The organism is Marinomonas shanghaiensis (genome assembly GCF_003259175.1).
Taxonomy (GTDB): Bacteria; Pseudomonadota; Gammaproteobacteria; order Pseudomonadales; family Marinomonadaceae; genus Marinomonas; species Marinomonas shanghaiensis.
This window is the reverse complement of record NZ_QGOK01000003.1, coordinates 57,672-115,342: the sequence shown is the minus strand read 5'-3', so window position 1 is coordinate 115,342 and position 57,671 is coordinate 57,672. Positions and strand designations below refer to the sequence as shown.

The following is a 57,671-nucleotide window of genomic DNA, read 5'->3' as shown; positions in this document are numbered from 1 at the left end:
GCAGTAGTCGGTGACTATGGCGCTTTTGTGGTACCTACTAGCTCAAAGTACATGACCTTCCAAGATGTGATAAACGATTTTAAAAACGATCCTCGCTCTGTCGCCGTTGCCGGTGGCTCCGCACGCGGTAGCATGGATCACTTGGTAGCCGCTATGGCGTTTAAAGCGGCTGGCGGTGATGCGCGCCGTTTAAAATACGTAGCCTATGATGCAGGTGGTACAGCTATGGCAGGGATTCTATCTGGCGAGGCACACCTATTATCAACCGGTTTTAGCGAAGCGGTTGTCTTAGCCAATGCGGGTGAAGTCCGTATCTTAGCTATCACAGGCGATGAGCGCTCTGCCACAGCGCCAGATGTACCTACTTTAAAAGAACTTGGCTATGACGCAAGCTTTTTAAACTGGCGCGGTTTCTTTGGGGCGCCAACACTGTCCGATGAACAAGCTGATGAATACGCTAACCTGTTGTCAAAAATGTACGAGACAGATGAATGGAAAGTCGTTCGTGACCGCAATGGCTGGACAGAAGTCTTCAAACCTCGCGCAGATTTTGTGGCTTTCTTAGAAAACCAAGAAACCGTAATTGGTGATCTAATGCGTGAACTTGGCTTCTTAAAATAACCACACGGTTATCTGAAATTTCTCAGAGCTTCAACGGCTAAATGCCCTTGGAGCTCTCTCTTATCCTACCTTTTTATTATGAGATGGACGGCATTTGTACCGTCAAAGGTGAACCCTATGGTGATTACGAAAGATCATATTGGCGGTTTGGCGTTCCTGTGCCTTTCCGCTGCTTATGGCTACTACACGGGCGACATTCCTATGTTGCCAGGTGATGAATACGAGCCCTTTAACGCACAAACCCTACCAACTGTTCTGGCTTTCATGGGCGGTATCCTGTCCATCGCTCTGATTCTCAACGCCAGTAAAAATGGCGGTGAGCGCCTTTCTTTGCAGGGATACGACTTTGCGATCGTAATTAAGCTGTTGGTACTGGTCATATTGTTCGGCGTGGCGTTGGAATGGATCGGTTTTTTATTGTCTACCATTTTGTTTCTTGTCGGTGGCTATTGGGTCTTGGGAGAGCGTCGGTGGAAAACCTTGTTAATCGCTTCCGTGCCTTTTGGTCTCTTTATTTGGTTCTCCCTGTCCCAACTGCTGGATATTTATCTTGCTCCTGGGCGCTTAATAACCATGTTGTTTGGAGGTTAAGGTCATGTTAGACGGAATATTTGTAGGTCTTAGCACCGCGATCATGCCATTCAACATTATGATGGTAGTGGTCGGTTGTTTTGCAGGTACCTTCATTGGTATGTTGCCCGGCCTTGGGCCAATATCGGCCGTGGCCTTAATGATCCCTATCACGTACGGCTTAGATCCTTCTTCAGGCATTATTTTAATGGCGGGTGTGTATTATGGCGCGGTATTTGGTGGCTCGACTTCGTCTATTTTGATTAATGCCCCAGGCTGTTCCAGTACCGTTGTTACCTCGTTTGATGGCTACCCTATAGCGCAACGTGGTCAGGCGGGTAAAGCGCTGGCATTAGCGGCTTATTGCTCATTCACTGGCGGTACAGTAGGTGCCATTATACTGCTGTTTGCAGCCCCTGCACTGGCCACCGTTTCCTTGAGTTTCCAATCAGGCGACTACTTTGCCTTAATGGTACTGGGTCTCACAGCCGTCGCGGCGTTCTCTGGTAAAGGCCAAGTGATCAAAGCCATGATAATGACGGTTTTTGGTCTGATGATCGCCACTATGGGCACCGACGTCATGACGGGTGTCCCACGCTTTACCTTTGGGAATCTTGATTTACTGGATGGCGTAAGCTTCTTATTACTGGCGATGGCAACGTTTGCTTTAACCGAAGTGATTATGTCCGTTATGAAGGGACAGCATCTTGAAAAAGACCCTGAAATCAACATGGCCGCGCTTGGCAGCATGAAGCTAAGCAAAGAAGAAGTGAAAGAAGTAGCGCCTACGGTTGCTCGTTCTTCTGTGTTTGGTTTTATCATTGGTGTGCTGCCTGGTGCTGGTGCCACCATTGCGTCTTTCTTGGCCTACGGCATGGAACGTAACTTTGCCTCGGCAAAAGAAAAGCTTAAATTTGGTAAAGGGGCTTTGCGCGGTCTTGCGGCACCTGAAACGGCAAACAATGCGGCCTCTACTGGTTCATTTGTACCATTACTAACATTAGGCATCCCAGGATCCGGCACGACCGCCATCATGCTTGGTGCCTTAATTGCTGCGGGTGTGCAACCTGGCCCACGCTTGTTTGTCGACAATCCGGATGTCTTTTGGTCGGTCATTATTTCAATGTACTTTGGTAACTTAGTGCTGTTGATTCTGAATCTACCCTTGATTCCTTATATATCACGCTTACTGGCCATTCCTCGTCAAATCTTGATCCCGTTGATTTTGTTCTTCTCGGTCACGGGTGTGTATTTGGTCAGCTTTAATACCTTTGACATACAAATGATGGTCTTCATTACCGTTATTGCGCTGTTCCTTAAAATGCTGGATTTCCCGATGGCACCTATGCTGTTGGGGTATATTCTTGGTGACATTATGGAACAGAACCTTAGCCGCTCTATGGTATTGTCTGATGGCAGCTTGTCTTTCCTTTGGGAACGCCCGCTTACCTTAACCATCATGATCATTGCAATCATATTGTTAGTAATGCCACTGATTAGCAAATTACTAGGCAAAAGAAACAAAACCGCAGCGTCATGAAATAATCGTGTGTAACACGATACCGCAATAGATGTTATTAGATAGGGTATTTGGAGACAATTCAGTCATTGGATTGTCTCTTTTTTTATTTGGCCAAACCTATCAGACAACCCCTCTTCCCTTATGATCACCCAGCTTTACTTATTATCTGCACAATTAGCCTGCTTCATTGCGTCTAAACCGATTATAATTCAGCCCGTTCTGTCATTGGCCATGCCCTATGTCGATTAGCGACCAACCTATTCATTGAGTCACCCTATGAAACTCACCTTCCCGATTATTCTTGTTCTTGGCCTTTTGTCTGGGCTAACTCCCCTAGCAATTGATGCGTATCTCCCCAGTATCCCGACTATTTCCAAAAGCTTAAACACGGAGATCGGTCTCGTTCAGATGACGCTCAGTATCTACCTGCTGGTGTTTGCGTTTATGCAGATTCTATTTGGCCCTATTTCCGATGCGATCGGACGTCGTAAAGTTGTAGTGGGTGGATTAGCGATTTTTGCCGTCGGCAGTTTTTTATGCGCACTGGCGCAAAGCTATGAAATGCTGTTGGTCGGACGAGCCATTCAGGCCTTTGGTGGCGCCGCGGTTGCGGTTTGTGTTCCGGCTTTGGTGAAAGATGGTTTGTCCATTAATCAGTTCGCCAAGGCCATGTCAATGATTATGCTAGTGATGGCATTGGCGCCTTTGGCGGCACCAATCCTGGGTGGTGCAATCTTGACGGTTTTAAGTTGGCACTATATTTTTGTCCTCTTAGGTGTGTTAGCTATCGTTGCCGTTGCGCTCTTTTTACGTACCATTCCAGAAACATTACCCATTGAAAAGCGCACGCCCTTTTCTTTTTTAAACGCCATTCGAAATTACATCACCTTACTTAAAAACCGTTCGGTTATGGGTTATATCCTTGCCTCTGCTTTCTATTTTGCTGGCATGATGAGCTTTATTACAGGCTGTTCGTTTGTCTATATTGAAATTTACCATGTTGACCCAGCCCATTTTGGTTTTCTCGTAGGCCTGAATGTCATTTCCATGATGCTCGCGTCCACTATTAACAGTCGTTATGTAGAAAAATTGGGCACCGAAGTCTTGTCCAAGTACGCCATCTATATTCCGCTAATCGCTTCGATACTCATGATTACCCTTAGCTTTTTTAACCATCCACCACTTTGGTTAATCATAATCTCAAGTATGTTATTCATGGGACCGATGGGCATTTTAGGCAGCGGCTTTATGGCTGGGGCGTTGAAACATGCAGGCAATCACAATGGCAGTGTGACCGCTCTTGCAGGCACATCACGATTTGCGATGGGGGCACTCGGTGGCGCGGTTGTCAGTATTCTTCACAACGGCACCTTCATCCCCATGCTTGGCACCATTGCCACTTGCGGCATTATTGCTTTTGTCTGCTTCAAAGCCACCGTAAAATACACCAACAAGATAACGCTAACCGAGCGTTAGTACCGATTCCTATACCATAAAACCGACTCACTAAACGGAGTAACCATGCTAAGCACACAAACACTCATTGAAAAAATCAAAACCACACCTGAACAGGTTAAGTTCAAAGAAGTCATTGAAGTGATTGAGCAAGAGTACGATTTTACGCCAATGGCATTTAGCAACGGCAAACAAAAAAATGGCATCAACGAAAACAATGGCTCCTGTAAGGTTTTTTCATTTGCTTCCATTCATCAACTTAATGAAACTGAAACCTTGCATTTATTTGGCGACTTCTACCGAGTAGACGTCTTAGACAATCCAACGGGAACGGACCATCAAAACATTCGCCAATTTATTGAGAATGGCTGGTCTGGAATACACTTAGAGACATCAGCTTTAGTGAAAAAAAGCGCATAAACAAAAAGGCCGGAAGCATCCTCGCAACCGGCCAAAACGACTTATCCAGCAAAGTCGTGAACAAAGAATAAGGGGATTATTACTCTAAACCCGCTTTACGTTTACGCTGACGCCAAACCACAAGCACGGCTAACAAAAAGGCAGGGATGAAAAACCATTCTTTTGCTGGTCTGTCTGCCGCCACTTCAAATTGCGTAATTTCCCAGTCAAAATCCAACTTCTGCTGTTCTGCATAACTACCAAACAATAAATTGTCGATCAGATATTTACCCTCTTCTTCACGCAATTCAATACCAGCACCTTTGAGCAATCGGTCAACCGCATCACCTTGACCTAATAGCGGCATATGTACCGTTTTCGAGATCCAGCGACCATCTAAATTCTCACCTTCCACCGACATTCTTAGCGTGTCTAAATTAGGATGCTGATCAATGTAGCGGTACATTTCTTGGGTTGGACGCTCTTGATAGGGAGCATCGACCATATCCAGCCAAAAACCTGGACGGAAGAGCGTAAAGGCAATAAGCAACAATGCGGCACTTTCATACCATTTGCTTCGGGCTATAAAGTAGCCTTGCGTAGCGGCCGCAAAAATCAACATGGCCGCCAAGGAGACAATAAAGACCACAACCCCTTCGATAAAGGTCACATCAATCAAGAGCAAATCGGTATTAAAGATAAATAAGAACGGCAACAAAGCGGTGCGCATCGAGTAAAAAAATGCGGTAAAACCGGTTTTAATGGGATCGCCACCCGACACGGCCGCGGCGGCAAAAGAAGCCAAGCCAACAGGCGGAGTGACATCGGCCATAATGCCAAAATAAAACACAAACATATGGATGGCGATCAAAGGAACAATCAAGCCGGACTGTGCACCCAATTCAACCACGACGCTTGCCATAAGAGAAGAAACAACAATGTAGTTCGCCGTCGTTGGTAAGCCCATGCCAAGCACTAAAGAAATCAGCGCCACCATAAGCAGCATAATAATCAGCACACCACCAGACACCAATTCAACAAACTCAGCCATCACCTGACCAATGCCCGTCAAGGTAACAGTACCAACGATGATCCCCGCCGTTGCCGTTGCCACCCCAATGCCGATCATGTTACGAGCACCCGTATTTAAGCCATCAATTAAGTCAATGACACCGGATTTTGCTTGCTGTGCAATGTGGTTTTGTTGGCGAAACCAGGCTTTCAAAGGCTTCTGTGTCAGCAAAATAAACGCCATCAACATACAAGCCCAAAAGGCCGACAAACCTGGCGACTTGCGCTCAACCATTAAAAACCACACCAAAACAAGAAGCGGTACAAGGTAATACAAACCGGCTTTATATACTTCAGAGAAAATAGGCAATTTAATAATCGCCTCATCACTCGCTTCTATCTCCAAATCATCAGACTTTGAAGACACATACAACAAACCAAAATACCCCAGCACCACCAACGCCAATAACCCCACATTGGCATAGTCACCGAGTAACCACTTTACCGCCACCACGATATAATACAAAAGACCCGCGAGTATCAACATACTGGTGACAAGAATCCCTGTGCGAATCAACTGCGCAGTCCAAGTTCGCGCTGGCGTAGAACGAGGCAAACCTTGCATGTCTGCTTTCAACGCCTCTAAATGTACAATGTAAAGCAGTGCGATATACGAAATGGTGGCGGGTAAAAATGCATGCTTGACCACTTCAATGTATGAAATACCAACGTACTCCACCATCAAAAACGCCACGGCCCCCATCACAGGTGGCATAATCACACCATTCACCGAAGACGACACTTCCACCGCACCCGCTTTTTCGGCACTAAAGCCCACTTTTTTCATTAGCGGAATAGTAAAGGTGCCTGTTGTCACCACATTGGCAATAGAAGACCCCGAAATCAAACCGGTCATGGCAGAAGAAAGCACCGCGGCTTTTGCTGGACCACCACGCATGTGACCCAATAAAGAAAACGCCACTTTAATAAAATAATTGCCCGCGCCCGCTTGGTTTAACAAGGCACCGAACAAAACAAATAGGAAAACAAAGCCAGAAGACACGCCCAAAGCAATGCCGAATACCCCTTCGGTCGTAAGCCACATATGATTCATGGCTTTTTCAAAAGAAGCGCCTTTCCAGCGCAATATCTCAGGCAAAATAGCGCTGTCACCAAAAAAGACATACACCAAGAAAAATAAGGCAATCAGCATCAAGGCAGGACCAAGAGAACGTCTTGCCGCCTCTAGAGTCAACGCCAAGCCAATCGCAGAAACCACAAGGTCCATCGTCGTTGGCAAACCAGGACGTGTCGCTAGCTGATCATTAAACAAAAACAAATAGGAAGCACAAGCCGCTGCCAAAATAGCCAAAACATAATCTACCCAAGGAATATAACCTGTAGGACTTTTGCTAAAGGCAGGAAAGGCTAAAAATGCCAAAAACACAGCAAAAGCCAAATGAACAGCACGGGACTGTGTATCGTTTAAAAAACCGATGCCAAATTGTGAAGGCAACGGAGAACCTGTCCATAATTGAAACAAGGACCACAAAAGTGGTACCAAAAAAAGTAGACCAATAGAGATCTTACCCGTTGGACTGCGCTTACCGACATCGGCTTCTGCGACAAGTTCGTCTAACTTATCGGGGGAAACTGTGGTGCTTGTGTTGATCGACATACCGACTCCTAACCCACCACTTTACAGTGGCAGCGTATTGCAAAACTCAAAAAGCACCCATCGCAAGACAGGTGCTTCATTCAAACCGCATGAAACGTCATGCAACAGAATATTTACTTGATATAACCTTTTTCTTGGTAGTAACGCACAGCACCTGGGTGCAATGGCGCAACAAGGGAAGTGTGAACCATTTCAAGTGGCTCAAGGCGATCGAAGGCGGGATGTAAACGCTTAAAAGAATCTAAGTTTTCAAAAACAGATTTCGTCAGTTGATAAACCACTTCATCAGAAACGTTAGCGGACGTCACTATGGTCGCTTTAGGTCCAAATGTCGCAATATCTTGATCGTTTCCTGTGTACATTCCTGCTGGAATAATCGCTTGTGAGAAAGCGCTATTTTTTTGCATAACGGCAAGAGAAGCAGGCCCGTTCATTGGAATTAATTTGATATCACAAGTCGTGGCTGCTTCTTGAGCAACGCCATTTGGCAGACCAGAGACATAAATGGTCACATCAAACTTATCATCGCAAATACCTTGCGCTTGCTCAGACGCTTTTAACTCGGCGGCAATGGAAAAATCCGCTGTCGTCCAGCCTTTTTCTGCCATTAACAGTTCCATCATAGAGCGGTTACCTGAACCAGGGTTACCGATATTAACGCGCTTGCCAGCAAGGTCATCGAATGTCTTAATACCGGAATCCGCACGAGCCATTAGATGAATCGGTTCTGGATGCAAAGAGAATACCGAACGCAGCTCTGGAAAAGGATTCCCCTCAAACTGCCCAGTGCCTTCTAACGCGGCCGTTTGAACATCAGACTGAGCAACACCAAACTCCAATTCACCAGCGCGGATGCTGTTAACGTTGTAGCCCGAACCACCCGTCGATTCGGCAGAACAACGAATGCCATGCTCGTTACGATCTTTGTTCAACATACGGCAAATGGAACCACCTGCGGGGTAATAGACCCCTGTTACACCACCCGTGCCAATCGAAACAAACTGCGTGTCGGCCATAGACAACATAGAAGCGCCCGCTATCGCAGGTACAAACAAAGCTTTAAATAGTGTTTTTTTAATTATCATAGAATCCTCAAGCATTCCGGTATTTAAAATAATGTCATGTGACCCGTGCTCTATGGCAAGTTAAGTGCCAATTCCATAAAAACAACCTAAACCATTGATTTTTAAATAAATAGCCAGATAAAAACACATATTTACAGCGACAGTTAAATATAACTTAAGTTATAGGAAAAAAATCTTTGCAAAGAAATTGTCAGCTAAAACGCCCAAAACAAACACATTCAATACACTTAATAACAAAAGCTATGACTATAACTTTTGTTATATTGCAAAAAAATTAAAGCTCATTACTCATTCCTAATTTCCTTTTCCATGCTTTTTTTATTCAGTCCATACCGTTAGTATTCGCTTCAATAACATTAATAAAAAAGACATTTCACCCATGCTAAGCTCATTAACAATACGTACTTTGGCCTCTTTACTGTGTTTATTTTTAGGCTTGGCATCCTTATCCACTCCGCTGTCTGCAAGAGACAGCCATTCGACAGTGGCTGGAAAAAGAGTGATTTCCGTAGGGGCAGACTATAATTTTCCACCTTATGAATTTGCGGGAGTGGACGGTGAGCCCACGGGCTACACAGTTGAACTGACAAAAGCCATTGCAGAAGTGATGGGGGTTCATGTGGAAATAGAAATGGCCGATTGGCAAACCATATTTGAAGACCTGCATTCTGGTCGTTTAGATGTCCTTCAAGGCATTGCTTATTCCGATGAACGGGCTCGGAGCATTCGTTTTTCCTCCGCACATTCGATCGTAAATTACTCAATATTTGCTCGCAAAGACTCCCCCGTTATCAACGATGTCACGCAACTCAAAAATAAAGAAGTGATGATCCAAAACGCCAGCATCATGCACGAATACCTAATTGATAATAACATTCAGGCCATCATCATCCCCGTTCAAACTCACGCTGAAGCACTGCGTTTATTGGCATCAGGAAAACACGACTACGCATTAACGGCAAACTCTCCTAGCCTTTATCTAAGCAAAGAAATGCAGCTCAATAATATCCATGCCATCGCCAGCCCAATATCGGGCCAACGCTTAAGTTATGGCGCATTGCCCAAAAACGAAGACATTATCGCTCTGTTTAACGAAGGCCTAGCCATCCTCAAAAATACCGGTAAGCAACAACAAATTTACGAAAAATGGTTTGGGGCCTTAGAGCCAGCGCCTTTTCCATGGAAAAAATTAGGGCTGTACGCAGCGTCCATCATTATCGCCTTATTGCTGGCAATCAGTGTCATCGTTATCTGGAACGCGATGCTGCGTAAAGAAGTAGAAAAACGTTCTAATCAGCTAAAATCACAGCAAGAACAACTTATTCAAGCCGATAAAATGGCCTCTTTAGGCATACTTGTGTCAGGGGTGGCTCACGAAATAAACAATCCGACGGGCTTATTGATGCTCAACCTTCCCATCCTAAAAGCCGCTTGGATAGATGCGCTACCCTATTTAGCAAAACACGCCCAAAATGACCCTGATTTCTCACTGGCAGGCCTCAAATTCGATCGCTTACGTCAGGAGTTACCGTATCTACTGGACGAAATGGATCAAAGTACACTGCGAATTCGTAACATAGTAAACGACTTAAAAGATTTTGCCCGCGAAGAGCCGAATGAAATCACTCAAGAAGTTAACATAAACGACGTGGTGTCCACGGCTATTCGGTTGGTAGACACCAGCATTCGAAACGCCACCGATGACTTTGAGCTTTATGTCGATAAGCGCAATCCTATTATTATCGGCAGCGCTCAACGAGTCGAACAAGTCATGATTAACCTTATTATTAATGCTTGTGACGCCATAGAACAACGTCAAAGTAGTATTCGCGTCACAACGACGTTAAGTTTGGATGAGAAAGAAGTACTTATTGTCATCGAAGATAAAGGCAAAGGCATTGATCCTGCCAATCTTATTCGCTTAACCGACCCCTTCTTTACCACCAAGAGAGAACAAGGTGGAACCGGATTAGGGCTGTCTGTTTCTGCCGCGATTATTAACACCCATCAAGGGAAATTAGCCTTTGATTCGGAAGTAGGCAAAGGGACTTGTGTGACCGTTTCTTTCCCCGTTTATCAGCCAAATACAGCAATGGAAGGCACCTTCAGCAACACTGATATTTTTGAATTACCTAAAAAAAATAAGAGCCTTTCATGAAGCATAATCTCTACCCTCAGTTTAAGATTTTATTGGTTGATGATGAAATCGCCTTTCTTAGAAGCATGTCATTAACCCTAGAAATACAAGGCTTTAACCATTTAATGACCTGCGCTGATCCAAGCCAGATTCCTTCACTCATGGAAACGGAAGATATCGGGCTCGTTTTGCTCGACCTCACCATGCCCAAAGTGTCGGGCCAAAAAGTGTTGGCCTGGCTAAAAGAAGAATACCCCAATGTGTGTGTCATCATTATCAGCGGCGTCAATCAAGTGAATACCGCTGTCGAGTGCGTCAAACAGGGCGCCTTTGACTATTTTGTGAAAACGTCAGACCAAAACCAAATCCTAGATGGTTTAAAACGCGCCATTCGCACCCAAGAGCTCACTTTAGAAAACCAAGCGCTGCGAGCGCAAATCTTATCGAACGAACTGGAAAAGCCGGATGCCTTTGCCAACATTATTACCTCAGATCAAACCATGTGGTCTGCTTTTCGTTACATCGAGTCAATCGCTAAAACGCGCCAACCGGTTTTAATTTCTGGTGAAAGTGGTGTGGGCAAAGAGCTCATTGCCAACGTCATTCATGACCTAAGCCGTTGTCCTGGTCCACTGGTAAGCGTCAACGTGGCAGGGGTCGATGACAATGTTTTCGCAGACACCCTATTTGGACACGCTCGTGGCGCCTTTACAGGCGCCGACAAAACACGGCTAGGCCTAGTAGAAAAAGCGGCTGGAGGCACATTATTTCTGGACGAAATTGGTGATCTCAGTCTGGCCTCTCAAGTGAAACTGTTACGCCTTTTGCAAGAAGGTGAGTACTACCCTGTTGGAAGTGACAAGCCTAAAAGAATGGAAGCCAGAATCGTCGTTGCCACACATCAACAATTATCGCAGCTACAAGCGGAAGGAAAATTTCGTAAAGATTTATTTTTTCGCTTAAAAACCCATATGGTGACGATTCCACCGCTACGAGAACGGTTGGCTGACCTTCCTTTATTGATTGATCACTTTATGACATTAGCTTGCAAAGAAATGAACAAGCCAAGCTTAACGGTGCCAAAAAGCCTATCAGTTAACTTGTCTCAGTACTCTTTTCCAGGCAATGCTCGAGAGTTAAAAGCCCTGATTTACGATGCCGTAAGCCAAAGCACAACGGATGAACTAAACTGCGCGCCTTTTGAACCCTTATTCAACCGAGAAAAAGCCGTCGACCTCACGGAAAACACTCTTCTCTTTCCCCCTCATAGCCCATTGCCGACCCTGAGTAATATGGCGGACTTATTGGTTGAGGAAGCCATGAAAAGAGCAAAAAGTAATCAATCACTCGCAGCAAGAATGCTAGGCATTTCACAACCAGCGCTCAGTAAGCGGCTAAAAAACATGAAGGAAAACCACGGCAAAAACGAAAAAGACACTTGAATACCTCGCTGAATCAGTGCGATAGTCGGTGTCCTAGAGTATGAGGTGATTATGGAATTAGTGGCATTTGATCTAGACGGCACCCTATTAAATCGGCATCAGCGCCTTTCTGAATACACACTTGAAACGCTTGAGCGTTTAAAATCGGCGGGGGTTTTCTACACGATAGCGACGGGCCGAACTCGTTTTGCCGCGCTGCCATGTATCCAAGGGCATGACTTTCCTAACTGGCAAATTTTTAAAAACGGTGTCGAATGGTGGGACCCTCAGCAAAACCTTTATCGTCATCGTCACCTTCTGTCTCAAAGTCATATTTCAGAACTGCTGAGCTCTTTTGAAGAAAATCAAGTTACGCCCTTTGTTTTTTGTCTAGAAGACGATGGATCCCATCGTGTTTACCACTCCCCCTTGAGCGGCCATCTGAGCGATCACATTGCTAATGAGTTAGGGAATCACAAAAACATGAGCCTCCATCCTTTGGCTGAACTCTCACACAACGCAAAAATCACCAATATCAGCGCCATGGGACGACCAGAGTTTATTGAAAACATTGTGCAAGATACCCAAAAACACAGCCATTTAACGGCGTATTCTGGCGGTGGCATCTATAATCCAGAGGCATTCTGGTTAGATATCCATCACAGCAATGTGTGTAAAGGTTCGGCATTAATGGAACTAAAGGCAGAAATCGGTGCCCAAACAATGCTAGTCTTTGGGGATGGAGACAATGATCTCTCGATGTTTTCAGTCTCTGATGAGGCTTTTGCTACCGAGAACGCCTTGCTTCATATCAAAGATGCGGCCACGGATGTTATCGGTCATCATGACGAAGACGGTGTTGCACGTTATTTAAGAAAAAGGTATGACTTGTAGCATATCTGTTGTTTAAAGTTACCAAAAGACAACATAAATGCCTTTACCCAACGATCATTTTGAACCATGATTGTTAAAAGAATAATTAGTTTGGAGAAATGCCATGTTTGAATTTTTGTTATTCATCGTTGCCTGCGCAGCAATTGCTTTCTTGGTCGCCAATATCCAGAAACAGACAACACAGCCGAAGACAAAGCTGCAACCGATTAAAATCGAGCGTGAAGAACAACGTCGTCCAGTACCGCGCCACAGACGTCCATACTAAGTTTTTTATTCTCCATACTAACCGAGCACTCCTCAAGCCAGCCTGGGTAAAACCAGTCTGGCTTTTCTATGTGCTAATACCGTATTCCTTTAATTTGTTCGCTATCGCACTGTGGCTCATTCCCACAGCTTTCGCTAATCTTCTTGTGCTTGGAAAGCGAGGATAAAGTTGTTTGAGCAAATCCGCTTCCCATTGTTTTACCGTGACTTCCAATGAATCAGCAATCAATGTGCGATTGATCAAGTCATGACATTCCGGCAGACAAATATCATCCGCTTGCCATTCCCTGTCCTTGACGGTCAAAAATGTCTGCAAACACGTATTTTGTAACTCTTTTAAATTTCCAGGCCATGCATAAAGTGCCAACTTAACAAAAGCACTTTTTGATATGGTGGGCACGGGCTGGCGATAACGTTCCGATAAGGCCGCGACAATGTGTTGTACCAAGCCTTCCAGATCGTCCTTACGTTCTCGTAAAGAAGGCACAGACAACATCAGCGTTGCCAAAGAAAAATACAGCGATTTCTGTATTCTAGTACCATCGGCTAACTGAACTGGTGTCAAAGAGCTCAGACACACAACCCGCATACGCGCACCAAAGCTCGTGCTCTCACTTGGTTGACGTGCAAGCCAATTCCCTAACACTATTTGAACCTCATCACTCAAATACTCAACGTCCTCGATCACAAACCACCCCGAGCTTTTTTCCAACGTCGGAAGGTGATCCCTTGTCATGTCTCTAGCTGGACAAATAACCAGCTGCGCTTCAGAATCGGCTTGGCCTTTATGCCAATACTGAAACAAAGCATTGATCAAATCGCGCTTGCCTGTTCCCATTTCCCCTTGCACTAACAAAGGCTGTGGCACATCAGCAAAAGCCTTTGCTTGTTGAAGCGTTCGTCGCATGGCTTCACTTTTTGTCACCACTGGCAAAAAGTAGGTTTCTAGACGATTTTCAGCATCAGGCGCTTGTTTTAAGCTATCCGCTTGACGGTCCAAACGTGCTTTCGATTTTACGTAAATCACCGTTCCTGCAGGATTGGCCATACCATCGTCATCACTGACAAAGATCGGCTTCATTTCAAGCAACAGGGTTTTATTGCGAATGCGTATTCGCTTGCTTGTGCCTTCTTTCGGATTCGCCCAAGTCTCTTTAGAAAAATACATACCTTTTATAAAGTGCTGTAGCGGTTTATGCAGCAACTGCGCAATAGGTACCTGAAGATCTTCCGCCGCCAACTCTGTCGCCATGGTGATATGGCCTTTTAAATCAACCGATATCACACCATCTGGCAAGGCCTCAAGCAAGGTATAAAGCGCGTTGTGCTCTCTTTCAGAGGGTGTAAACATAACGGTTTTAACGTCTTCTACGCTGTCTAAACGACGAATATCCGCCAATAACCGCTGTAACTTTGCGAAAGGGATATCGGAAAAACCACAATAAATACAGCGGCGCTTGGTATCGACTTCGACCAAGCGCATGTCAATTTGATGAGGAATAAACAGATCAAGGGCTTCACGCACCATGCCGATTCTGTCTTCGCACTGAATTTCTAATCTCATGGTCTTTCTAATCTCATGGTCTTTCTCTTACTGCAAAGCGAAGCATTATTTTTCCTTTGAGCTACTTTTCTTTTGAACTACTTTTCTTTTGAACTTAACAGCAGCAAATTTTGTTGGGGGGCAAACGTTTCATATAGTGGCAATACCGCGGCCCCTAAAACGCCTGCCGTATGACCTGTTTGCGCAACACGAATGGAGGGCAATGGCAGCATACTCTGGGACATCAGAGACTGTTCAATACAAGCGATTAAAGCCACAAGCACTGGCGCTGGGAGACGCCCGCCAATCAGAATCGCTTCTGGATCATACAAGGCAATAACAGAGACCAAAGCCGGTGTCACTTCAAACGCAACCTCTTCTGCCCATTGATCAATAAGACGAGTGTATTGCGTGTCTTGCCAGGCCACTGGCGTAGCTGGCCAGACGGCTTGTTTTTCCATAAAAAAACGCCGCAACGAAGACAACGATAAGGCTTCAAGAATCCACTTGCCATGCTTTCCCGTGGCGGAAGGAATTAAGCCAAAGCTACCAGCTTTCCCATTTGCACCAAAATAGCATTCGCTATTGGCGACAAAGCTGCCACCACAAGCCGTACTGACAAACAGATAAAAAAAGTGTCGTTGCGGGATCACCGACGCCAGTAACAATTCGCTGGTAGCCGCAGCCACCGCATCGTTTTCACAAAAACACGCCAATCCCGTCCATTGCGCCAACCAAGATTCAAACGCATCCGACTGCCAATAAGCCAATGCTTCTTTTAACCTATCAAGATCGGCCCGTTGGTCTGTATCGGTCACCAAGGTTTCAAGCCAAGAGTCCATATAATCAGGCCTTGCCAACCCAATCCCCTGCACCTTTTGCCAATCAGGCCCTAAGGTCGTCTTTACTTCTTCAATCAGATCTTGAGCAATGTTTTTCGCAAGCATTTCGGTTGGAAAAGACACCATCCGCTCTAACAACAAAATACAACGACCACTAAAGTCCAGCAGCGCCGCACTGATATGATCACGATCAACATTAATGCCTAACCCGTAAGCGCCTTTTTCATTAATGCTTAACTTCACTGAAGGCTGACCGCGACGGCCTTTTACCTTGCCACCAATCTGCAATAACTGGCGCTCTAACAGAGACGAGGTGATAACCGAAATAGTTTGAGCGCTCAATCCCGTTCTCTGGGCAATACTCACACGAGATATCTCAGGATGCTGGCGCACCAAATGCAAAATAATGCGTTCATTATAGACCCGGCTTTGTTCTGAGGTACTACCAGACGATTTCATATAATCCACTCTCATTTTGAGCTCGCAAACGAACATCCTCTCAGCTCATCGCTGGCATTTAATAAATCTAATTGATTTAATCACATAACTCATTAAGATGAGAAGTCAGCAATCGCTCTTATAAACAACTTAAACAACAATAAAAAGGCTAGCATTATACAGCCAAAGCAAAGGACAACGTCATGCCTTCTTTTCCAGAGTTTAGCTCAATTGCTTTTTTACAAGACCACATCCAGTCGACTATGGGTTTCTATCACCCAAACTGTATTGATCCTAAGGGTGGTTTTTTTCATTTTTTCAAAGACAATGGTGACATTTACGATGCCGATACCCGTCATCTCGTTAGCAGTACACGTTTTGTCTTTAACTACGCCAAAGCCTATCAAGCTGAAGGCAAACAGGCTTATTTAGACGCCACTCGTCATGGACTTGAATATTTGCGTGGGCGCCATCGTCGTGAAAATGGCGGCTACGTTTGGCTGCTCAGCAAAGACCAAAACCTAGATGAAACGAACCACTGTTACGGTTTTGCTTTTGTGATGCTGGCTTATGCGACCGCTTACAAAGCTGGCGTAACAGAAGCCAAGCCGTGGATTGAGGAAACCTTCAATACCATGGAAGAACATTTTTGGGAAGCTCAATTCGGTTTATACAAAGATGAAATATCCAGCGATTGGCAGAACGTGTCGCCATACCGTGGACAAAATGCCAACATGCACAGTTGTGAAGCACTTCTTGCAGCGTTTGATGCAACACAAGAAAGCCGCTATTTAGAACGCGCTACCCTACTCGCGAAACACATCTGCCAACGCCAAGCCGCGTTAGCAGGCGGCGACATCTGGGAACACTATACAACGGATTGGCAGGTGGACTGGGATTACAATAAAGACAACCCAAAACACTTATTCCGCCCGTGGGGATTTCAACCCGGCCACCAAACAGAATGGGCCAAACTCCTACTGTTAATACATCAGCGTTCACCGCTTGATTGGCTTATTCCTACCGCACAAACACTCTTTAATAGCGCATGGCAAAAATCTTGGGACCACGGCAACGGTGGCTTGTGTTATGGCTATGATCCCGAAGGTAACATTTGTGATGGGGATAAATACTTTTGGGTTCAAGCGGAATCGTTTGCCGCCGCCGCTATGCTCGCGATCCTAACCAAAGAAACACACTACTGGGATAAATATCAGCAACTGTGGCAATACAGCTGGTCGCACATGATTGATCATCAATACGGTGCTTGGTTTCGAATTCTAACCCGAGACAACCAATCCTATGACGACTGCAAGAGCCCAGCCGGAAAAACCGACTACCACACCATGGGCGCGTGTTATGAAGTCATAGACCAGCTTACCAAGGCAAGATAATCGCCCTTACTCGCTCGATAGCAATCACTCTGAGACCCTTGCACCATGTCTGGAGCAAAGGTCTCATTCTATTTAAGGACAAAATACAGTATCATGCAGCCCCTACGTCAGTGGACATGAGTCTTTTCCCTTATGCAGTTAGACAAAATAGATCTAAACTTACTTCGATATTTGGACTCCTTACTTCGGGAGCAAAATGTCACCCACGCCGCCAATCAGCTGGGCATTACGCAACCCGCAATGAGCAACGGTCTACGACGTTTAAGAGATCTATTCCACGACCCACTTCTCGTCAGAACCAGCGACGGCATGATGCCCACCGCCCTCGCCATACAACTACAGCCTCGCGTACAAAGCATCCTCCAAGCGGTCGATGAAGTATTGCATCTTGGGCAAAGCTTTGAAGCAGAGTCAAGTTCTAGGGTGTTTCGCATCATGGCCAGCGACTACGCGGAAGCCACTCTGATTCCACCACTGATGAAAAAACTACAAGAAGAAGCCCCCAGTGTCATATTGGACGTGATGAACCCAAGCGATGTCAGCTTTCACGATGTGGAAAAGGGCAAGGTAGATTTGGTGATCAATCGCTTCGACACCCTGCCACAATCCTTTCATCAAAAGTCCGTCTGGGTTGACCATTTCTCTTGTTTGGTTCCCGCCAATTCCGACATCGCCAAAAACTTTTCCCTAGAAACCTACCTTGCTTCACCCCATGTATGGGTCAGTAAAACAGGCTTTGGCGTCGGTGTTGGTATTCAACCAGAAGAAGTGCAAAAGCTGGGTTGGGTCGATGGCACCTTGGCAGACTTAGGTTTTAAACGCAATATCCGCCTGTTTACACGCAATTATAATGTCGCCATGCGTGCTACGGAACAGTTAGGGTTGATTGCTACGTTACCGTCATTGGCCACCCGCCTGATGAAGGGCAATCAAAGTGTTGTTGTACTGCCGCCCCCGTTTGACATTCCACCAGTAGAATTAAAAATGCTGTGGAGCCCATTATTACAACATGATCCCGGTCATATCTGGCTGCGCTCGACCATTGCGGGCTGCGCTCGAACCATCGCAGAAAACAATAATTTATAAAACAATACGCAGAAACCAAAAAACGAGCCTGATGCTCGTTTTTTGTTTATGACCACCAGCATCCCACTACATATTATTCAACTGCTGTAGCGATTCCTCTGCACTGGACACGGTTCTTTTCAGATCCGTAATATGCCCATCTTCTATGCTGTAACACCAACCATGAACATGCAGTTCTTGACCGATCTTCCATGCGTTTTGGACGATGCTGCTCTGGCATACGTTCGCCACTTGCTCTACCACGTTCAACTCACACATACGATCAAAACGCGCATGTTCATTTTCTATGCCGTCTAGCTCTTCACGGTGCAACCGATAGACATCTTTGATATGACGCAACCAGTTATCTATCATGCCATGTTCTTCTGTTCCCATGGCCGCTTTAATGCCACCGCAACCATAGTGACCCACCACCATAATGTGTTTTACTTTTAACACATCCACAGCAAACTGAATAACAGACAAACAGTTTAAGTCCGTATGCACCACAACGTTGGCGATATTACGATGAACAAAGACTTCACCAGGCAAAAGATCAACAATCTGATTGGCAGGCACCCGACTGTCTGCACAGCCAATCCAAAGGTATTCGGGTTTTTGCTGTTTCGATAAAGTAGAAAAGAACTCTGGGTCCTCCGCCGTAACCTTAGCCGCCCACTCTCTATTTTTATTGAACAGTTCATCTAAATGACTAGACATTATTCACATCCCTTATTTTCTTTCGATACCAACGAAGCTTAATGTCCGCTGTAAGTGTAATCGTATTAAGCAAAGCCACCGCTTCACGACCTTCATAAGAGGCTTTGTGAATATGAGGGGTCATGCTCAACAATTGCTGTATTTGTGCTTGAGAGTCTAGCTCAAAAGAGAAGGTTTCTGACTGCTCTGATAGCAACTCAAAGTCAACCAATCCTGCGGCAAAGGTGGGTTTATACTCATGAATAGACGGATAAAGTATTTTGCGCAACTCAATCAAGTGATTAGCACCGGATTCCACCAGTAACAAAACACCGTCGTCACTTAATACCCGAGAGAATTCTGTAAAAACCGGAAAACCAAACAAACATATCACGGCATCAAAACGCTGCTCTGGCATTGGCAAACTGGCATTACTCGCCACTAACCAACTGACATTTTTATCGGCTTTACTCGCCGCGGTGATAGCCCATTTGGAAATGTCCAACCCCATCCGCTCAATATCGACATGCCAGTCCGCTAAGATACGCCCTATTTCGCTGAGGTAATAGCCCTCGCCACAGCCCGCATCAAGCACACGAACGCCAGAACGCAAATGCCCCTGTGGCCAAGTCGATAAAATAGCCTGAACAATAGGAAAATAATGCTGTTGCTTTAAAAAAGCATGCCGTGCTGCGACCATTTCTTTACTGTCGCCAGGGTCTTTAGAACGTTTATTTTGTACGGGGAGAAGGTTCACATAGCCCGTTTTGGCCAGATCATAAGTGTGTCCGTGTTGACAAATCAAGCTGCGCTCACGTCGTTGTAGCGGTGCTAAGTCTATCGGACAAGAAAGGTTTTCAAGCGTCGACACAATGTACCCATGGTTGATTAATTTGTGCGGTAAAGAGAAGGATAACCTATTAGCAAGAGGCAGAACACGAAAAAACGCCCTGCCATAATGCTTTCTTATTTCAGCCGTTTATTCTAGGGTCCCCTTGCTAAACAACCGCTCTGCTGCTTTCTAGAAAGGCAAGAAAATCGTCACTGCTTAAAGGTTTAGAAAACAAATACCCCTGCACTTCTTGGCAATGATATTTATTCAACACATCCACCTGCGCACGGTTTTCAACTCCTTCTGCAATCACTTTGAGATTCAGGCTATTTGCCATCGCAATGGTGGCTTTAACAATGGCATCATTATCACTGTCCAAACCCAAATCATGAATAAAAGAGCGATCTATTTTTAACGTTTGGATAGGGAATTTTTTCAAATAAGCCAGCGAAGAATAGCCCGTGCCAAAATCATCAATCGATAAGGTTAAACCCAGTTTACGAAAACTGTGGAGCTTTTCTATCGATTGCTGAGCGTCAACCATCAACATACTTTCAGTGAGTTCCAGTTCAAAATACTTGGAATCTACCCCCGTTTCCTCGAGGACTCGCTCCACCATATCGACTAAATCCGCCTGCATAAATTGCCGACTGGATAAATTCACCGACAATTTGATATCAGGATAACCCGCCTTGCGCCATTCCTGTAACTGACGACAAGCCCGACGTATTACCCACTCGCCCAACGGCAAAATCAAACCACTCTCTTCGGCTAAAGGGATAAATTGATCAGGACTGATCATGCCCAATTCAGGGTGCACCCAGCGAATCAAGGCTTCTGCCCCCACCACTCTCTCATCTGGCAGCGCCATTTTAGGTTGATAATGAAGAATAAATTGCTCTTCCTCTATGGCTTTGCGCAGCCCACCGCCCAATGTTAAATAAGCATCAATATTGTCTGCCATGCTATTTTGATAGACAAAACACATATTGTGGCCCATCGATTTCGCACGATACATGGCGGCATCGGCATTTTTCAATAGATTATCCACGTTATCAGCATGCTGAGGGTAACTGGCAATGCCGATACTCGCGGTGATCATCATTTCCATTTTGGCGACAGGATAAGTGTTGCTGGCATTCTGCATAATGCTGTCGGCAATGTTTTCTAATTCCACAATGGAATGTGTATTCTCAAGCACCACAACAAATTCATCACCGCCCAAACGATACAAACACGCCCCAGAAGGGATGCTGTCTTTGATACGTTCCGCCACGCGTTGAATCAACTCATCGCCGACCCGATGACCAAAGTTGTCATTAATGACTTTAAAGCCATCGAGATCCAGATACAAAAGACCAAATTGACGATGACGTTTACGGGCATTAATCAGCGCACTTTCTAGCTGATGATAGAGCAGATTACGATTGGGTAAATTGGTTAAACCATCGTAATTATTAAGGCGATATAGCGCCACCTCATGATCTCGCTCTTCTTGGATATCATGAGTCAGCAGATAAATCATTTTCGTTAAGGGATGATAAGAAACTTCTATCTTATGCCAGCGTATTCCATTTTGTGTCGCAAGGCGAATCTCTTGGAATAAACTTTCTTTATGAGCCAGACGACGAATAAAACTATTGGCAGCACCAGACACAGCAAACAAATCACGGACATGCTGAATGGCACCAAAATGGGCAACAAAATAGTCACTGGCTTCTATAAAAGCGCCATGCTGATCAAAAATAGCAAAAGACAGGCTTCTAAATTGTGCTAATAAACCTGCATGATGTTCCATAAGGGAATCGTCTGGAGAAACAACAGTAACATCGTCTGGGGATACAGCGACAACATCGTCTGGGGAAACGGGATGAGCTTCAACACACAACCCTTTACGAGCGGCGTCCAAAGCGATGACCGAACCACGGACCAGATAGTCAACGCCGTATTCGGAAGTAAATGGCCATTTAAAAGGTAAGCTGTCCCCTATTTCAAGAGACGCCAAATGGAGAGACAAACGCTCTCTTAATTCGTCTCTAACGACACGCTGCCCCGATTTAATATCGCTCAAAGAGCCTATCAATAAAGCTTCAGCCGCTTCGTTACAGCACGGTACACTTGATTGCTCTACGTCTATAATCCACGCAGCTAATGGCATTTTAGCCTGCAGTAACTTTACTAAATCGGTCATCTACTTTTTAATACTACTGGTTTTAAAGCAACTAACGTGCATTTTGACATCGGATTCTGTTTCACCATGAATCCGGCACGATAAATACATTTCTATTATTGTCAGCATTACGCACAGCTCGCCATAAAAGCACATGTTGAGGGCGACTGTCATGTAGGAATTCGCTTACAAGATTGTAGGCAGATTGCAGAGAATTGAAAGCGAAATTATCAGTTATATTTGGATTCGCCAACCAATGTGGCTTTTGTAAGATAGAAAAACACGAAAAATGTGGCATGAGCAAGGCTATTTGAGACACACGAATCCACCCACCCTGCTCTGTTTGTGCTAACCAAGCCGTCACATCGTCGGCATTATTCAAAGCAAGGTATAAACGACCAAAGATCAGTAAACTGGCTTGTGGCACACGCCCATTGGCAAGCTCGGCAATGGCCGCCTCACCTTCTTTTGTCCGAAGAATACCTAATTGGTGCTCTCTGGCTCTCGTAACCTTCTTCAATAAACTGTCGTTCTTATTTGGCCCAATCCAATCATGAGGAAAAAGATCTGGTCGCTGTAAATAGAACTTAATCGCGATTTCAAACTGATGAAGCTGGCCATCAGGCGTTTCCACCAGCATATCCACTTCGCCCAACGTTTTTCCATCACTCTCTATCTGAAAATGCTGTAAACAGAGTGTCAAATGCGAAAAATGCGCTATCGCAAACGAAAACAGGGTCTCAAAATAACTGCCTAAAAAATGCGATTTACACGCCTGAAAAGCGCTCAATAGTGGCTCTGGCTCCAAATCCAGCGCCAACAAACGGGCGTCCACATCTTCACGCCAATAAGGCTTAAGATCAAAATCACGTTCAATATAATGCCCCTCCACCAGCCAAGCCAGATCCTTTACCAGCGGATGACGCAACCTATCCAACATCACAATGCACCACTTAAATGCTGGTCGATTCGATTTAAACACAGCACAAGCTGCGCGACTTTCGCCGACGGCTGATGTTTAAACGCCTCTTCCGCCATAGGGGAAATATGACACCGTACTGGCAAATCACTCCCCGTGGCTAACAGGGTTTTGAAACGTTCAATCATTACAAAACGAAGCCACTGCTCAAACCGCATCGTATCAATACAAAAAGGCTCTGTGCTCTGTAAGGCTTCATGACTGGGTGTACCACATTCCCAAATGCCGCAATCTTGCATCGCCACTTGTAAGTCCATCAATAAATCCGCCAACCGATGATGGTCAGAAAAGGCTTCTTTCAACCTGATTTCTCCTTTAAAAAACGGTAAGATAACGCATCTTTCTTTACACAACTTAGGGCGCCCAGCAGCGTCTTCACCGGCAAAACGAGCCCATACTTTATCATGAACAAAATAGAATCGCTTTCTGACTTATTTGACATGGTCGGCTGTGATGTAAGCTACTACGACCTAGGTCGCAACATCACTAAAATGACCCCACAACAAGCCATACAATTCGACCGTAAACAGCAGGCCTACCCTTATCCATTTCGCCAGCATGCTTGGTTGGCCTGCCTGTTAACCTCAAAAGACACCGCGAAAAAAGACAGTGCTGATGCTGCTGTCATTTGGTTTCTTAAATTGCCACTGGACGAAGCGGGCTGCCTGAACCTTGGTACGCGAGATCATTTCATCAAAAGCATTGTCGATAAAATACTGCACAAAGGCGAAGAAGCAGGCTTATCCGAAGCCCTAGAAGACAACCCTTATGTTTTCAAACCCGATCAAGAGCGCATGGCGAGTTTTCACGCCATTCTAGGCAAAGACCTACACAAAACACCGTCCCACTACTTCAACGACGTAGCGACCTATTTGTCTTCAGACCTAACAAAACAAGACGACAGCTGGCAAACACTGGGCCTTCAGGGGATCGCCGAACTCGCCGCCAGAGTTGACGAAGATCACTACCAAGCACTGATACAAAAAGCCATTCAACACGCCGCTAAACCGGTTGTCAGCGCCTTATGTCACGCGCTTGAACACGAAACCCTATCAAGCCAGCTACAAAAAACGCTCATCGCGCAACTGCAAACCGAGCAAGACGCACTGATGCAAGCAAGCTACCTACGGGCTTTATCCAGAGCCGATTTAAACGATACATTATTACTGCCACTGTTTGGTTTGCTTGGTAGCCTGACAGAATGTCAAGACGACGACCTTCATCCTATCGCCGCCCTCGCCGCCAAATGCCCCCATTGGCTTGGTCACAACCCGCAACTACTGCGCATCATCATGGAAAAACTGGCACACAGGGAAGACGGCTACATTGCCTTCAAACAAATCGCCGCCGAGTTAAGCCAACACCCAGAAACCAAACAACCTCTTTGGAACTTGTTACGCGGCGGCCACGTCAGCCCAAAACTGGCCCAAGCCGTGAGCTATATCTTCACGCAAACACCGAAATCGGTACAGTGATGAAAAATAGTAAGTAACGGAAAAATGGAGTCTGTGGCGTTTTATATAAAAAATGCAACAGACTCCGATGTTGAGACATTAAAGATTACGTCCCAACTATCCATCTAAAACCCACCCACTAAGCTAACAGTGATTTACTTCAAAATAGAAAGAGCCGCCATCAGTATCCTCTTAACCATTTGTGGATCTTCCCCTCGAGCAAGCTGTGACGACGCATGACCTAATTGGGCATCAATATAAGTGGCGGCAAACTCGGGCGTCATATCGACAGTAAACTCACCTTTGGCTTGTGAGCACTCTATCCATTTTTTGTAAGTTGCTACGGCTTGTTCCTGAATCAAATCAATTTGCGCCCGTGTCGCTTCACCTAAATGCATCTGCGCTTCACGCATCTTGATCAACAAACATCCCTTAGGAGCCCCTTGACTATCATCGGCCGAAACGGCAAATAGGATCAGATTATCAAGCGTCGCTTGAAACGGAGCATCATGACTTAACATCTGCTGAACGGGACTCAGTACCTCTTGGTGATACTTGAGAATAACGGCTTTCATCAAACCATCCTCATTCAAAAATTCACGATACAGGCCAGGCTTCGATATATCACATCGCCTACAGATCTCATTAAGAGACAAATTACCTATGTCTTCTTTCCAATAAGACGCCATTGCCACATCTAGAACGTGCTCGCGATCTAAAGTCTTTGGTCGCCCTCTCGACGGCTTATTTTGATTTAAACCCATTTTATACCACCCGGTATTTTAATTTGACAGACTGTACATTTGCGCTTATTGTACCGACTGGTATTTAATTAGCAAACCGAATAGGATAGAAAAATGAGCAACACGAAAAAAAGCATCGTCATTACAGGAAGCAGCAGTGGCTTTGGTCAAAAATCAGTCAAAGATTTTGCCGACAGAGGCTACCAAGTGTTCGCCACCATGCGTGGCCCAGAGGGTAAAAACGCTGCAGTTAAGGCAGACTTAGAAGCGTACAGCGATTTCATTCATGTTGTTGATATGGATGTGACCAACGACGACTCTGTCAAAACGGCCATGGCCCTTATATTAGACAAAGCGGGGAAAATTGATGTTTTGCTAAACAACGCAGGTGTCATGTACCTTGGCATTACAGAAGCTTTTAGCATAGCCCAAGCCCGCGAACAGATGGAAACCAACTACTATGGCGCTATGCGCACTATACAAGCCGTGTTGCCTGCGATGCGTGACGCTAAGTCTGGTCTTATCATCAATACCTCCTCCATGGTTGGCCAAATCTCAGCACCATATTTTTCCACCTATGCTGCGACCAAACATGCTCTAGAAGGTTACCTCCAAGGATTACGCTACGAAGTGGCCCCTTTCGGTATCGATGTCGCCATCGTACAACCAGGCCCCTTCCCTACAGGCTTAAGCGCATCAGGACAACAACCGTCACGCACAGACATTTTGGACAGCTACGGTGAATTGGCAAACATCCCTGCCGCTATGTTTGAAGAGTTCGGTAAATTTATGCAGAGCGATCAAGCACCCAACCCACAAATGGTAGTAGACGCTTATTTAGCCCTAGCAGACATGCCTGCTGGTAAACGCCCAACACGCACACCTGTTGGCTTAGTTTGGGGGGTTGATGACATTAACGCGGCCAAACAACCTATTCAAGACCGTGTTTTGACAGAAATGCAACTAGACAAGGTCCTAGGCGGCATTGACGTATAAGTTTCGTCATTAGGAGCAAACGAGACTGCCCCTTTTCAGACCAATTTTTGTAGGACACGCATGTTAAAAACCTTATAAATACTGGCTTTCTAAAGTGCGTGTCTTATGAACATGATTTCCTCTAGTCTCAATAATTGGCGAACATTCGCCCAACCGATCACGTAGGTGAGATGAGACGAGGAACGAGGTGTAATCTGACGTGACATCCCCCCCCTCGACGCCGCAGTTCAATTCAAAAATGAACGCATTGATAAGACAGGCTTCTAAAAAGTACCAAATTCGTAGCAATTCTATCAGGACACACATGTTAAAAACCTTATAAATACTGACTTTCTAAAGTGCGTGTCTTATGAACATGTTCGCCCAACCGATCACGTAGGTCAGATGAGACGAGGAACGAGGTGTAATCTGACGTGACATCCCCCCTCGACGCCGCAGTTCAATTTAAAAACAGAATTTTAGCAGGAGATGCATGTTAAAAACCTTGTAAATACTGACTTTCTAAAGTGCGTATCTTATGAACGGTCCGACAGTATCTTCATCAAGCTTTGATCGTGACTTGCTTCTTAAGCTTTTTAGCGTAAGGGTTTTTGACGGAATTTGAAAAATCATAATGATCACGCATAGCGATAATCCTCTAGTTTTCATCCGTAGTAGACAGTAAATACTTACGTAAATCTCTTTCTTGCCTCAATAGATGAAGGATATAGACTGAATCGCTATCAACTTTGTAGAAAACACGGCAAGGATTTACTACCACCTCTCGATAATTTAGAGTCGAAATTTCTTCAGGGATTCTGCCAGAGTAAGGAAATTGTTCGAGTCTCTTCACCTTACTGAAAACATTTTCTACTAATTGCTTCGCAGCGTACGGATTACTAACTGCAATATACTCAGCAATATCGTTCAGATTATTAAGTGCTGGCTCAGTCCAAATTATTTGAGCCATTTACTCATTTTCTCTTTGGCTTGCGACATATCCATTGTTCGACCTTCACGGATGGCCTGCTCGCCCTTCGCGATACCTTCCAAGATCTTCATCCGTTCTACCATCAACTCGTAATCAGCAACATCAAGCAAATAGGCTGATGGCTGACCATGCTCGGTTATGAGAATAGGCTCTTTTGACTCACGCAAATCAGCAAGCAACTTCGTTGCCTGCCTCTTTAATGTAGTAACGACTTCGGTTCTCATAGTGACACCTCAGATTAAAATGTATCACTATAGTATCACTCCAATTTAAAAAGAACTAATACTTGCCATCACTAGCTTATAATTCTCTCTAGTCTCAATAATTGGCGAACATTCGCCCAACCGATCACGTAGGTCAGATGAGACGAGGAACGAGGTGTGATCTGACGTGACATACCCCTCGACGCCGCAGTTCAATTTAAAAATGAACGCCTTGATAAGACAGGCTTCTAAAAAGTAATGTTTATGCTCATAAGGCTAACGCCGCATTTGCGGCTGGCTTGAAGCACAGAATTTTTGCAGGACACGCATCATGTTAAAAACCTTGTAAATACTGACTTTCTAAAGTGCGTGTCTTATGAACGGTCCTTAACGTTTGGTTTTGAGTCCAATATACCACTTGGGCTGCATTTCGTTAAAATCGGTTCGAACATTAGAAGTCAAATAACTAGCAGAATCGAGAACAAGGTCTCGCCCATCCACACGTTTAAAAACAACCCAGTGCCAAAAATCTCTCCCCTCTTCCTGATGATGCTTGATAGCCAACAACGCCAGATCAGGCAATGCGCCCCAAGATTCAAATAGGATTTCATTCTCAGTAGCCTCAACACCAACATTGGACAGCATATGTCGGACATATTGCGTATCCGACCACAGCGATGTATCAGAAGCATAAATACCCATTGAATTCGCTAATGCCTTCATCTCCGCGTAACTTTTACCAACAACATTAGCCACAGAAGCAATCCCGCATCCTGTGGTTTCTTCTTGTATAATGGGACTAATCACAGACGCTCCTTTTGCGTATAACGCCAGTATGCAAATGTTTACCAACTACATGCTGGTCTTTTTGTCTCAATATCATATTTTGATAGCATCTATCTTGTGGTCGGCCATTGTACATAAAACGACACAAGGCTCTTTCGACTCCGAGCTGAAAACTCGCTCTCCACTTGCATTCCAAACTGAGTTATTACCGCATGCCGACCAACCGCCCGTTGTCGATATATGGTTGCTCAAAAGCACAGGAAAACCATGTGTCGCTGCGATGGAGGACAACATTTTAGCGTCCGCTTCAAAGCCACGTTCAGATATTAAAGCGCTGGCAATGTATATATCAGCACCCAGTTCGCGTGCTTTTTGAGCGTGTTCTGGCGACGCAAAATCCGCGCATATCGCCAAAGCAATCCGATAACCATTTACAGTAAAGACGTAGTCAACCACACCGTTCGAACAATGCTTACCCTCGCCTTCATGCAAATATTGCTTAGCATAGAACTCTCGTGTCCCATCAGGAAAACAAACAACAGCCCCGATAGTTGGTTTGGCGTCTCTTCCCGATGTAAGAGTGACTTTAAGAGGACACCCTGCGAGAACAATAATATTGTGATCTACTGCCGCTTGAGATAACACTTCGAACACATGTGATGTTTCAGATAAAGCCAGTTCTTGAACAAGTTCAAGCTCATAACCTGTTAAGGATAGCTCAGGAAACACCACCAAATCGGCTTTACACAATGAAGACTGCTCAATCATTTTAATATGCTGTGCGAGATTTTCTGTCACATCACCTTTAACAACAGGAACCTGAGCCAAACTGATACAGATACTTGTTTTCAACATTTTTCCTTAACGCACTTCAATTGATAACGGCTTTTTGAAAAATCGATTTGATAAGCACACACGTGTTAAAAACCTCGTAAATGCTGGATTTCTGAGATGCGTGTGTTATTAACGGCAATATACTCAGCAATATCGTTCAGACTATTCAGTGCTGGCTCAGTCCAAATTATTTGAGCCATTTACTCATTTTCTCTTTGGCCTGCGACATATCCATTGTTCGACCTTCACGGATGGCCTGCTCGCCCTTCGCAATACCTTCCAAGATCTTCATCCGTTCCACTATCAGCTTCTGTTCCTGATTTACGCGGCGAGCAGAAGAAAGATCTAGGTCATCAACCATGTCCTCCTGACCTTCCTCAAATTTTTTATCGAAGTCTTTAGTTTTCATAAAGCTCAATCTCCTTCTTGCGGGAACGCCTGACTGAAATCAGACGAATACGAGCATCCCTGTAGGTGACGATAGCAGACAGACCGTAAAACGAACGACAATCCTGTCGCTTAGGATCTTATGCGTTACTCCCCTGTATAAAATCTATCTCTGTAAATAGTGAGATCAAGGTTGTTAAATATTATTTTGCAGGCGTTCCGGCTGAACCTGCAAGAATGCCGCCGTCAATATTTATCTCTGTTCCTGTCAAATAGCCAGATTCATCTGAAGCCAACATGACAGCTACACAAGCGACTTCCTCAGGTAAACCAAAACGCCTAAGCGGTGTATCTTGAACAAATGCGGCCATATTCGCTTCACGTTCAGGCCCATCACCCAGCATCGGTTCCCACATAGGCGTCAGAATTGCAGCAGGGTGAATGGAATTACACCGCACTTTTAAGCCTTGCTGTGCGCAGTACAAGGCGACACTTTTTGTATGATTTCGCACAGCCGCTTTACTGGAAGCATAGGCCGCGGCCGTTGGGATACCGACGATGCCAGAGCGTGAGGATATATTAATAATGGATCCTTTCTGTGTGGCACGCATAGCTTTAATGGCATACTTACATCCTAAAAATACCCCATCAAGGTTTGTCTCATGTACTTTGCGCCAAGCGTCTAAGGTTGCATTCTCTGGATCATGCGGGACGAAGCCCTCTTCGAAGCCAGTAATGCCAGCATTGTTAACGACAATATCAAGCCGACCATGTACATCGATTATTTCCCCAATAAGCTTCTGCCACGCTCCTTCGTCGCGAACATCTAACAAAGCAAACTGGGCAGATTGACCAATGGATAGTGCTACTTGCAGCCCATTGTCCTGATCAATATCCGTGACATAAACAAAGGCACCTTCCTGAGCAAAATGTCGAACAATTGACTCACCAATCCCTTTAGCAGCCCCAGTGACTAAAGCCACTTTTCCTTCGAGTCTCAAAATTCGGTCCTCTTAATGTCTAACGCCGGCCATAAGCGGCCGAGTGAAACGAGGTCCGGCGCACGAAGTGCGCGAACTTAATGGCTTGGTTAGCCTTGTCTTCGCAAATTGGCTTCTGCACTCATCAATGCCAGTCTAGCGTTCGACTCATGAAATCGGTCCCACTGAGCCTTTAGATCCGGATTTTTTAGAATGGCTCGCTGGTCGCTGTCATCTGGATTCGGGTTTATAAGTTCGATAGATTCGAAGGTGGCGTCTGCTTGATTAAGAAAGTCGTCCAGTAGCGACTCAAAGCTATACTCCGTATACGCAACATGACTATTTTCGTAGTCCAGAGGAATATTCAAAACAGGGCAGTGGCAACCCTCTGAAAGTTGGTTTGACTTGAAAGCCATTACGCGCTCTTTTACTGCCCTTCTGAAGGCGATGGAAACAACGGTCTTAGTGGATGCAGGCTGAACACAATGGACCCAGCTAATGTCAATTTCCGTTCCATCGGTTCGGTGGATATACAAACACCTATTTCTATGAAAGTCCCTTTCAACCTGAATATGCTTTATCCCTGCGCCGACTTTTTCAGCGTATTCGTCATGAAGCTTGAATAGTTCCTCGAAAAATACCTGGTCCGCAACAGACAGAATATCTCCGGCTTCATATTGACCTATACGGCGCCTGATCTCGTCCTTAGCGGCCGTTTTGGTTCTAAACTGAATATCTCCGATTACTATTGGTTTTGCCACCAGAACCTCCTGTATGGCTAACGCCCAAAGCAGCGAGCGCCGCTTTTTGGCGTCCGCTGCCTTTGTTTGTTATGCATTCTCACCAACTGACTCTACTTGTGTATTAAGTATCTGGCGCATCATTATGAGTGAAAATTTCACTCCGTCTTTTTCTTCGATCATATCCTTAAGATATATCTTGTTTTCGTCATATTTTTTGGGAAAACGAATACTCATATAGGTCATCCGTTTTTTATCTGCTTCCCAGAAGCGATACTTCACTTCATCGTGGCCTGCATGCTTCTTTAGGAAGCGGTCAATCGTCAGGCCTTCTCTCTGCCAATTAACTAGCTCCTTACTCACCCACACCTCATCCCATGTTTCAAATACGGGAAAATGAGCGAGTATATTACGCACGAACTTAAACAGTGGGCCTCCAATCTCAGATTCCATCGGAGGACGCTGTGTCTTTAGGGCTTCAAGTACATGCTTGAATGGCTCATAAGCTAAAAGCTCGGCATAAACTGCAAAGATGCTCGACACTTTGCCAAACCTATAGCAATCCTCTTTGGCCCAGAAATCATCCATCATGATCTCATCGAACAAGTCGTAAAACCGGTTGCACCCAAGACTGAGGAATAACTCTTCGGATTTATTAGGTCTCGCTTCCATTGCTCCATCTACCTAGATGCATAACGCTCAAAGCAGCTGCGCGACACGCGCCTGCTGACTTTGCTTGTTATGCAGCCCTTTGAGAAACTCTGGAGCCAGATCTGCTCCATTCGGCCAAACAACCGTCTCAAGCTCAGGATCGACCGATACCTTCTGGAAAATAGCGATTTCCTTCAGCGGTTCAAATACCGGCCCGTGGAGCTCGCCATTTAGATCGATTTCGCCAGAAGTGCCATCATCAAATGCAACCCAAATTGTGTAATCAGCCACGTATTTTGCAGACTTAATATGCAACATAATTTACTCCAGTGGTGCTATGTAATTCAGAGGTTCCCCTGCTCTGGCTCGACGCCAGTTTTCTTCCAGCTCAATTTTGTGTATTCCTATCCACTCCTGAACAAAAATAGTTGCTCGCTTGGGCAATTCCCCTTCCAGTATGGTTCCATCAAATGCAAATAGCGCTTCATATCCAGAATATTTTGCATGAAAATGCGGTGGATTGTGATCGTTAAAATACATAGCAATCAAGATACCGTAAAATCGGCTAATTACTGGCATAGCATTTATCCCATCGAAAAGCATAAGCTTCATCATATTACATCAACGCGAGGAGTCAAATCCGGCATAACGCCCGGCTCAACTGCCGGAGGCTACTGGCGCCATTTGTGCGGGTTTTATGCACAAATGGTGACAGTGGCCGGAGGTCAGATTGAAGCCGCTTGTTAGTTTTCGTTTAAACACAAAAGAATTTTTCATCCTCATCAAGAGACAAAATTATATTTCCTGATACTTTATTATAAGTTTCATCTGATATTTTATCTGAAAGCATTGATAAAATCTGTTGACCTGGAAGCTTGTTAGCTTCTTTGAAAATGTCTTCGATCTGTTTTTTGTCAATATCCTCAATGCTGTCATGAAAAATAAAATTTGGTCGCTTGAGCTTTAACTCATTAATAGCATGTATATATGCAAAATCAAAAGCGATAACTTCAGCTTTCTTTTTCCCGCCTTCAGGGTTTGTTGCAGAGTTATTGAGCTCTATAGAGCAAGCACCACTATCCTTATTAAATTCTAAATCTATGCTGTACTCTTCATCATGAAGGCTTTTGGTAAGAGACCTTAAATGTGTATTGAACTTATTCTCAAACACATAAACATTGTCAATCTCTTTGGAAATAGCTTCAAGAATCTTTTGCAACTGCTCCTCTGCTTCTGTCTGATCTGATTTTGCTTTGGTCTGCTGTTCCATTAAGCCCTCTAACTTTCCAAGCTCAACTTTAAGCTCACCAAGTCGTTTTAAATTTTTAGTCACATTATCTAAGCTTTCCTTCGACCTCATATCAGAAAAAACTTGTAACTTATTCTTCCTTATTGAACTTAGTTCAGCCTGAAGGCCTTCAGACTCCTCATTCAACTTAGGTAGATCAATTGTAAGAAAACGCTTCTTTTTCTCAACGAGATTTTTATGGAACAAAATAACGTCTTCAAGTTCTCGAAGGGCTCCGTCAATTGCGACACCCGAGAAACTATATATAGCTTTAAGCTCGTTGATCAAATAACCATCTTTGTCTTTAGATAAGAGTTCTATAGTATGATTGATGTTGTCTACTTTTCGTTGTATAGATAAGAGCTCTTCAGTATATCTATCTTCTTTAACCTGTAGTTCTGAAAGCCTCTCTATTGGGTTCGAATACTCTGATGAATATTCAAATGTCAAAAGATTATTTTCTAACTCTTTAGCATCAGCCTTATATTTTTTAATCTCACTTTTTGGCTTTTGTTCTTTCACTAGGGCATTAATAGATGTTGAATTCCGTTTTCGCCTATTAACTAAGTTCGTGGCATCTCTTTTTTCAGTAAGAAGAGACGTATTACTAAAACCAAAAAGATATAAAAAAAGCTCGCTATAATCTTTTGATCCTTGTCGCTTATCAAGAAACTTGGTTGTGCTTAACATTCGGTGGCTATCATTTCTAATAAACTTAGGGGCAACTGCTCTTACAGATGGTCTTCTGGTTGAAATATTAAATATTTTATTTTGAAGAAAACTTTCGTATTTACTTTCTTCAACAATCTCACCATTTATCCAGAATTTAAATTCTGAGTCACCACCTATACATAAATTACGTGAAATCTGATTTGTTTTATTTGAGTGGTCATAGAAACTTAGCGATGCTGTCACAATATTGTTTTTGAAAAGCGATTCAATTTCTTGATTTGGCTTTTTAAACTCTTCATCAATGTAAATACTTTCTATGCTTCCCAGCATAAGAAAATCAACAATTCTTGATAAGGTAGATTTGCCTACGCTATTACCTGTACGACCTGAGTTGGGCTTATTTGTAATTAGGTTCAGGCCAAGCTCAAATTTCACGAACCTCTTGACCTCATTGTTTATCTTTATTTCAAGGCTATCAAGCTTCATTTATAAATACCTCTACGCCATTAAAGTCAATTGCTTTAATTGAGAAAAGCCAATCTAATGACAGTATGATGTGATCAATCGAAACGCCAAGATCCGATGAGCATTCACTCAGAATGAAATCTAATGATGAATTTTCTTCTGCTATTTTCTTTAAGATTTTTGCACCGATGCTCACGACATTTACCTCCGGATCACAACCACTACTAGGAATCATAAGTGGGGTTCTCCATGATTATGCATTCAATAAAAGCATGAGCTACAACGACATTTACTCCTAATTCAATATGCTCTTTGTAATCAGGAGTGTTTTTGGACTCAAATACGCTATTTTTTAATTTTTGAATTATGAAATCCAAAATAAACTCCGAATTTTCCCTAACATTCTCTATGTCCACATCGCAAGTTAGATAGTCTATATCAACTGTGTCCAATGCCAGATAATATAAGTCGTTCAAATTTTGAAGTATTGTATCTTTTCCAAATGCTATTAATGAGTCAATTTCAGAATACGCTTCTTCTACCTTTGAAGAATGGTCTAGATACTGCTTTATGATATGACTTTTAGATTTAAGATTGTTGTGTTCTATCTTTACAACCGTCTCGGAAGATGGCCGACGTCTTTTTTTCTGAAATGAAAATGGTTTATTAGCTAATGACTTTAACAGTTCATTTATGGCGGAGCTGATTTCATATTCGGGAGAATCCCCAACAATGATATTACCAGCATTACGTTCTACCCTGACTATTTTATTCACGGGTGCATCAGTCTTTTCATTTTCTATTGTCAAGATTCATTCCTTTACATATCTATATTCATGCCGCCGGAATTGTTCTTTGTATATACATTCTTTTGGCCATTTTGCGTAACACTGTCCTGACTGTTATCTGTTGCTAAATTATTGTTAATTTCACCAATTTTAATTTTCAACTGCCGATTTTTCTTTGATGTAATCACTGCAAATAATGTACTACCTACAGAACATACCCAAGCTAAGGTGACTCCGATGTCTGATTTCACAAATTCTATAATACTTTCCATTGCTTTCCTCGACGATTAATGACGGTATTGATTAGAAAACTAACATTTTAATAGTGCGCATGCGTATCCGCACTGCTTTTGATTTTCATATTAATCCCTATAAAAAACTGATACTACGGTATTTTTTAAACTTTCCCACAGGCTGGTTAGTTGGAAATCCGAGCGTGCGGGTTATACCCTTTATTCACAGCCTGTTATTTCGTCTGCCAATATTCTTATCCATTGATACTAAAGGCATTTCTGGATTGCTGCCAGTGCAAACAGGCAAAATTATGATTATTTATTACACAAAACAAGCCAAAAACTGGCAATCCTTAAAATAAACTGTATATTTGTACAGTTTTTATCAATTATCCACAAGGAGTGTGTGATGTTTTCCAGCCCTTTCCTCAATTTTATTCGCCATGAGCTGCGGCTACGCGGTTATAGCTTAAAAACAGAAAAATCTTACCTGTATTGGATTAAATATTTTATTCGATTCCATAAGTTGCAACACCCTCAAAACATGGGCGCTGAAGAGGTAAGAGCATTTTTATCGTTTCTGGCCGTTGAGCAAAATGTCGCCATTAACACTCAAAAATCCGCATTAAATGCCCTCGCCTTTTTGTACAACAAGTTACTGGATAAACCATTGGGAGATTTAGGGTTTAAGCATGCTAAACAAGGTCGACGTTTACCCATTGTTTTAGCCGCAAACGAAATTCAAAAAATCCTAAGCTGTTTGAATGAACGGGATCATTTGATTTTTTCGTTGCTGTATGGCTCGGGACTTAGAATTAGTGAATGTTTGCGCATTCGCATTCAAGATATTAACTTGGATCAAGGCAGCTTGGCCGTTCGGTGCAGTAAAGGCAATAAAGATAGAACCACTATTCTTAGCCGTAAGTTAGCCGAAGCTTTAAACAAGCAAAAAGCCTATGCTCAACAAATCCAACAAGATGACAATGCAAAGGGTTATGGACCCTCTTTACCTTTTGCACTTTCTAGAAAGTACCCAAATGCATTTCGTCAATTAGGTTGGATGTTTTTATTTCCCTCTACGTCAATCAGTCCGCATCCTTTGACTGGTGAACTATGCAGGCACCATTTGCATGATTCAGTGCCTCGTAAGGCGTTGAAGAAAGCGGTCAATGACGCGGGGATTAATGAAAAAAGAGTAAATTGTCATACTTTCCGCCACTCTTTTGCGACCTATTTACTCATGGCAGGGCGAGACATAAGAACGGTGCAAGAATTGTTAGGCCATAACGATGTATCGACAACACAAATTTATACCCATGTCATCGGCCAGCATTTTGCGGGAACCAATAGCCCTCTTGATCAGATTTTATAAAACATGAGGGAATTATTACGTTGTCGGCCTACATTTGAGTATCGGTCTAGCCGTCACAAAGCAATAATCTAACCTAGCCCTTGAAAGACAATAGTTACTTGTCGGCATAAATGCGCGACCTTGTATCTCTTCTTGATGAGTGAACGTTATTTGGTGCTTCGATAAAATAGGTTGTGGCTACGAGGCTTTTATGTCTGATTACGGTCGTGCCTCCCTCATGCAGACCTACGGGGATGTTGGTTTACAACACGAGTAAGGACAGTCTTCTTATTCTTGCAGCACGTTCGTTGCTCCATGGATCACGGCAACAATATCAATTTGCTCTGCCATAATATGATATATGATTCTATATGGACCTGCGAACACCTCCCTTATTTGATCAAGCTCATATTCTGGCACTTTTCTTCCTGATAAAGGAAAGTCACCAATCTGTTCAGATCGCCTTGTAATTCGATCCACAGTTTGCAGTGCATAGGTTTCTGAGTCTTGGACTATGTAGGCATAAATTGCATCCAAATGAGCTTCTGCGGTTTTAGCCCATTGAACTCTCATTCAGGCAATCCATATTTCTTTCTAATGTCAGCAACCCCCTTTGTTCTTCCAGCCTTGCTATCTTCGAGCCCTTTTTCAATCGCTTCTCGAACATATATTTCATGCATCAGGTCATCCCATGTTGCATTGGCGGGGAGTTGATCAATCAGTTTATGTGCTTCTTCCTTACTGACAATCGTTGACATTTTATACCTCCAAATGTGTCTAATTTAATTTGGTTATCTGTTGATACTAAAAGACTTTCTAATAAGCTGCCAGCGCAAATTCGATAAAACGCCTGATTACGGTCGTGCCTCCCTTATGCAGGCCTACGGGGATGTTGGCGATAAGTCACAACGTAATAACCCCACCCTTGCCCCTTGGAAGACAATAGTTACTTGTCGGCATAAATGCGCGACCTACATTTGATGGTACAGAAAGTTGTTTAGTGCTTCGATGAGATAGATTGTGGTTATGAGGCTTTATGTCTGATTACGGTCGTGCCTCCCTCATGCAGACCTACGTGGCATGTTGATTTATGACGATTTACGATGAAAGCAAGCGGCGTTTTAATGAGGTAGGCGTTAGTTTCGAAGATAAACGCCGTTTGATTGAAGTTAGCCACTGAATTATTGCCATAAAAAAGGCCCCATTCCTAACGAGAAAAAATAGGGCCAAGTTGGTCTTTTGTTAATGGCGAGTCTGTTTGGGCTCGTTCATTTCACGCATTCGTTTACGGTGTTCTACAAATTCATCGCTTAGCATGTAGTCGCCTTGTTCGGTATGTGCCAGTGCGCCTCGGTTGACGAGTGCGTCTAGGGTTTTGGGCAATACCTTTTGTCGGCGTTCGCCTTTGATAAAGTAAAACTGCTCGCCTAATTGGATCAATTTAAAACCAGATTCTAAATAGCCAACACATAGGTTCTGAGTTGGCGTTAATTTGAGTTTCATTCGTCACCTCACTAGCCGTCTCTTAATGAATTGTTTTATTAACTATAGACTATAGACACTTTTTTCAAGAAAAAAATTTTATCGCACTAAGATGACAAAATAAAAAAAGGGAAGGCCGAGGCCTTCCCTTTCTATTATTCGAGTTTTGCTCTGTTCAGTGCTTTTTTCTGTTACTCAGCGAACACTACGGTTTTATTGCCATGCACTAATACACGGTCTTCTAGGTGATAACGCAAGCCTCGGGACAGTACGAGTTTTTCAATGTCTTTGCCTAGGCGAACCATGTCTTCTGCGGCATGGCTGTGACGAACTCGGATCACGTCTTGTTCGATGATCGGGCCAGCGTCTAGATCTGCGGTGACGTAGTGACAGGTCGCGCCAATCAGTTTCACGCCACGAACCGCCGCTTGGTGATACGGTTTCGCACCAATGAAAGACGGTAAGAAGCTGTGGTGTATGTTGATGACTTTATGGCGGTATTTTTCACACAAGTATTCAGGGAAGATCTGCATATAGCGCGCGAGTACGATGGTGTCGGCACCAGACGCATCAATGCAGGCTTCAATTTCTTGGAAGGCGGGCATTTTGTTTTCTTTTGGCACGGGAATGCAGAAGTATGGAATCTTGTACCATTCGACCATGGAGCGTAGGTCTTCGTGGTTGGCAATCACGCCGACGATTTCACAGTTCAGCTCGCCGGTGTGCCAGCGATGCATGATGTCGTTTAGGCAATGAGATTCTTTGGTGGCCAATAGGACAACTTTAGGACGATCTTCGCTGTCTTTTACGTACCAACGCATGTTGAATTCTTCGGCGATAGGCGCGAATTCTTTGCGGAAGGTTTCTACGTCAATAGACAAACTTTCCGCGTCGATGTCATGACGCATGAAGAACCATTTTTGCTCTAAATCTGTGTGGTGGCTGGCTTCCATGATCGAGCCTTGGCGCTCGTTCAAAAACTGACTAACGGCCGCTACAATGCCCACTCTATCTGGGCAACTAATCACAAGTCGGAATGTTTTTTTCATACTAAAAACTTATAAACCTTAAAACGTATAAAACCAAAAAAACAAGGCTAAACTGGGTGTTTAGCCCTTGAAATATGGGCGAATTATATCGAATTTATTCACCCATGCTGAGTTATGATTTGTGTTTGATGATATAGCACTGGTGTATTTTATCATTACGATCAAAGTCTGGATCCAGTGTCTCTCGGGTGATGTTTTTCACCTCAAACTCTTGCTCTAGCGCTTCATCCAATACAAAGCGACGATAGTTGTTGGAGAAGATCAACTCGCCTCCTTTTGCCAATCTTGCCATGGCCAAACGTACTAGCTCCCCGTGGTCGCGCTGGATATCCAACACATCGGCCATTTTTTTCGAGTTAGAAAACGTGGGTGGGTCCATAAAGATTAGGTCAAAGGTGTCGCGGCTTTGTTTTAGCCATTCGATGCAGTCTGCACGTTCTACCTGATGGTAACGATCTGAAAATTCATTCAATTCGATATTACGACGCGCCCACTCTGTGTAGGTGTTCGACATATCAACACTCAATGAACTGTGCGCCCCACCCTGACCCGCGTGCACGGATGCGGTCGCGGTATAGCAGAAAAGGTTCAAGAAACGCTTGCCGTTGGCCTTGTCTTGAATCAATTTTCGAACAGGACGGTGGTCTAGGAACAAGCCAGTGTCCAAATAATCTTTCAAGTTGATGATGAAGTCACAGCCATATTCTTCTACGATCATTTCATGTTTTGTCTGATCGAGTTTTTCGTATTGTTCTTTGCCTGTCTGTCTTTGACGCTGTTTCAATATGACCTTGGCTTCTGAAATATTCAGTGCGCTAGGAATCGCAGACATCACATCAAACAAACGCTGTTTGGCTTTTTCTGGATCAACGCTTTTAGGCGCTTGATATTCTTGTACATGCGCCCAGTCTTGGTAGATATCAATCGCCACGGAGTATTCTGGCATGTCTGCATCGTATAAGCGGTAGCATTGGATCTTGTTTTTCTCGACCCACTTTTTCAATTTTTTGGCATTCTTTTGCAGACGATTAGCAAACATTTGCGCACCCGGCGTCATCACAGACTGTGCGACGACGTCTTCTTTTATGCTGCCTGCCAATAATGGGAACTGATAAGCGCGACATTCGATCCCACCGTTGATGACTCGAGTACTTTTTTCTGGTCGAGCGGGAATTTGACGCGCCAGATGATCATTACTGGTCAACATCATAAACTGCCAGCCACGTACGTGAGTGACCACCCATTCCCCCAGTTGACGGTACAACGCGATCAAGGCCATTTCATCACCAATACGCTCACCGTAAGGTGGGTTGGTGATTAAAAGACCCGGCACCTCGGGGTTGATGTCGAATTCATGCTCTTGGAACGACGACATGGTGACATCAATGACGCCGGTGAGTCCGGCACGTTTAATGTTTTCTCGCGCGGCCGCGATGGCTTTTTGTTCTCGATCGGTTCCTTGGAAACGAATCCCTAAGGTGGCTGGGTCTTTTTTGCGGTTTTTAGCAAAATCCATCAGTTGTTGCCACATGCGATGGTCATGCTGTTTCCAGCCTTTGAAGCCCCAGTATGAGCGACGTAAACCCGGCGCAATGTCCAATGACATCATGGCGGCTTCAACCAGAAATGTCCCCGAGCCACACATAGGGTCGATAAGTTGCGTCAAACCGCAATCGGTTCCCCAACCAGCACGCAGTAAAAGACCCGCAGCCAAGTTTTCTTTTAAAGGAGCCATGCCGCCTTGTTGACGGTAGCCACGGCGATGCATACTTTCGCCTGATAAATCGATACTCACCGTCACGACATCACGTTTAATACGTAAAGCAATACGAACTTCTGGCTGTTCTTTTTCAACGTTTGGACGTTCACCAGATAAGGCCACAAAGTAATCGGCAATCGCATCTTTGGCGCGCACGGCACCAAATTGTGTGTTGCGAATATGGTGGTTAGTACCGTGGCAATCGATCGCCATGGTATTGGTGGCGCTCATGTGGTCTGACCACTGAATCGCTTTTACACCATTGTATAGGTCGTCGGCCGACTCCATTTTAAAATTGGCAATTGGCAACATCACGCGAGTCGCAACACGGGACCATAAACAGGCCTTGTACATGCCTTCTAGGTCTGTGGTTAGCTTAACCTGTGCTTCACCTAATCGGGTTTGCGTTAGGCCTTCGCCATGCAGCTCTTTTTCTAAGACATTTTCTAACCCAAGAGGACAGGTTATTTCTAATGCGTAAACCTGACTTGATGAATCAGTTGTCTGTAATATCGTGCTCATTTATAAAATACTTTTTTAAATTTCAATGAAGGTTTCGAAACGCATGAAGGCGAGACTCTGTCCCGCCCTCTTTTAAAACAAGATGCCAAACTACGCTGCACCTTGTTTTCTATTCGATCTTTAGATACCGAGATCAAGCTCGCGGTAATAAGCATCCGTACTGGCTATGGCTTCCTTGATTAACTCTGGGCCGTGATAGATAAAGCCCGAATAAATTTGCACTAGTCGCGCCCCCGCTTGCAGTTTCTCCACAGCGTCCGCACCACTGGAAATACCACCCACGCCAATAATAGGCAGTGTGTCTTTCAGATGCTCAGCCAATACTTTTACCACATGGGTAGAAGCATCACGAACCGGTGCGCCACTTAGACCGCCGGCTTCTTTTTCAAACGGATGCCCTAGAACGGCATCACGGGATAGCGTCGTATTCGTAGCAATAATACCATCAACACCCTGCTCTACGAGGGTATCGGCAACCATTTTAATTTCGTCGTCTGTCATATCAGGGGCGATTTTCACGGCCAACGGCACGCGTTTACCATTTTCCGCTTCATAACGATCACGTGCCGCAACTAAGGGCGCGATTAACTGCGCCAAACTCTCGCCAAATTGCAAACTGCGAAGGCCTGGTGTATTCGGTGAACTGATGTTAGCGGTAATGTAATCCGCGTAAGGAATGACCGACTCTAGACAGGCCAAATAATCCGCCGCCGCGTCTTCTACCGAAGTGGTTAAATTTTTTCCAATGTTAACACCCAACACGCCAGGGTAACGGTGGGATTTAATGCGCGACACAAGATGATCCACGCCTTTGTTGTTAAAGCCCATGCGGTTGATGATGGCTTCATGCTCAGGCAGACGGAACAAACGTGGCTTAGGGTTGCCCGCTTGCCCTTTTGGTGTCACGGTCCCCACTTCGACAAAGCCAAAACCTAAAGCGCCTAACGCTTCAAAGGCATCGGCGTTTTTATCCAGACCCGCAGCCAAGCCCACCGCATTCGGAAAGCGCAATCCCATCACATCAACCGGCTTGGTCGATGGCAATCCGCCTAGCAATTTATTCACTCCTAACCGACTGCCTGCTGCAAGAAGATCCAATGACAATTCATGAGACACTTCAGCGTCTAATTTAAAAAGTAACGAGCGAGCAAGTTGGTACATTGTTTGGGCTCCTAGGCGGTTAAGATCAGGTGAATGCCTTGCCTGATCTGATGTGTCTAATTTATGTGGTCTGATGTTTCGTCGTATTTGCGTTAACGCTATTTCACTTTAGGCCGTTTTACTTAAGGCCCTTTTACTTAAGGCCCTTTTACTTTGGTAACGGCGATCAGTTTGTTCATCTCATCAAATTCTACTTCAAAAAAACCGTAAATCCCTTGATGAGTCACAAAACGCTGAAAAGCCGACAAAGGTAACTGAACTTTACGCCCATCTAAACTGTTTGCGACGAGGTTTTTTGCCGCTCCAGCGTACATAGCTTCATATTTAAACGCAGGCAGAGCCACATTTAATACAATTTTTGCCATTTTTTTCGTCCTGTGCTTACGCTACCCTTACAGAGAACGCTCTGTGCGTAAAGATTTGAATCCGATAAGATGAAGTCTATTATATGGACACCTTTGCACGAAGTCACGAGCGAAGCCAAGGCGAGGCAAAAACAGCCTCAAAAAGCCAAATTTATCGCTTATAAGTCTGTTTTAATAAAACATTGGTGAGCACAGCAATTTTGCAAGGGTGTTATCTTGCGTTGACACTTTTATTGACAAAAGTATAAGGAACCTAGGTTCGATGGTAACTGTAATTGAGCAATTAAAAGATCATCTAAATCATGCCGTCGTCGGCCAACCCGATTTAACTCATGAATTACTCGTCGCTTTAATCGCAAATGGCCATGTGCTTCTAGAAGGCCCGCCGGGTATCGCCAAAACCACCGCCGCGAAAGCCCTAGCCAGCGCGATTGATAGCCGTTTCCAACGCATTCAGTTTACGCCAGATTTGCTGCCTGGTGACGTAACGGGCTCTGACATTTATCAGCAAGAAACAGGAAAATTCAGTTTTGTTCCTGGCCCCATCATGAATGATATCGTGCTAGCCGATGAGATCAACCGAGCGCCTGCTAAAGTTCAATCAGCCTTGCTTGAAGCCATGGGCGAAAGACAAGTCACCGTCGGTAACAACAGCTATCCCTTATCCGAACTCTTTTTCGTTATTGCCACACAGAACCCGATTGAGCAAGAAGGTACTTACCCTTTGCCGGAAGCGCAGCTTGATCGTTTTATGATGAAAATAAACCTCGGTTACCCCAGTGCAGCCAGCGAATTGGATGTACTCAGGTTAGTGCGCCAGCAGGACTTACACAAAACGTCTGCCAGTAAACCACAGCCCGTTTGTCGGCCTATCGACATTCTTGAGCTTCGCCACAAAGCCTTGTCACTGTACATGTCAGAAAGTGTTGAGCAGTATATAGTGCAGCTTGTGATGGCAACCCGCCAACCAGAACGGTACTTGGGTGACGCGGGGAAAGGCACCAATTTGATTGAATTTGGGGCAAGTCCACGGGGCACCTTGGCCCTTGATCGTTGCGCTCGCGCCAATGCATTATTAAACGGCAGAGACTTTGTCACACCAGACGATGTGCGCCAGATTGCCTTGCCTGTATTGCGCCATCGCATTATTACGACCTTTGAAGCGCAAGCCGCGGGATTATCCGTTGATGATTTATTGAAACGATTGATCAGCCATGTTCCGGCATTATAATTAAACGCATAGTCACTCATAGCACAGTAGTAAAAGGCAATCAGCACAATGAGCCCATTATTATCACCCGAATCGCCTGAGCTGGATGACGCCCATTTTTCGCTATTGGCAAGTTACGCCAAACATTTAGGACGCGCTCCAAAAGCCATTCGTTTTGCCCCCCATTCTGGAGAGCGTCGTTCACGCCAAAAAGGCCATGGCATGGAAATGCTTGAACTTCGTGCCTATCAAGCCAGCGATGATTTGCGGCACATAGATTGGCGTGTGACCGCTCGAACGGGCCAAGCTCACACTCGGCTGTATGCACAGGAAAACGATCATCAGCGACTGCTGCTGTTGGATCTGTCTAGCAACGCCTATTTTGGCACCCGCCATACTTTTATCTCTACACGCTTTATTCAGCTCGCCGGGATCATTGCATGGCGCTCGAAGCAACAAGGTGACACGCTGTCTTATCGTATGACGTATGGCGACCAAGAACACGCTAGCAATAAACTGGCAACACTGTCTTCGCTATTAAACGCTCTTAAAAACGCGTCCAAAATTGCCAATCGTGCGTGTAGTCATCATGATGCCACCAGCATTTGGTGTAATACGCCACTGACCCGCAAAACCCACAACAAAGACGTGATAATACTGACGGACAAGCAAGGCTGGAACGAAGACGAAAACAATGCCCTAATGGAACTTGCGCAGCATAATTCGGTTCACTGGATACAAATCATCGACAGCAATGTGTTTAACTTGCCGGCTGGCCAATACCAGATGGCAGATAACCAAGGGATGAAGTCTGTCACTATCAGCAACCACAGCATACAGCAAGCAAAAGCCGATTTTCTGTCACAAAATACCAGCATGCGCAATAAACTGATGTCTTTGGGCATTCGCCACCAAATATTTGATATCACAGAATCACCCGAAAAAATCGCCCGCTATTTGTTGTCTCAAGGAGCATTGCACTAATGTCTACGGCACTCGCTCCGCTTGCAGCCCAATCACAAGCAATTGATCTGCCAAATAAAGCTTACTTACTGCCACAATCTGTACCCATGTGGCCGCCAGTGTGGTGGACTTGGCTAATTGTGGCCGCAATTATTCTTTTATTGCTAGGCCTGCTGTTCTTTTGGTATCGACGTCATAAGAAGCGCACTTATCGACGAGAGGCATTGGCTGAAATAACCCAAAAATGCAGCGAACTTAACGACAAAGATTGTATTTTGTTGTGCCACGAAATGATCCGCCGCTGCTTCATAAGCGAAGGCAAAATCGAAACAGCGGCGCTACCGAGTCGAACCTTGTTCGAATTGGTAGATAACACCATGCCAACCACTCGACGATTTTCACTGCTTGGTAACGAATTTATCGATGGCCCTTATCAAAGCCAGATTGAGTTAAGCCAAAAACAACGCACCCGTATGATAAAAAATACCTGTTATTGGATAAGGAAGCACCATGCTTGAGTTATCTTTGCCTTGGTTTCTGCTTCTGCTGCCTTTGCCTTTTATTGTGTATTTCCTACCCAAAGCCAAACCCAAAGGCGATGGTATCTGGTGGGGAAATACCGAGCAATTAATGGATCACCAAGACCGTAAAGCAATGCCGAAAAGCGTCACATGGCGGTATGTGTGTTTGCTCCTGTCCTGGGTGCTCTTGGTGTTTGCCCTGTCCCAACCCATTTGGCTTGGCGAACCGACAAAAGTCACGCCATCCGGACGTGATTTACTGATTGCCCTGGATTTGTCAGGCAGCATGCAAGTCACTGACATGACGCTTAACAATCAATCCGTCAATCGATTAGAAGCAGCGAAATCCGTTCTCTCAGGTTTTATTCAAGAGCGCCGTGGCGACCGAATTGGCATCATAGTGTTTGGCTCAAAGGCCTATCTACAAGCGCCATTAAGCTTTGACACCAAGACCATTAATCAACTTGTGCAAGAAACGCAAATTGGCTTTGCGGGTGAGCAAACCGCCATAGGCGATGCGATTGGCTTGAGCATCAAGCGACTTGAAGACAAACCTTCCGATAAAAAAGTGCTTATTCTTATGACAGACGGTGCCAATACCGCAGGCCGTGTTCAACCACAACAAGCCGCCGCGTTTGCCGCGTCACAGAATGTAAAGATCCATACCATCGGCATTGGTGCTGACAGCATGATTGTACAAAGCTTCTTTGGGCCAAAAGCAATTAACCCATCCACCGACCTAGACGAAACTCTATTGAAAAATATCGCTGCACAGACAGGCGGTGAATATTTCCGCGCTAAAAGCACCGAAGATCTGCATGCGATTTATCAAACCCTTGACGCATTAGAGCCAACACCTGCGGAGGACGTGTGGCAACGCCCGTTAACCAGTTTATTCCACTGGCTGGGCCTTGGCTCAATGGCGTTTCTGGGCTTGGCCTTGCTGATGAGCAAGCAACTATCTTGGAACAAACGAGCGTGGCGTTCAGGAGAAAAAGCATGATGCTCTTTAACCTAATCCATTTTGAACGCCCTTACTGGCTATTGTTGCTGCCCATTATCCTACTGTTGGCGTCTTTCATGACAGCAAAACGGTCGAATGCCGACCGCCTCAGCACCGTGGTGGATCAACGCTTGCTACAACATTTGGTCTATCGCAATACCACCCGTCCTATCAATAAATGGTTGGGAGTCGTCGCGGCATCACTGCTCTGTGTCGGTTTGGCGGGCATAAGCTGGACAAAAGCGCCAACCACGATGTTTGAGAACACTCAACAAACGGTGTTGGTCGTCGACCAGTCTTTATCCATGTACGCGACCGATGTAAAACCCAATCGACAAACTCAGTTAAAACAAACGATTCGAGACATACTGGAACAAAGTAAAGAAGGCGATATTGCGCTCGTCGCGTTTGCTGGTGAAGGGTTTATTATCAGCCCCTTTAGCCAAGACAGAGAAACCATCACTCATTTCTTACTCGCATTAGATCCGATCATCATGCCAATGTACGGGAGCAATCTCACCAGTGGTATTGAGGCTGCGCTGTCGCTCGACAAAGAGGACACCTCACCGTTACGCCTAATTGTATTAACTGACGATCTTAGCGAACAAGATAAAACATCCATTCCAGCCTTACTCAAAGGCAAAAACATACAGTTAAATATGATTGCCGTTGGTACCAGTAGCGCATCCCTGATACAGCTACCAGATGGTCAAATTCTCAGAAAAAACGGCAGAAACATAACCCCCATTACGCCGATTGATGAACTGAAAAGCCTAACAAACGCTCTTGGTGGGCACTTTTATGAAGGACGCTTAACACCACAAGAAATCACTCAAATCACTGACCACTCGCTGGATAATCAGCAAACCCAAAAAGCCCAAAACAAAAGCATCCATTGGATAGAGCAAGGACACTGGCTGGCTCTGCCCTTTTTATTTTGGCTTGCTTTTCAATTTCGTAAAGGCATGCTTTTTATGTTGCTTATTAGCGTCTTGTCTTGGCCCACAGAAAAGCTACAGGCCTCACCACTTGATTGGTTTTTGACACCGGATCAAAAAGGCCAACAGGCCGTGGATCAGGGTGATTGGCAAACCGCCGATCAATACTTCCAACGTCCCGATTGGAAGGCGGCCTCCGCTTACGCGTTAGAAAATTATCAAAACACCATTCAACAGCTCGATGCCCTAAACAGAAACGCGGCCGAAAATTACAATTTGGGCAATGCGCTGGCCTTGTCTGGTGACATCGAAAAAGCCATGCAAGCCTATGAAAAAGCCTTGGAACAGGACCCTTCTTTCAAGGCGGCCAAAGAGAATCTGGACTATTTAAAGCAGCAACAATCACAACAAAACCAGCAACAAGAACAGAAAGATAACGAAGACAAAAACCAACAAAATCAAGAACAAGAGCAAAAACAAGAACAAAACCAGGACGACGCTTCCCGTTCTAACGACCAAAATGACGCCAAAGAGTCATCTGACTCAAAAAATGACAATAAAAAGAACGAAAAACAAGACAAGAACAAAACACCTGAGGATAATAAGCAAAATGAACACACAGACAATGAAAACCAAGACGAAGCGGAAAAAATACCGCTGAATAAAGAAAAACAACAGGCGCTAAACCAGTGGCTAAGGCAAATCCAAGACGACCCAGGATTATTGCTGCAGCGCAAACTTTGGTACTTGCACCAAGAAAAACGCAATGAAACTCGATTTTCTCAAGAGGATGGGCAAAACCCATGGTAATAAAGCAACACTCCCTTTCATTAATCTCGCAAAACACGCCAAGTCGCCTGTTTTTCTCGCTAATGATGGCTCTGCTTTTTATTGTGCTTTCCAGCTCTCTTCAAGCCGCCAGCGTTACCGCAACACTCAATAAAAATGTGACCACCGAAAATGAAGTGGTTCAACTGACGCTGCGTGCAGACTTTTCCGATACTGGAAACGGTCCAGATTTGACTCCCCTAGAACGCGATTTCAACATATTAGGAAAAAGCCAAAATAGCCAATTTAGCTTTAATTTAGGCACCAGTACCGCATTGAATTTTTGGGTAGTAAGCTTAATGCCAAAATCGGTTGGCACCGTCGAAATTCCCCCAATAAAAATAGGGGGGTTAGAATCCCAACCCATTAGACTCACCGTCAAAAGCTCACCTCAATTGCTAGACAGCAATGGCAATCCACCCGTTATGCTCAAAGCGGAAGTCTCTGAAACAGAGCCATACCTTCAGCAAGAAATCATACTAAATGTGAAGCTTTATACGTCTGTCGCATTGCAAAATGCCAATCGGGCAATTCCCTCTCATCCTGACTTGATCATTGAAAGACTGGTCGATGACCAGATGAGCTATCAGACGATCAATGGCACTCAATACCAAGTCATCACGCGAGAGTATTTGGTTTTTCCGCAACGCAGTGGACTCATCACCATCCCGCCACAAAGCATCCAGGCAATGGTAAATACCTCTACTGGACGTAGAATGATAAAGGTCCAAAGCGAGCCTTTAAACTTACAGGTTATCCCGACTCCTGCGAGCTATACCGCCGATACTTGGCTGCCAAGCCAAGCCGTCACCGTATCCACTTCGTTAACGAAAACGGACGCTTCACCAAGGGTAGGCGATACGCTGATCTGGACCATCGACATACACGCAAAAGGCGCACTGCCAGAACAAATTCCAGCGGTAGACTTTAACAGCACACGCCTTTACAAGCTTTACCCTCAGACGCCCAAATTTGATACCCAAAAAACGGCATCAGGCGTAACCGGTAGCCAAAGCATTACGATTGAAGTCGTCCCTACTCAAGAAGGCACTCTGTTGTTACCAGACGTCAACATCCCTTACTGGGATACAGAAAAACAAGCCATCAGCGTGGCCAGTGCGACCACGCCAGGCATTGAAATTGCTCCTTTACCAAGTGGCTCTAATAAAGCAGACAATTCGACACCAAAGCCGCCCGTTGAGAACAATAGCTCACCAGAACCAACGCGCTCGATGGCGCCAATCTCTTTGGCCAAAAAACCTGTTGAGACTTCACCGCCAGCACAAAAAGCCGTCGACCCTATTGCACAAAACCAACCCAAACCACTTGAGGTCAAAATCGTACCAGCACACAATGGTTACACCCTACGTCAGTACCTCATTGCAGGATTGCTTTTGATTGCTGCCGTTATGATGGGCATCTGGACGGCACTTTGGCTCAAGAACAGAAAAGCAGAACCAGACAACATTTACCAAGTCCCTACGTTACAAGACTTTGCCCCACTCAGTACATACGATGAGCAAAGCGCCTTTAAAGCCTTAATGGAATGCTGCAACCAAAACGATCTACCGTCCCTGAGACCGAGTTTATTAGAATGGGCACGTCATCGGTGGGGCGACAATGAAATTCGCAGTGTCGATGACATCAAACGCCTTACAACGGTTCAAGTGACACAATTACTGATGGAAGCCGAATTAATGCTGTACTCAAGCAATCCAGCCCATGAATGGCAAGGGCACCCTCTTGCCGAGGCGCTAGAGGAATACACCAGCGGCCGAGCCAGACCCTCCAAAGCCAGTCAGCTAAAAACACTTTATCCAAACTTCTAATGACCTCTAGCGTCAATAAGGACGACTACAATGACACCCTATCAATCAGGCATTATTGCCGAAGCGTCTAGTGACGCTCTTTTTATCACACTGAATGTTAATAGATCTGAAATTGACCTATTTAAAAACGCGTTGTCAGCGGTGCCCAAACAAGTCGAAGCCCTGCAGTTACAATTTCCCGATGCAGCGCTACACGCAAGCATAGGTCTGAGCCATCTGATTTGGGGCACGTTAGACACCAAACGCCCTCTGCTACTGACGACTTTCCCCCACATTACAGGCAAAGACATTGAGATAGTGCCAACGGATGTCGATCTTGTGCTGCATATTCGCTCTTCTCGCCATGATGCTACCTACCAGCTAGGCAGACTACTTTTTGACGCATTCGGCAAAAGCGTAGCTCTGGTAGAAGAAGTCCATTGCTTCAAATATTTAGACAACCGCGATTTAACAGGCTTTGTGGATGGCACAGAAAACCCTGAAGGAGAAAAACGCAAAACGGTAGCACTTGTTGATGACGAGGATCCAGACTTCAAAAATGGCTCGTATTTTAATTTAATGCGCTTTGTCCACGACCTAGCCAAATGGGAAAAAGAAGATCTAAAAACTCAAGAAGATACGTACGGACGAACGAAGCACACTAACGAAGAATACCCTTCCGCTGAAAAATCAGTCCATGCGCATACCAAGCGTACCTCACTGAAAGATGAGCATGGTCGCTCTCTGGAAATATTGCGTCACAGCATGCCGTTTGCCTCTTTGACAGAAAAAGGGCTTATGTTTGCAAGCTACAGCAAAACGCCTGTGATTTTTAATCGCATGTTAGAAAGCATGGTTAAAGGCGATGAGCACGGCAACACAGATCATCTGATGAAATACACTCGTGCCACGACAGGCCAAGCCTTCTTTGTACCGTCAAACCACTGGTTGATGTCGCTGGCATAACAAAGCAACAAAAAGCCCTCTGGTTGAGCGAGACAAAACAATCATCCAGAACAAAAACAAAAAAACCACTCAACTGAGTGGTTTTTTGTGACACAAAAATAGCGGTTTATCTTTCTATTTTGGCATTATTTTTCAAAAAGTCTTGCAACCCTTGAGTACTGAGCGTGGCTTGAGTTTGGTTTAAATAACGCTCATAAGCTAGCTGCTGCTGCTCATCAGGCGCAACTTCCTCACCTATAGCGACTTTATTTAAGCGAATCAAAGCCAAGTCGCCATTAGACAATCCCTTGATTGCCACAACAGGCTGACCATCAGGATGCGGTAAAGAGAAAGCCAATGACGTCATTTCATCTTGGCCGCGTTGGGCATCAGTCACAGAGGACCAAACCGTGCTTTCCGCATTTTTAGCCGCTTCGGCTTTCGCTCTAAGAGACTCAACCGCTTTGTTCTGTACAACAATAGAAGCAACTTGCTCTTTGGTTTCTTCATAAGATTGGAAAGATTCTGGTTTATGATCATTAAGATGGATCACCACCACTTGATCTTCATTCAGTTCAATCAAATTACTGTTTTGACCGTCTTCCAATACAGGCACATCAAACGCCGCCGCGATCACCGCAGGGTTACTTGATACCTCGTCAGAACCACCATCACGACCAAAGTAAGCCGTTTGAAGTATGTCAACGCCATACTCTTTCGCAATAGCGTCTAGCTTATCACTTGCATAAGCCAAATCGGTAATGTCTTCATGTGCTGTCAACAATGCATCTCTGGCCTTATCGTCTAGCAATTTCTGCTTTAGATCGGCTTCCAATGAGGCAAAACTAGGTACATCTGGCTGAGTAATATCGTCTAACTTAATGATATGGTAACCAAATTGCGTTTTAACCGTTTTCACTTCATCTTTTTGCATTGAAAATAAGGCATCGTCAAACGCTTGATCAATAGTACCTTTCTCAACGTAACCTAAGTTACCGCCATCGTCTTTGGAACCAATATCGTCAGAGTAGGTTGCTGCCAAATCAGCAAAAGCCTCACCGGCGTTCAATTTTTCCTGAATCTCTTCAACACGTTTTTGAGCATCCGCATCACTGCGATCCGATGTCTCTATCAAAATGTGCGAGGCAGATCTTTCTTCTTGTGCCAGACCCGCAATAGAGGCTTGGTACGCATCTTGTAACTCAGCATCGGTGACGTTTACCTTGCCATAAAAATCGGCACTTGAAACCACCACATAATTCACTTTCACCTGCTCTGGTGTTTTGAAATTATCTTTGTTTGCTTCGTAGTAAGCCTGCAATTCTGCTTCGGTCACACTGGTGTTTTCAGACTCACTCGCTAGTGAGAAAGACACATAGTCGTAAGAACGTTGTTGAGACTGCAATTTAGCAACACTGTCCACCTGATAAGGCAGAACAAACTCAGAACCCGCGATCGCATTGCGTGGTTGCTGAATCAAAACATCTTGTTTAATTCGTTCTTTAAACGCTAACGGCGTAAAGCCGAGAGAACGTATGAAATTCAAATACTTATTTTGATCAAACTGCCCATCTGTTTGAAACTGTTCAGCTTGCAATAAATACGCATTAACCTGTTCATCAGAGACACCCAACCCCAAACCTTGAGCCTGATTCGCCAAGACAACGCGCTGAATGAGCTCTTCCAATGCACGACGCTGCAAAAGGTTGTCTTCCAACAATGCAGGATTGACTTGTCCACCCATCATTGAAATCAATTGACGACGTTGAGTTTCTGCGCCCTGAAGCATTTGTGTTCGAGAAATCTCGACCCCATCCACTTCGGCAACCGTATCGGATGAATTAAAACTTTGAACCAAGGCGTCTACGCCAAATAGAGCAAAAGTCACAATGATAAAACCAATAATGATCTTTACCACAATGCCTTGTGACTTATCTCTTATATCTTGGAGCATTGCTGCCTCCGAATGAATGAATTGAATAAATAACAAATAAAAAAGGTGCATTCCGCTTGGAATACACCTTTTGTGTCTAATGGCGGAACAGACGGGACTCGAACCCGCGACCCCCTGCGTGACAGGCAGGTATTCTAACCAACTGAACTACTGCTCCAAAAACATTAGTTTACAGCGTCTTTTAGACCTTTACCGGCTTTAAAACCAGGAACTTTCGCTGCTTTAATTTGGATCTCCTCACCAGTTTGAGGATTACGGCCTGTACGCGCCGCACGTTCTTTCACTGCAAAAGTACCAAAACCAACTAGTGTAACCTGGTCACCTTTTGCCAAAGCCGCTTCAATTGCTTTTAGAGTAGCGTCAAGAGCATTGCTAGCAGAAGCTTTAGATAAATCAGCAGACGCTGCAATAGCATCAATCAATTCAGATTTGTTCACGTTGTACCCCTTCAGTATTTTCGTGGTTCCTTAGTATTTTTTTCGGCGCAATATAACCTACCAAAAAGGCCGAGCGAGAAGTTATACAAGCCCAACCTACTCCCTGTCAACACAGGATATGCCTTAATGATGACTTACAGTTTCTTGTTCATCAACAGTTTTTTCACTCGAAGGCAAGGTTTCTACCTTTTTTGGTGAAGGAATGTACTCTAAAGCGATATCAAGTACCTCATCAATCCATTTGACCGGTATGACCTCAATGTCTGACTTGATATTATCAGGAATTTCCTTCAAATCACGAGCATTTTCTTGTGGAATAATCACGGTTTTTATTCCACCTCTGTGAGCGGCAAGAAGCTTCTCTTTCAGCCCACCTATAGGTAACACTTCCCCACGCAACGTAATCTCACCAGTCATCGCCACAGAGGCTTTAACAGGGATCTTTGTTAACACAGAAACAATGGCCGTACACATTGCCACACCCGCACTTGGTCCATCTTTCGGAGTGGCCCCTTCTGGAACGTGCAAATGCAAATCGGTTTTTTCATGGAAATCATCGTCTATACCAAGACCAACAGCACGGCTTCTTACCACCGTTAACGCCGCCTGAATAGATTCTTGCATGACATCACCAAGCGACCCGGTCTTAACATGACGCCCTTTACCAGGCACACCAGCGGCTTCAATGGTTAATAGTTCGCCACCAACCGACGTCCACGCTAACCCTGTCACTTGACCAATTTGATTTTTTTCCTCCGCTTTACCGTAGCTAAACTTGTGCACACCAGAGAAATCTTCTAAATTTTCGCTCGTGACTTCTACTGCTGCGGCGTCTTTTTCATTACTTAGGGCCTGTTTCTTAACGACTCGACGGCAAATCTTGCTTAGCTCACGCTCCAAACCACGGACGCCCGCTTCTTTCGTGTAATACCGAATCACATCCATCAATGCCGCGTCTGTTACCTTGATTTCACTTTCTTTGAGACCCGACAACTTAATTTGTTTGGGCAACAAATAACGCTTCGCAATGTTCAACTTCTCATCTTCGGTATAACCCGGAATTCGAATCACTTCCATACGATCCAAAAGTGGACCTGGAATATTCATACTGTTAGACGTACAAATGAACATGACATCCGACAAGTCAAAATCCACTTCAAGATAATGATCATTGAAAGTATGGTTTTGCTCTGGATCAAGCACCTCTAAAAGCGCAGACGCTGGATCACCACGTTGATCCATCCCCATCTTATCAATTTCATCCAACAAGAAGAGCGGATTTTTTACCTTTACCTTAGACAGCTTCTGTAAAAGCTTACCTGGCATTGAACCAATATAAGTACGACGATGACCGCGTATCTCAGCCTCATCACGCACACCACCAAGCGCCATACGAACGTATTGACGATTCACCGCCTTGGCAATGGATTGACCAAGGGATGTTTTCCCCACACCCGGAGGTCCCACCAAACATAAAACAGGTCCTTTGACTTTCTTGACGCGCTGCTGCACAGCAAGAAACTCTAGAATGCGCTCTTTGACATCCTGTAGACCGTAATGATCTTGATTCAATATTTTTTCAGCATAGGCCAGATCATTACGTACTTTGCTGCGTTTTTTCCAAGGCAAAGACGTCAACCAGTCAATATAACCACGGACTACTGCGGCTTCGGCAGACATAGGTGACATCATGCGAAGTTTCTTCAACTCCCCTTCCGCCTTTTCCTTTGCCTCATCCGACATGCCTACCTGAGCTATTTTTTCTTGTAGAAGATCAAGCTCATTACTGCCATCTTCCATATCGCCAAGCTCTTTCTGAATCGCTTTCATCTGCTCATTCAGATAATACTCACGCTGGCTTTTTTCCATTTGCTTCTTAACACGGCTGCGAATGTTTTTTTCAAGATGCGCAATATCCAGCTCACCATCCATCAAACCGATAAGGTATTCACCACGACCTGTTAACGAGTCTATCTCCAAGACTTTTTGCTTATCTTCCAATTTTAAGCTCATGTGTCCTGTAATATTGTCAATCAGCTTTGCTAGATCATCGATGGATTTTAGCGACGCCACCACTTCGGCGGGAATGCGCTTGCTACCTGCAACATACTCATCTAATTGCTTAAGCAACGCATGACGAATCACACCATGCTCAGTTTTGTCTTCCTCTTTTAAATCCAGCTCAACAATACGGCCTAAAACAAAACCATCCGCCTCTTCCATTTTTTCAAGGCGTGCACGCTTGCCACCTTCAACCAGTACTTTTACCGTACCGTCTGGTAGACGCAGCAACTGCATCACTTTCGCCGTTGTACCAATAGAATAAAGATCTGCCATTGAAGGATCGTCTTTAGAAGCATCTTGCTGAGCCACCAAAAACACCTGCTTGTCATTTTCCATTGCAGACTCTAGCGCCGCGATGGATTTAGCACGACCAACAAAAAGCGGCAGCACCATATGGGGATACACAACCACATCACGCAGTGGCAACATTGGAAGGAGCAAAGAATCTGTCATATTTTTTTCCAATCCGGGCACATAAATAAACGCGCACTTTTATATTTCAACATTGATTAGGAAAGAGATAGGGGCGAACCCCAAAATTACAAGCACTATCACCATTTGAATTTAGTCTACACAGTGTTTTGACGCGAAACATCATAAAAAAAGCCGAATTTAAGCAATAATACTTAAATTCGGCTTTGCGTTTCGTTATCAAGCTTCTAAGAACTAAGCGTTTTTAGCCAGCTCTTCTTTTTCCAACACCATCAAGGGAGCCGTCTCGCCACGGATCGATGTCGCATCCATGACAACTTTCACAACGTCGTTACGAGTTGGAAGCTCATACATACAATCCAACAAAGCAGATTCTAATATACTGCGCAGACCACGAGCACCTGTTTTACGCTCCAACGCCAACTTAGCGGCTTCACGCAAAGACTCAGGAGAAAACTCAAGCTCCACACCTTCTAGTTCAAAAAGATGCTGATACTGTTTAACAAGGGCATTTTTAGGCTGACTCAAAATGGTCATCAATGCTTCTTCATCCAACTCTGAAAGTGTCGCAACCACAGGCAAGCGACCTACAAACTCTGGAATCAAACCAAATTTAACCAAGTCTTCTGTTTCCACACGGTGAACCGCTTCAGAAAAAGAGCGACCTTGTTCTTTGCTTTTTACTGTGGCAGAAAAACCAATACTACTCTTTTCCGTTCTATCGCTGATAACACGCTCAAGACCGGCAAAAGCACCACCACATATAAACAAAATATTTGATGTATCGACTTGCAAAAACTCTTGCTGAGGATGCTTACGACCACCTTGAGGAGGCACAGAAGCAACCGTACCTTCAATAAGCTTAAGTAAGGCTTGCTGAACACCTTCACCAGACACATCACGTGTAATAGATGGGTTATCCGATTTTCTGGAAATCTTGTCTATTTCATCGATATAAACAATACCGCGCTGTGCTTTTTCCACATCATAATCGCAGTTTTGTAGCAATTTCTGAATGATGTTTTCAACGTCTTCACCCACATAACCCGCTTCCGTTAGCGTTGTTGCATCAGCAATCGTAAACGGCACATCTAGAACACGCGCTAAAGTTTGAGCCAATAAGGTCTTACCGCTGCCCGTTGGGCCGATAAGCAAAATATTACTTTTGCCAAGCTCAATACTCGTGTCTGTTTTACCTTGATGGCGCAAGCGTTTGTAATGGTTATAAACGGCCACCGCTAAAACACGTTTCGCCTTATCCTGACCAATAACATAATCATCAAGTGCAGCGCTCAATTTTGATGGTGTTGGCAACTCGTCGCCTGTACTACCGTCATCAGCAATTTGAGACAATTCTTGCGTAATAATGTTATTACACAGGTCTACACACTCATTACAGATATAAACAGAAGGCCCTGCAATGAGTTTCTTTACTTCGTCTTGGCTCTTTCCGCAAAAAGAGCAATACAATAACCGATCAGAGTGGTCGCCACGGCTAAATTTATCATCCGACATCTATTCCACCCTTTTCTTAAACTTTTCGTTTCTGCAAAATTTCATCAATCAAGCCGTACTCTTTTGCCATTTGTGGATTCATGAAGTTATCACGATCCGTATCCATAGCAACTTGTTCAATTGGCTTGCCTGTATGAAAAGAAATAATTTCATTT

Annotated in this window: 57 protein-coding genes and 1 tRNA gene (2 of these 58 cut by a window edge); 21 read left to right on the top strand and 37 right to left on the bottom strand. The window is 44.6% G+C overall.

Annotation, left to right across the window (positions count from 1 at the left end; translation table 11 throughout):
• From DKT73_RS00845 to DKT73_RS00825, 5 genes are all read left to right on the top strand, one after another.
• Nucleotides 1-621 carry the 3' portion of a tripartite tricarboxylate transporter substrate binding protein gene (locus tag DKT73_RS00845; protein WP_111636719.1) on the top strand. The gene continues 363 nt to the left of window position 1, outside the view, so 621 of the gene's 984 nt are visible here — the last part of the coding sequence; the start codon falls outside the window, past its left edge; its stop codon occupies nt 619-621.
• Nucleotides 622-738: 117 nt separating this feature from the next.
• Nucleotides 739-1,212 carry a tripartite tricarboxylate transporter TctB family protein gene (locus tag DKT73_RS00840; RefSeq protein ID WP_111636718.1) on the top strand — a complete coding sequence of 158 codons (474 nt, stop codon included), beginning with the start codon at nt 739-741 and terminating at the stop codon, nt 1,210-1,212.
• Between the two features lie 4 nt (nt 1,213-1,216).
• Nucleotides 1,217-2,731 (top strand): tripartite tricarboxylate transporter permease, encoded by a 1,515-nt coding sequence (locus DKT73_RS00835; RefSeq protein ID WP_111636717.1) that lies wholly within the window; start codon nt 1,217-1,219, stop codon nt 2,729-2,731.
• A gap of 258 nt (nt 2,732-2,989) precedes the next feature.
• Nucleotides 2,990-4,189 carry a Bcr/CflA family multidrug efflux MFS transporter gene (locus DKT73_RS00830; protein ID WP_111636716.1) on the top strand — a complete coding sequence of 400 codons (1,200 nt, stop codon included), beginning with the start codon at nt 2,990-2,992 and terminating at the stop codon, nt 4,187-4,189.
• Between the two features lie 45 nt (nt 4,190-4,234).
• Complete coding sequence (locus tag DKT73_RS00825; protein ID WP_111636715.1) at nt 4,235-4,588, top strand: HopJ type III effector protein; 354 nt, start codon at nt 4,235-4,237, stop codon at nt 4,586-4,588.
• A 79-nt stretch (nt 4,589-4,667) separates the two neighbouring features.
• Here the strand turns inward: DKT73_RS00825 and DKT73_RS00820 are convergent, their stop codons facing one another.
• Both DKT73_RS00820 and DKT73_RS00815 read right to left on the bottom strand, forming a co-directional pair.
• Nucleotides 4,668-7,256, bottom strand: a complete 2,589-nt coding sequence (locus DKT73_RS00820; protein WP_111636714.1) for a TRAP transporter permease — start codon at nt 7,254-7,256, stop codon at nt 4,668-4,670.
• Nucleotides 7,257-7,369: 113 nt separating this feature from the next.
• Complete coding sequence (locus DKT73_RS00815; protein WP_111637162.1) at nt 7,370-8,341, bottom strand: TAXI family TRAP transporter solute-binding subunit; 972 nt, start codon at nt 8,339-8,341, stop codon at nt 7,370-7,372.
• Nucleotides 8,342-8,720: 379 nt separating this feature from the next.
• On the opposite strand from DKT73_RS00815, the gene DKT73_RS00810 reads away from it, so the two are divergent.
• From DKT73_RS00810 to DKT73_RS19995, 4 genes are all read left to right on the top strand, one after another.
• Entirely contained in the window at nt 8,721-10,499 is a 1,779-nt protein-coding gene (locus DKT73_RS00810; protein ID WP_111636713.1) for a transporter substrate-binding domain-containing protein, read from the top strand.
• Complete coding sequence (locus DKT73_RS00805; RefSeq protein WP_111636712.1) at nt 10,496-11,920, top strand: sigma-54-dependent transcriptional regulator; 1,425 nt, start codon at nt 10,496-10,498, stop codon at nt 11,918-11,920. Before DKT73_RS00810 ends, DKT73_RS00805 begins: the two co-directional genes overlap by 4 nt.
• Nucleotides 11,921-11,971: 51 nt before the next feature.
• Nucleotides 11,972-12,793 carry an HAD-IIB family hydrolase gene (locus DKT73_RS00800; protein WP_111607724.1) on the top strand — a complete coding sequence of 274 codons (822 nt, stop codon included), beginning with the start codon at nt 11,972-11,974 and terminating at the stop codon, nt 12,791-12,793.
• Between the two features lie 103 nt (nt 12,794-12,896).
• The gene (locus DKT73_RS19995) at nt 12,897-13,058 is read left to right on the top strand and encodes a hypothetical protein (RefSeq protein WP_157959137.1); all 162 of its coding nucleotides are present in this window, start codon (nt 12,897-12,899) and stop codon (nt 13,056-13,058) included.
• A 66-nt stretch (nt 13,059-13,124) separates the two neighbouring features.
• On the opposite strand, the gene DKT73_RS00795 is transcribed toward DKT73_RS19995, so the two are convergent.
• Nucleotides 13,125-14,621: a TyrR/PhhR family helix-turn-helix DNA-binding protein gene (locus DKT73_RS00795; protein WP_111636711.1), complete on the bottom strand. Its 1,497-nt coding sequence runs from the start codon at nt 14,619-14,621 to the stop codon at nt 13,125-13,127.
• A gap of 77 nt (nt 14,622-14,698) precedes the next feature.
• Nucleotides 14,699-15,901, bottom strand: coding sequence for an ROK family transcriptional regulator (locus DKT73_RS00790; protein ID WP_111636710.1), 1,203 nt, complete (start codon nt 15,899-15,901; stop codon nt 14,699-14,701).
• A 182-nt stretch (nt 15,902-16,083) separates the two neighbouring features.
• Here DKT73_RS00790 and DKT73_RS00785 point away from each other — a divergent pair, with 182 nt between their 5' ends.
• A complete protein-coding gene (locus DKT73_RS00785; protein ID WP_111636709.1) occupies nt 16,084-17,274 on the top strand; it encodes an AGE family epimerase/isomerase in 1,191 nt (396 codons plus the stop codon).
• A gap of 132 nt (nt 17,275-17,406) precedes the next feature.
• Complete coding sequence (locus tag DKT73_RS00780; protein ID WP_111636708.1) at nt 17,407-18,360, top strand: LysR family transcriptional regulator; 954 nt, start codon at nt 17,407-17,409, stop codon at nt 18,358-18,360.
• A 66-nt stretch (nt 18,361-18,426) separates the two neighbouring features.
• Here DKT73_RS00780 and can read toward each other — a convergent pair whose 3' ends face one another.
• The 5 genes from can to DKT73_RS00755 all read right to left on the bottom strand — a co-directional run bounded on the left by can (nt 18,427) and on the right by DKT73_RS00755 (nt 23,321).
• Nucleotides 18,427-19,059 (bottom strand): carbonate dehydratase, encoded by a 633-nt coding sequence (can, locus tag DKT73_RS00775; RefSeq protein ID WP_111636707.1) that lies wholly within the window; start codon nt 19,057-19,059, stop codon nt 18,427-18,429.
• Nucleotides 19,052-19,909: a putative RNA methyltransferase gene (locus DKT73_RS00770; RefSeq protein WP_111636706.1), complete on the bottom strand. Its 858-nt coding sequence runs from the start codon at nt 19,907-19,909 to the stop codon at nt 19,052-19,054. The genes can and DKT73_RS00770 overlap by 8 nt, the downstream gene beginning before the upstream one ends.
• A 127-nt stretch (nt 19,910-20,036) precedes the next feature.
• The gene (locus DKT73_RS00765) at nt 20,037-22,061 is read right to left on the bottom strand and encodes a putative bifunctional diguanylate cyclase/phosphodiesterase (protein WP_111636705.1); all 2,025 of its coding nucleotides are present in this window, start codon (nt 22,059-22,061) and stop codon (nt 20,037-20,039) included.
• 61 nt (nt 22,062-22,122) lie between these two features.
• The gene (locus DKT73_RS00760; protein ID WP_232827750.1) at nt 22,123-22,980 is read right to left on the bottom strand and encodes a DUF1853 family protein; all 858 of its coding nucleotides are present in this window, start codon (nt 22,978-22,980) and stop codon (nt 22,123-22,125) included.
• Entirely contained in the window at nt 22,980-23,321 is a 342-nt protein-coding gene (locus tag DKT73_RS00755; protein WP_111636703.1) for a YqcC family protein, read from the bottom strand. Before DKT73_RS00755 ends, DKT73_RS00760 begins: the two co-directional genes overlap by 1 nt.
• 102 nt (nt 23,322-23,423) lie before the next feature.
• Between DKT73_RS00755 and DKT73_RS00750 the strand changes: the two genes are divergently transcribed.
• Complete coding sequence (locus tag DKT73_RS00750) at nt 23,424-24,494, top strand: DUF3549 family protein (protein ID WP_111636702.1); 1,071 nt, start codon at nt 23,424-23,426, stop codon at nt 24,492-24,494.
• A 134-nt stretch (nt 24,495-24,628) separates the two neighbouring features.
• Here the strand turns inward: DKT73_RS00750 and DKT73_RS00745 are convergent, their stop codons facing one another.
• Nucleotides 24,629-25,237: a TetR/AcrR family transcriptional regulator gene (locus DKT73_RS00745; protein ID WP_111636701.1), complete on the bottom strand. Its 609-nt coding sequence runs from the start codon at nt 25,235-25,237 to the stop codon at nt 24,629-24,631.
• 93 nt (nt 25,238-25,330) lie between these two features.
• Here DKT73_RS00745 and DKT73_RS00740 point away from each other — a divergent pair, with 93 nt between their 5' ends.
• Nucleotides 25,331-26,212, top strand: coding sequence for an SDR family oxidoreductase (locus tag DKT73_RS00740; RefSeq protein ID WP_111636700.1), 882 nt, complete (start codon nt 25,331-25,333; stop codon nt 26,210-26,212).
• Between the two features lie 637 nt (nt 26,213-26,849).
• On the opposite strand, the gene DKT73_RS00730 is transcribed toward DKT73_RS00740, so the two are convergent.
• The 14 genes from DKT73_RS00730 to DKT73_RS00655 form a co-directional block, all read right to left on the bottom strand.
• The gene (locus DKT73_RS00730) at nt 26,850-27,161 is read right to left on the bottom strand and encodes a type II toxin-antitoxin system RelE/ParE family toxin (RefSeq protein ID WP_111636699.1); all 312 of its coding nucleotides are present in this window, start codon (nt 27,159-27,161) and stop codon (nt 26,850-26,852) included.
• Nucleotides 27,149-27,406 carry a type II toxin-antitoxin system Phd/YefM family antitoxin gene (locus tag DKT73_RS00725; RefSeq protein WP_012069454.1) on the bottom strand — a complete coding sequence of 86 codons (258 nt, stop codon included), beginning with the start codon at nt 27,404-27,406 and terminating at the stop codon, nt 27,149-27,151. Before DKT73_RS00725 ends, DKT73_RS00730 begins: the two co-directional genes overlap by 13 nt.
• A gap of 366 nt (nt 27,407-27,772) precedes the next feature.
• Nucleotides 27,773-28,192, bottom strand: a complete 420-nt coding sequence (locus DKT73_RS00720) for a hypothetical protein (RefSeq protein WP_111636698.1) — start codon at nt 28,190-28,192, stop codon at nt 27,773-27,775.
• Between the two features lie 72 nt (nt 28,193-28,264).
• Nucleotides 28,265-29,026 carry a carbon-nitrogen hydrolase family protein gene (locus tag DKT73_RS00715; RefSeq protein WP_198666506.1) on the bottom strand — a complete coding sequence of 254 codons (762 nt, stop codon included), beginning with the start codon at nt 29,024-29,026 and terminating at the stop codon, nt 28,265-28,267.
• 166 nt (nt 29,027-29,192) lie between these two features.
• Entirely contained in the window at nt 29,193-29,414 is a 222-nt protein-coding gene (locus DKT73_RS20250) for a hypothetical protein (protein WP_232827749.1), read from the bottom strand.
• A gap of 181 nt (nt 29,415-29,595) precedes the next feature.
• Nucleotides 29,596-30,393 (bottom strand): glucose 1-dehydrogenase, encoded by a 798-nt coding sequence (locus tag DKT73_RS00695; RefSeq protein ID WP_232827748.1) that lies wholly within the window; start codon nt 30,391-30,393, stop codon nt 29,596-29,598.
• Nucleotides 30,394-30,482: 89 nt separating this feature from the next.
• Nucleotides 30,483-31,133, bottom strand: coding sequence for a DCL family protein (locus tag DKT73_RS00690; protein ID WP_157959136.1), 651 nt, complete (start codon nt 31,131-31,133; stop codon nt 30,483-30,485).
• A 69-nt stretch (nt 31,134-31,202) separates the two neighbouring features.
• Complete coding sequence (locus DKT73_RS00685; RefSeq protein ID WP_111636695.1) at nt 31,203-31,784, bottom strand: hypothetical protein; 582 nt, start codon at nt 31,782-31,784, stop codon at nt 31,203-31,205.
• A gap of 27 nt (nt 31,785-31,811) precedes the next feature.
• Nucleotides 31,812-32,081, bottom strand: coding sequence for a DUF2442 domain-containing protein (locus tag DKT73_RS00680; protein ID WP_111636694.1), 270 nt, complete (start codon nt 32,079-32,081; stop codon nt 31,812-31,814).
• 3 nt (nt 32,082-32,084) lie between these two features.
• Nucleotides 32,085-32,342 (bottom strand): DUF4160 domain-containing protein, encoded by a 258-nt coding sequence (locus DKT73_RS00675; protein WP_111637160.1) that lies wholly within the window; start codon nt 32,340-32,342, stop codon nt 32,085-32,087.
• Nucleotides 32,343-32,517: 175 nt separating this feature from the next.
• A complete protein-coding gene (locus DKT73_RS00670) occupies nt 32,518-34,209 on the bottom strand; it encodes a DUF2326 domain-containing protein (RefSeq protein ID WP_111636693.1) in 1,692 nt (563 codons plus the stop codon).
• The gene (locus DKT73_RS00665) at nt 34,199-34,423 is read right to left on the bottom strand and encodes an ABC-three component system middle component 6 (protein ID WP_111636692.1); all 225 of its coding nucleotides are present in this window, start codon (nt 34,421-34,423) and stop codon (nt 34,199-34,201) included. The genes DKT73_RS00670 and DKT73_RS00665 overlap by 11 nt, the downstream gene beginning before the upstream one ends.
• Nucleotides 34,413-34,997, bottom strand: coding sequence for an ABC-three component system protein (locus tag DKT73_RS00660; RefSeq protein WP_111636691.1), 585 nt, complete (start codon nt 34,995-34,997; stop codon nt 34,413-34,415). Before DKT73_RS00660 ends, DKT73_RS00665 begins: the two co-directional genes overlap by 11 nt.
• 11 nt (nt 34,998-35,008) lie before the next feature.
• Nucleotides 35,009-35,248 carry a hypothetical protein gene (locus DKT73_RS00655; RefSeq protein ID WP_111636690.1) on the bottom strand — a complete coding sequence of 80 codons (240 nt, stop codon included), beginning with the start codon at nt 35,246-35,248 and terminating at the stop codon, nt 35,009-35,011.
• 370 nt (nt 35,249-35,618) lie between these two features.
• Between DKT73_RS00655 and DKT73_RS00645 the strand changes: the two genes are divergently transcribed.
• A complete protein-coding gene (locus DKT73_RS00645; protein WP_111636688.1) occupies nt 35,619-36,581 on the top strand; it encodes an integron integrase in 963 nt (320 codons plus the stop codon).
• Between the two features lie 267 nt (nt 36,582-36,848).
• Here DKT73_RS00645 and DKT73_RS00640 read toward each other — a convergent pair whose 3' ends face one another.
• From DKT73_RS00640 to DKT73_RS00610, 7 genes are all read right to left on the bottom strand, one after another.
• A complete protein-coding gene (locus DKT73_RS00640) occupies nt 36,849-37,133 on the bottom strand; it encodes a type II toxin-antitoxin system RelE/ParE family toxin (RefSeq protein ID WP_111636687.1) in 285 nt (94 codons plus the stop codon).
• The gene (locus tag DKT73_RS00635; protein ID WP_111607702.1) at nt 37,130-37,318 is read right to left on the bottom strand and encodes a hypothetical protein; all 189 of its coding nucleotides are present in this window, start codon (nt 37,316-37,318) and stop codon (nt 37,130-37,132) included. Before DKT73_RS00635 ends, DKT73_RS00640 begins: the two co-directional genes overlap by 4 nt.
• 484 nt (nt 37,319-37,802) lie before the next feature.
• Nucleotides 37,803-38,063, bottom strand: a complete 261-nt coding sequence (locus tag DKT73_RS00630; RefSeq protein WP_012069448.1) for a hypothetical protein — start codon at nt 38,061-38,063, stop codon at nt 37,803-37,805.
• A 170-nt stretch (nt 38,064-38,233) separates the two neighbouring features.
• Nucleotides 38,234-39,091, bottom strand: a complete 858-nt coding sequence (gene purU / locus DKT73_RS00625) for a formyltetrahydrofolate deformylase (protein ID WP_111636686.1) — start codon at nt 39,089-39,091, stop codon at nt 38,234-38,236.
• Between the two features lie 112 nt (nt 39,092-39,203).
• Entirely contained in the window at nt 39,204-41,372 is a 2,169-nt protein-coding gene (gene rlmKL / locus DKT73_RS00620; protein ID WP_111636685.1) for a bifunctional 23S rRNA (guanine(2069)-N(7))-methyltransferase RlmK/23S rRNA (guanine(2445)-N(2))-methyltransferase RlmL, read from the bottom strand.
• 120 nt (nt 41,373-41,492) lie between these two features.
• Nucleotides 41,493-42,533 (bottom strand): quinone-dependent dihydroorotate dehydrogenase, encoded by a 1,041-nt coding sequence (locus tag DKT73_RS00615; protein ID WP_111636684.1) that lies wholly within the window; start codon nt 42,531-42,533, stop codon nt 41,493-41,495.
• Between the two features lie 137 nt (nt 42,534-42,670).
• Nucleotides 42,671-42,898: a DUF2835 domain-containing protein gene (locus DKT73_RS00610; RefSeq protein ID WP_111636683.1), complete on the bottom strand. Its 228-nt coding sequence runs from the start codon at nt 42,896-42,898 to the stop codon at nt 42,671-42,673.
• 232 nt (nt 42,899-43,130) lie between these two features.
• Here DKT73_RS00610 and DKT73_RS00605 point away from each other — a divergent pair, with 232 nt between their 5' ends.
• From DKT73_RS00605 to DKT73_RS00575, 7 genes are read left to right on the top strand one after another with little or no spacing between them, the layout of a single operon-like run.
• On the top strand, nt 43,131-44,129 hold the full coding sequence (locus DKT73_RS00605) for an AAA family ATPase (protein ID WP_332871629.1): 999 nt from the start codon (nt 43,131-43,133) through the stop codon (nt 44,127-44,129).
• Between the two features lie 48 nt (nt 44,130-44,177).
• Nucleotides 44,178-45,092, top strand: coding sequence for a DUF58 domain-containing protein (locus tag DKT73_RS00600; protein ID WP_111636681.1), 915 nt, complete (start codon nt 44,178-44,180; stop codon nt 45,090-45,092).
• A complete protein-coding gene (locus DKT73_RS00595; RefSeq protein ID WP_111636680.1) occupies nt 45,092-45,589 on the top strand; it encodes a DUF4381 domain-containing protein in 498 nt (165 codons plus the stop codon). Before DKT73_RS00600 ends, DKT73_RS00595 begins: the two co-directional genes overlap by 1 nt.
• Entirely contained in the window at nt 45,582-46,595 is a 1,014-nt protein-coding gene (locus DKT73_RS00590; protein WP_111636679.1) for a VWA domain-containing protein, read from the top strand. The genes DKT73_RS00595 and DKT73_RS00590 overlap by 8 nt, the downstream gene beginning before the upstream one ends.
• Nucleotides 46,592-48,343 carry a VWA domain-containing protein gene (locus tag DKT73_RS00585; RefSeq protein WP_111636678.1) on the top strand — a complete coding sequence of 584 codons (1,752 nt, stop codon included), beginning with the start codon at nt 46,592-46,594 and terminating at the stop codon, nt 48,341-48,343. Before DKT73_RS00590 ends, DKT73_RS00585 begins: the two co-directional genes overlap by 4 nt.
• Nucleotides 48,337-50,190, top strand: coding sequence for a BatD family protein (locus tag DKT73_RS00580; protein WP_111636677.1), 1,854 nt, complete (start codon nt 48,337-48,339; stop codon nt 50,188-50,190). The genes DKT73_RS00585 and DKT73_RS00580 overlap by 7 nt, the downstream gene beginning before the upstream one ends.
• Before the next feature lie 30 nt (nt 50,191-50,220).
• Nucleotides 50,221-51,135 (top strand): Dyp-type peroxidase, encoded by a 915-nt coding sequence (locus DKT73_RS00575; protein WP_111636676.1) that lies wholly within the window; start codon nt 50,221-50,223, stop codon nt 51,133-51,135.
• A 106-nt stretch (nt 51,136-51,241) separates the two neighbouring features.
• On the opposite strand, the gene DKT73_RS00570 is transcribed toward DKT73_RS00575, so the two are convergent.
• From DKT73_RS00570 to clpP, 6 genes are all read right to left on the bottom strand, one after another.
• Nucleotides 51,242-53,068, bottom strand: coding sequence for a SurA N-terminal domain-containing protein (locus DKT73_RS00570; RefSeq protein ID WP_111637159.1), 1,827 nt, complete (start codon nt 53,066-53,068; stop codon nt 51,242-51,244).
• Between the two features lie 80 nt (nt 53,069-53,148).
• Nucleotides 53,149-53,225: transfer RNA gene (locus DKT73_RS00565), tRNA-Asp, on the bottom strand.
• Between the two features lie 7 nt (nt 53,226-53,232).
• Nucleotides 53,233-53,505: a non-specific DNA-binding protein Hbs gene (locus DKT73_RS00560; protein WP_012069435.1), complete on the bottom strand. Its 273-nt coding sequence runs from the start codon at nt 53,503-53,505 to the stop codon at nt 53,233-53,235.
• A 123-nt stretch (nt 53,506-53,628) separates the two neighbouring features.
• The gene (gene lon, locus DKT73_RS00555; RefSeq protein ID WP_111636675.1) at nt 53,629-56,022 is read right to left on the bottom strand and encodes an endopeptidase La; all 2,394 of its coding nucleotides are present in this window, start codon (nt 56,020-56,022) and stop codon (nt 53,629-53,631) included.
• A gap of 213 nt (nt 56,023-56,235) precedes the next feature.
• Nucleotides 56,236-57,516 (bottom strand): ATP-dependent protease ATP-binding subunit ClpX, encoded by a 1,281-nt coding sequence (gene clpX, locus DKT73_RS00550; protein ID WP_111636674.1) that lies wholly within the window; start codon nt 57,514-57,516, stop codon nt 56,236-56,238.
• 16 nt (nt 57,517-57,532) lie between these two features.
• Nucleotides 57,533-57,671, bottom strand: the end of a protein-coding gene (clpP, locus tag DKT73_RS00545) for an ATP-dependent Clp endopeptidase proteolytic subunit ClpP (RefSeq protein ID WP_111636673.1). It continues 494 nt past the right edge of the window; 139 of the gene's 633 nt are visible here — the last part of the coding sequence; the start codon falls outside the window, past its right edge; its stop codon occupies nt 57,533-57,535.

Excerpts from the sequence above, each read along its gene's own strand:
- can (WP_111636707.1), bottom strand. The coding sequence starts at position 19,059 with ATGTCTAGTCATTTAGATGAACTGTTCAATAAAAATAGAGAGTGGGCG.
- DKT73_RS00655 (WP_111636690.1), bottom strand. The coding sequence starts at position 35,248 with ATGGAAAGTATTATAGAATTTGTGAAATCAGACATCGGAGTCACCTTA.
- DKT73_RS00645 (WP_111636688.1), top strand. The coding sequence starts at position 35,619 with ATGTTTTCCAGCCCTTTCCTCAATTTTATTCGCCATGAGCTGCGGCTA.
- DKT73_RS00790 (WP_111636710.1), bottom strand. The coding sequence starts at position 15,901 with ATGAAATCGTCTGGTAGTACCTCAGAACAAAGCCGGGTCTATAATGAA.
- DKT73_RS00585 (WP_111636678.1), top strand. The coding sequence starts at position 46,592 with ATGATGCTCTTTAACCTAATCCATTTTGAACGCCCTTACTGGCTATTG.
- DKT73_RS00670 (WP_111636693.1), bottom strand. The coding sequence starts at position 34,209 with ATGAAGCTTGATAGCCTTGAAATAAAGATAAACAATGAGGTCAAGAGG.
- DKT73_RS19995 (WP_157959137.1), top strand. The coding sequence starts at position 12,897 with ATGTTTGAATTTTTGTTATTCATCGTTGCCTGCGCAGCAATTGCTTTC.
- DKT73_RS00795 (WP_111636711.1), bottom strand. The coding sequence starts at position 14,621 with ATGAGATTAGAAATTCAGTGCGAAGACAGAATCGGCATGGTGCGTGAA.
- DKT73_RS00780 (WP_111636708.1), top strand. The coding sequence starts at position 17,407 with ATGCAGTTAGACAAAATAGATCTAAACTTACTTCGATATTTGGACTCC.
- DKT73_RS00665 (WP_111636692.1), bottom strand. The coding sequence starts at position 34,423 with ATGATTCCTAGTAGTGGTTGTGATCCGGAGGTAAATGTCGTGAGCATC.
- lon (WP_111636675.1), bottom strand. The coding sequence starts at position 56,022 with ATGACAGATTCTTTGCTCCTTCCAATGTTGCCACTGCGTGATGTGGTT.
- DKT73_RS00785 (WP_111636709.1), top strand. The coding sequence starts at position 16,084 with ATGCCTTCTTTTCCAGAGTTTAGCTCAATTGCTTTTTTACAAGACCAC.
- DKT73_RS00725 (WP_012069454.1), bottom strand. The coding sequence starts at position 27,406 with ATGAGAACCGAAGTCGTTACTACATTAAAGAGGCAGGCAACGAAGTTG.
- DKT73_RS00800 (WP_111607724.1), top strand. The coding sequence starts at position 11,972 with ATGGAATTAGTGGCATTTGATCTAGACGGCACCCTATTAAATCGGCAT.
- DKT73_RS00600 (WP_111636681.1), top strand. The coding sequence starts at position 44,178 with ATGAGCCCATTATTATCACCCGAATCGCCTGAGCTGGATGACGCCCAT.
- DKT73_RS00590 (WP_111636679.1), top strand. The coding sequence starts at position 45,582 with ATGCTTGAGTTATCTTTGCCTTGGTTTCTGCTTCTGCTGCCTTTGCCT.
- DKT73_RS00680 (WP_111636694.1), bottom strand. The coding sequence starts at position 32,081 with ATGTTGCATATTAAGTCTGCAAAATACGTGGCTGATTACACAATTTGG.
- DKT73_RS00580 (WP_111636677.1), top strand. The coding sequence starts at position 48,337 with ATGGTAATAAAGCAACACTCCCTTTCATTAATCTCGCAAAACACGCCA.
- DKT73_RS00760 (WP_232827750.1), bottom strand. The coding sequence starts at position 22,980 with ATGTTGGATAGGTTGCGTCATCCGCTGGTAAAGGATCTGGCTTGGCTG.
- DKT73_RS00575 (WP_111636676.1), top strand. The coding sequence starts at position 50,221 with ATGACACCCTATCAATCAGGCATTATTGCCGAAGCGTCTAGTGACGCT.
- DKT73_RS00820 (WP_111636714.1), bottom strand. The coding sequence starts at position 7,256 with ATGTCGATCAACACAAGCACCACAGTTTCCCCCGATAAGTTAGACGAA.
- DKT73_RS00630 (WP_012069448.1), bottom strand. The coding sequence starts at position 38,063 with ATGAAACTCAAATTAACGCCAACTCAGAACCTATGTGTTGGCTATTTA.
- DKT73_RS00825 (WP_111636715.1), top strand. The coding sequence starts at position 4,235 with ATGCTAAGCACACAAACACTCATTGAAAAAATCAAAACCACACCTGAA.
- purU (WP_111636686.1), bottom strand. The coding sequence starts at position 39,091 with ATGAAAAAAACATTCCGACTTGTGATTAGTTGCCCAGATAGAGTGGGC.
- rlmKL (WP_111636685.1), bottom strand. The coding sequence starts at position 41,372 with ATGAGCACGATATTACAGACAACTGATTCATCAAGTCAGGTTTACGCA.
- DKT73_RS00810 (WP_111636713.1), top strand. The coding sequence starts at position 8,721 with ATGCTAAGCTCATTAACAATACGTACTTTGGCCTCTTTACTGTGTTTA.
- DKT73_RS00635 (WP_111607702.1), bottom strand. The coding sequence starts at position 37,318 with ATGTCAACGATTGTCAGTAAGGAAGAAGCACATAAACTGATTGATCAA.
- DKT73_RS00610 (WP_111636683.1), bottom strand. The coding sequence starts at position 42,898 with ATGGCAAAAATTGTATTAAATGTGGCTCTGCCTGCGTTTAAATATGAA.
- DKT73_RS00595 (WP_111636680.1), top strand. The coding sequence starts at position 45,092 with ATGTCTACGGCACTCGCTCCGCTTGCAGCCCAATCACAAGCAATTGAT.
- DKT73_RS00640 (WP_111636687.1), bottom strand. The coding sequence starts at position 37,133 with ATGAGAGTTCAATGGGCTAAAACCGCAGAAGCTCATTTGGATGCAATT.
- DKT73_RS20250 (WP_232827749.1), bottom strand. The coding sequence starts at position 29,414 with ATGAAAACTAAAGACTTCGATAAAAAATTTGAGGAAGGTCAGGAGGAC.
- DKT73_RS00840 (WP_111636718.1), top strand. The coding sequence starts at position 739 with ATGGTGATTACGAAAGATCATATTGGCGGTTTGGCGTTCCTGTGCCTT.
- DKT73_RS00730 (WP_111636699.1), bottom strand. The coding sequence starts at position 27,161 with ATGGCTCAAATAATTTGGACTGAGCCAGCACTTAATAATCTGAACGAT.
- DKT73_RS00835 (WP_111636717.1), top strand. The coding sequence starts at position 1,217 with ATGTTAGACGGAATATTTGTAGGTCTTAGCACCGCGATCATGCCATTC.
- DKT73_RS00805 (WP_111636712.1), top strand. The coding sequence starts at position 10,496 with ATGAAGCATAATCTCTACCCTCAGTTTAAGATTTTATTGGTTGATGAT.
- clpX (WP_111636674.1), bottom strand. The coding sequence starts at position 57,516 with ATGTCGGATGATAAATTTAGCCGTGGCGACCACTCTGATCGGTTATTG.
- DKT73_RS00740 (WP_111636700.1), top strand. The coding sequence starts at position 25,331 with ATGAGCAACACGAAAAAAAGCATCGTCATTACAGGAAGCAGCAGTGGC.
- DKT73_RS00745 (WP_111636701.1), bottom strand. The coding sequence starts at position 25,237 with ATGGGTTTAAATCAAAATAAGCCGTCGAGAGGGCGACCAAAGACTTTA.
- DKT73_RS00685 (WP_111636695.1), bottom strand. The coding sequence starts at position 31,784 with ATGGAAGCGAGACCTAATAAATCCGAAGAGTTATTCCTCAGTCTTGGG.
- DKT73_RS00715 (WP_198666506.1), bottom strand. The coding sequence starts at position 29,026 with ATGTTGAAAACAAGTATCTGTATCAGTTTGGCTCAGGTTCCTGTTGTT.
- DKT73_RS00830 (WP_111636716.1), top strand. The coding sequence starts at position 2,990 with ATGAAACTCACCTTCCCGATTATTCTTGTTCTTGGCCTTTTGTCTGGG.
- DKT73_RS00570 (WP_111637159.1), bottom strand. The coding sequence starts at position 53,068 with ATGCTCCAAGATATAAGAGATAAGTCACAAGGCATTGTGGTAAAGATC.
- DKT73_RS00750 (WP_111636702.1), top strand. The coding sequence starts at position 23,424 with ATGAACAAAATAGAATCGCTTTCTGACTTATTTGACATGGTCGGCTGT.
- DKT73_RS00675 (WP_111637160.1), bottom strand. The coding sequence starts at position 32,342 with ATGCCAGTAATTAGCCGATTTTACGGTATCTTGATTGCTATGTATTTT.
- DKT73_RS00815 (WP_111637162.1), bottom strand. The coding sequence starts at position 8,341 with ATGATAATTAAAAAAACACTATTTAAAGCTTTGTTTGTACCTGCGATA.
- DKT73_RS00765 (WP_111636705.1), bottom strand. The coding sequence starts at position 22,061 with ATGACCGATTTAGTAAAGTTACTGCAGGCTAAAATGCCATTAGCTGCG.
- DKT73_RS00615 (WP_111636684.1), bottom strand. The coding sequence starts at position 42,533 with ATGTACCAACTTGCTCGCTCGTTACTTTTTAAATTAGACGCTGAAGTG.